Annotated in this window: 52 protein-coding genes and 1 tRNA gene (1 of these 53 only partly in view); 4 read left to right on the top strand and 49 right to left on the bottom strand. The window is 48.2% G+C overall.

What is annotated here, in order from left to right:
- From DXC51_RS10605 to DXC51_RS10505, 19 genes are all read right to left on the bottom strand, one after another.
- Positions 1-1,967: the 5' portion of an AAA family ATPase gene (locus DXC51_RS10605; protein WP_117544490.1), read on the bottom strand. The gene continues 637 nt to the left of window position 1, outside the view; 1,967 of the gene's 2,604 nt are visible here — the first part of the coding sequence; its start codon is at positions 1,965-1,967; its stop codon lies beyond the left edge, outside the window.
- Between the two features lie 68 nt (positions 1,968-2,035).
- The gene (locus DXC51_RS10600; RefSeq protein WP_117544489.1) at positions 2,036-3,157 is read right to left on the bottom strand and encodes an exonuclease SbcCD subunit D; all 1,122 of its coding nucleotides are present in this window, start codon (positions 3,155-3,157) and stop codon (positions 2,036-2,038) included.
- A gap of 91 nt (positions 3,158-3,248) precedes the next feature.
- Entirely contained in the window at positions 3,249-4,031 is a 783-nt protein-coding gene (locus DXC51_RS10595) for a PHP-associated domain-containing protein (protein ID WP_117544488.1), read from the bottom strand.
- A 61-nt stretch (positions 4,032-4,092) separates the two neighbouring features.
- Positions 4,093-4,959: a riboflavin biosynthesis intermediates N-glycosidase gene (locus DXC51_RS10590; protein ID WP_117544487.1), complete on the bottom strand. Its 867-nt coding sequence runs from the start codon at positions 4,957-4,959 to the stop codon at positions 4,093-4,095.
- Positions 4,960-4,991: 32 nt separating this feature from the next.
- Positions 4,992-5,417, bottom strand: coding sequence for a helix-turn-helix transcriptional regulator (locus DXC51_RS10585; RefSeq protein WP_117544486.1), 426 nt, complete (start codon positions 5,415-5,417; stop codon positions 4,992-4,994).
- A gap of 292 nt (positions 5,418-5,709) precedes the next feature.
- Complete coding sequence (locus DXC51_RS10580) at positions 5,710-6,084, bottom strand: lipoprotein (protein ID WP_049942432.1); 375 nt, start codon at positions 6,082-6,084, stop codon at positions 5,710-5,712.
- A 103-nt stretch (positions 6,085-6,187) separates the two neighbouring features.
- Positions 6,188-6,538 (bottom strand): SdpI family protein, encoded by a 351-nt coding sequence (locus DXC51_RS10575; RefSeq protein WP_117544485.1) that lies wholly within the window; start codon positions 6,536-6,538, stop codon positions 6,188-6,190.
- A gap of 358 nt (positions 6,539-6,896) precedes the next feature.
- Positions 6,897-7,634, bottom strand: coding sequence for a TraX family protein (locus DXC51_RS10570; protein WP_117544484.1), 738 nt, complete (start codon positions 7,632-7,634; stop codon positions 6,897-6,899).
- 6 nt (positions 7,635-7,640) lie between these two features.
- Positions 7,641-8,180, bottom strand: a complete 540-nt coding sequence (locus DXC51_RS10565; protein ID WP_117544483.1) for a GNAT family N-acetyltransferase — start codon at positions 8,178-8,180, stop codon at positions 7,641-7,643.
- Between the two features lie 98 nt (positions 8,181-8,278).
- Positions 8,279-8,854, bottom strand: a complete 576-nt coding sequence (locus DXC51_RS10560; RefSeq protein WP_117544482.1) for a hypothetical protein — start codon at positions 8,852-8,854, stop codon at positions 8,279-8,281.
- 162 nt (positions 8,855-9,016) lie between these two features.
- Entirely contained in the window at positions 9,017-9,547 is a 531-nt protein-coding gene (locus tag DXC51_RS10555) for a cysteine hydrolase family protein (RefSeq protein ID WP_117544481.1), read from the bottom strand.
- 153 nt (positions 9,548-9,700) lie between these two features.
- Complete coding sequence (locus DXC51_RS10550; protein WP_117544480.1) at positions 9,701-9,997, bottom strand: DUF2695 domain-containing protein; 297 nt, start codon at positions 9,995-9,997, stop codon at positions 9,701-9,703.
- A 65-nt stretch (positions 9,998-10,062) separates the two neighbouring features.
- Positions 10,063-10,437, bottom strand: a complete 375-nt coding sequence (locus DXC51_RS10545) for an SMI1/KNR4 family protein (protein ID WP_117544479.1) — start codon at positions 10,435-10,437, stop codon at positions 10,063-10,065.
- Positions 10,438-10,633: 196 nt separating this feature from the next.
- Positions 10,634-11,020: a hypothetical protein gene (locus DXC51_RS10535; RefSeq protein WP_021638052.1), complete on the bottom strand. Its 387-nt coding sequence runs from the start codon at positions 11,018-11,020 to the stop codon at positions 10,634-10,636.
- A gap of 145 nt (positions 11,021-11,165) precedes the next feature.
- Positions 11,166-11,372, bottom strand: coding sequence for a hypothetical protein (locus DXC51_RS10530; RefSeq protein ID WP_025490753.1), 207 nt, complete (start codon positions 11,370-11,372; stop codon positions 11,166-11,168).
- Positions 11,373-11,415: 43 nt separating this feature from the next.
- Positions 11,416-11,790 carry a DUF7668 domain-containing protein gene (locus DXC51_RS10525; RefSeq protein WP_021638055.1) on the bottom strand — a complete coding sequence of 125 codons (375 nt, stop codon included), beginning with the start codon at positions 11,788-11,790 and terminating at the stop codon, positions 11,416-11,418.
- Positions 11,791-12,105: 315 nt separating this feature from the next.
- Entirely contained in the window at positions 12,106-12,444 is a 339-nt protein-coding gene (locus DXC51_RS10515) for a hypothetical protein (protein WP_021638057.1), read from the bottom strand.
- Positions 12,445-12,514: 70 nt separating this feature from the next.
- Positions 12,515-12,988, bottom strand: a complete 474-nt coding sequence (locus DXC51_RS10510; protein ID WP_117544478.1) for a GNAT family N-acetyltransferase — start codon at positions 12,986-12,988, stop codon at positions 12,515-12,517.
- A gap of 163 nt (positions 12,989-13,151) precedes the next feature.
- The gene (locus DXC51_RS10505; protein ID WP_117544477.1) at positions 13,152-14,015 is read right to left on the bottom strand and encodes a hypothetical protein; all 864 of its coding nucleotides are present in this window, start codon (positions 14,013-14,015) and stop codon (positions 13,152-13,154) included.
- A gap of 376 nt (positions 14,016-14,391) precedes the next feature.
- Between DXC51_RS10505 and DXC51_RS10500 the strand changes: the two genes are divergently transcribed.
- Positions 14,392-15,564: an MFS transporter gene (locus DXC51_RS10500; protein WP_117544476.1), complete on the top strand. Its 1,173-nt coding sequence runs from the start codon at positions 14,392-14,394 to the stop codon at positions 15,562-15,564.
- A 76-nt stretch (positions 15,565-15,640) separates the two neighbouring features.
- Here the strand turns inward: DXC51_RS10500 and DXC51_RS10495 are convergent, their stop codons facing one another.
- The 20 genes from DXC51_RS10495 to DXC51_RS10400 all read right to left on the bottom strand — a co-directional run bounded on the left by DXC51_RS10495 (position 15,641) and on the right by DXC51_RS10400 (position 41,750).
- Positions 15,641-16,228, bottom strand: coding sequence for a hypothetical protein (locus DXC51_RS10495; RefSeq protein ID WP_207660857.1), 588 nt, complete (start codon positions 16,226-16,228; stop codon positions 15,641-15,643).
- A gap of 72 nt (positions 16,229-16,300) precedes the next feature.
- On the bottom strand, positions 16,301-16,711 hold the full coding sequence (locus DXC51_RS10490; protein WP_117544475.1) for a GNAT family N-acetyltransferase: 411 nt from the start codon (positions 16,709-16,711) through the stop codon (positions 16,301-16,303).
- An 825-nt stretch (positions 16,712-17,536) separates the two neighbouring features.
- A complete protein-coding gene (locus tag DXC51_RS10485; protein ID WP_021638065.1) occupies positions 17,537-18,562 on the bottom strand; it encodes a branched-chain amino acid aminotransferase in 1,026 nt (341 codons plus the stop codon).
- 71 nt (positions 18,563-18,633) lie between these two features.
- Positions 18,634-19,089, bottom strand: a complete 456-nt coding sequence (locus DXC51_RS10480) for a GNAT family N-acetyltransferase (protein WP_117544474.1) — start codon at positions 19,087-19,089, stop codon at positions 18,634-18,636.
- Positions 19,090-19,113: 24 nt separating this feature from the next.
- Positions 19,114-20,055, bottom strand: coding sequence for a magnesium transporter CorA family protein (locus tag DXC51_RS10475; protein WP_021638067.1), 942 nt, complete (start codon positions 20,053-20,055; stop codon positions 19,114-19,116).
- Positions 20,056-20,234: 179 nt separating this feature from the next.
- A complete protein-coding gene (locus tag DXC51_RS10470) occupies positions 20,235-21,428 on the bottom strand; it encodes an oligogalacturonate lyase family protein (RefSeq protein WP_025490748.1) in 1,194 nt (397 codons plus the stop codon).
- A gap of 103 nt (positions 21,429-21,531) precedes the next feature.
- Positions 21,532-22,779 (bottom strand): FG-GAP-like repeat-containing protein, encoded by a 1,248-nt coding sequence (locus DXC51_RS10465; RefSeq protein ID WP_025490747.1) that lies wholly within the window; start codon positions 22,777-22,779, stop codon positions 21,532-21,534.
- Between the two features lie 52 nt (positions 22,780-22,831).
- Positions 22,832-25,252: a rhamnogalacturonan lyase gene (locus tag DXC51_RS30260; protein WP_117544473.1), complete on the bottom strand. Its 2,421-nt coding sequence runs from the start codon at positions 25,250-25,252 to the stop codon at positions 22,832-22,834.
- A gap of 121 nt (positions 25,253-25,373) precedes the next feature.
- Complete coding sequence (locus DXC51_RS10455; protein WP_117544472.1) at positions 25,374-26,993, bottom strand: extracellular solute-binding protein; 1,620 nt, start codon at positions 26,991-26,993, stop codon at positions 25,374-25,376.
- Between the two features lie 37 nt (positions 26,994-27,030).
- Positions 27,031-27,936 (bottom strand): carbohydrate ABC transporter permease, encoded by a 906-nt coding sequence (locus DXC51_RS10450; RefSeq protein WP_021638072.1) that lies wholly within the window; start codon positions 27,934-27,936, stop codon positions 27,031-27,033.
- A 17-nt stretch (positions 27,937-27,953) separates the two neighbouring features.
- The gene (locus tag DXC51_RS10445) at positions 27,954-28,928 is read right to left on the bottom strand and encodes an ABC transporter permease (RefSeq protein ID WP_021638073.1); all 975 of its coding nucleotides are present in this window, start codon (positions 28,926-28,928) and stop codon (positions 27,954-27,956) included.
- A 244-nt stretch (positions 28,929-29,172) separates the two neighbouring features.
- Positions 29,173-31,506 (bottom strand): helix-turn-helix transcriptional regulator, encoded by a 2,334-nt coding sequence (locus DXC51_RS10440; protein WP_147332357.1) that lies wholly within the window; start codon positions 31,504-31,506, stop codon positions 29,173-29,175.
- 177 nt (positions 31,507-31,683) lie between these two features.
- Positions 31,684-32,874 carry a coenzyme F420-0:L-glutamate ligase gene (locus DXC51_RS10435; protein WP_021638076.1) on the bottom strand — a complete coding sequence of 397 codons (1,191 nt, stop codon included), beginning with the start codon at positions 32,872-32,874 and terminating at the stop codon, positions 31,684-31,686.
- A 203-nt stretch (positions 32,875-33,077) separates the two neighbouring features.
- The gene (locus tag DXC51_RS10430; protein ID WP_021638077.1) at positions 33,078-33,569 is read right to left on the bottom strand and encodes a dihydrofolate reductase; all 492 of its coding nucleotides are present in this window, start codon (positions 33,567-33,569) and stop codon (positions 33,078-33,080) included.
- Positions 33,570-33,711: 142 nt separating this feature from the next.
- Positions 33,712-34,560: a thymidylate synthase gene (gene thyA, locus DXC51_RS10425; RefSeq protein WP_021638079.1), complete on the bottom strand. Its 849-nt coding sequence runs from the start codon at positions 34,558-34,560 to the stop codon at positions 33,712-33,714.
- A gap of 111 nt (positions 34,561-34,671) precedes the next feature.
- Positions 34,672-36,273, bottom strand: a complete 1,602-nt coding sequence (locus DXC51_RS10420) for an MBL fold metallo-hydrolase RNA specificity domain-containing protein (protein ID WP_117544470.1) — start codon at positions 36,271-36,273, stop codon at positions 34,672-34,674.
- A gap of 225 nt (positions 36,274-36,498) precedes the next feature.
- Complete coding sequence (locus tag DXC51_RS10415; protein ID WP_021638081.1) at positions 36,499-38,259, bottom strand: ABC transporter ATP-binding protein; 1,761 nt, start codon at positions 38,257-38,259, stop codon at positions 36,499-36,501.
- 80 nt (positions 38,260-38,339) lie between these two features.
- Positions 38,340-39,857 carry an LCP family glycopolymer transferase gene (locus DXC51_RS10410; RefSeq protein ID WP_117544469.1) on the bottom strand — a complete coding sequence of 506 codons (1,518 nt, stop codon included), beginning with the start codon at positions 39,855-39,857 and terminating at the stop codon, positions 38,340-38,342.
- 294 nt (positions 39,858-40,151) lie between these two features.
- A tRNA-Gly gene (locus DXC51_RS10405) sits at positions 40,152-40,224 on the bottom strand.
- Between the two features lie 200 nt (positions 40,225-40,424).
- Positions 40,425-41,750, bottom strand: coding sequence for a glycoside hydrolase family 3 protein (locus DXC51_RS10400; RefSeq protein WP_117544468.1), 1,326 nt, complete (start codon positions 41,748-41,750; stop codon positions 40,425-40,427).
- Positions 41,751-42,867: 1,117 nt separating this feature from the next.
- Here DXC51_RS10400 and DXC51_RS10395 point away from each other — a divergent pair.
- Positions 42,868-43,503 carry a lactate utilization protein gene (locus DXC51_RS10395; protein ID WP_117544467.1) on the top strand — a complete coding sequence of 212 codons (636 nt, stop codon included), beginning with the start codon at positions 42,868-42,870 and terminating at the stop codon, positions 43,501-43,503.
- 141 nt (positions 43,504-43,644) lie between these two features.
- Here DXC51_RS10395 and DXC51_RS10390 read toward each other — a convergent pair whose 3' ends face one another.
- From DXC51_RS10390 to glyA, 6 genes are all read right to left on the bottom strand, one after another.
- Positions 43,645-44,964: an aspartate kinase gene (locus DXC51_RS10390; protein WP_025490732.1), complete on the bottom strand. Its 1,320-nt coding sequence runs from the start codon at positions 44,962-44,964 to the stop codon at positions 43,645-43,647.
- 95 nt (positions 44,965-45,059) lie between these two features.
- Positions 45,060-46,283, bottom strand: coding sequence for a cofactor-independent phosphoglycerate mutase (locus DXC51_RS10385; protein ID WP_117544466.1), 1,224 nt, complete (start codon positions 46,281-46,283; stop codon positions 45,060-45,062).
- A 42-nt stretch (positions 46,284-46,325) separates the two neighbouring features.
- Positions 46,326-47,537, bottom strand: a complete 1,212-nt coding sequence (locus tag DXC51_RS10380; protein ID WP_117544465.1) for a homoserine dehydrogenase — start codon at positions 47,535-47,537, stop codon at positions 46,326-46,328.
- A gap of 45 nt (positions 47,538-47,582) precedes the next feature.
- Positions 47,583-48,026, bottom strand: coding sequence for an ACT domain-containing protein (locus tag DXC51_RS10375; protein WP_025490730.1), 444 nt, complete (start codon positions 48,024-48,026; stop codon positions 47,583-47,585).
- Positions 48,027-48,225: 199 nt separating this feature from the next.
- Positions 48,226-49,062 (bottom strand): TraX family protein, encoded by an 837-nt coding sequence (locus DXC51_RS10370; protein WP_117530602.1) that lies wholly within the window; start codon positions 49,060-49,062, stop codon positions 48,226-48,228.
- A gap of 57 nt (positions 49,063-49,119) precedes the next feature.
- A complete protein-coding gene (glyA, locus tag DXC51_RS10365) occupies positions 49,120-50,358 on the bottom strand; it encodes a serine hydroxymethyltransferase (protein WP_025490729.1) in 1,239 nt (412 codons plus the stop codon).
- Between the two features lie 268 nt (positions 50,359-50,626).
- Here glyA and DXC51_RS10360 point away from each other — a divergent pair, with 268 nt between their 5' ends.
- Positions 50,627-51,604, top strand: a complete 978-nt coding sequence (locus DXC51_RS10360) for a diacylglycerol/lipid kinase family protein (RefSeq protein ID WP_117544464.1) — start codon at positions 50,627-50,629, stop codon at positions 51,602-51,604.
- Positions 51,605-51,855: 251 nt separating this feature from the next.
- A complete protein-coding gene (locus tag DXC51_RS10355) occupies positions 51,856-52,536 on the top strand; it encodes a phosphatase PAP2 family protein (RefSeq protein WP_025490727.1) in 681 nt (226 codons plus the stop codon).
- 490 nt (positions 52,537-53,026) lie between these two features.
- Here DXC51_RS10355 and DXC51_RS10350 read toward each other — a convergent pair whose 3' ends face one another.
- From DXC51_RS10350 to DXC51_RS10335, 4 genes are all read right to left on the bottom strand, one after another.
- Entirely contained in the window at positions 53,027-54,052 is a 1,026-nt protein-coding gene (locus tag DXC51_RS10350; protein WP_025490726.1) for a glycosyltransferase family 2 protein, read from the bottom strand.
- 88 nt (positions 54,053-54,140) lie between these two features.
- Entirely contained in the window at positions 54,141-56,000 is a 1,860-nt protein-coding gene (gene mutY, locus DXC51_RS10345; RefSeq protein ID WP_117530600.1) for an A/G-specific adenine glycosylase, read from the bottom strand.
- A gap of 69 nt (positions 56,001-56,069) precedes the next feature.
- A complete protein-coding gene (locus DXC51_RS10340) occupies positions 56,070-56,615 on the bottom strand; it encodes a DUF1653 domain-containing protein (RefSeq protein ID WP_025490725.1) in 546 nt (181 codons plus the stop codon).
- Positions 56,616-56,859: 244 nt separating this feature from the next.
- Positions 56,860-57,237 (bottom strand): hypothetical protein, encoded by a 378-nt coding sequence (locus DXC51_RS10335; protein ID WP_025490724.1) that lies wholly within the window; start codon positions 57,235-57,237, stop codon positions 56,860-56,862.
- Positions 57,238-57,671 lie beyond the last annotated feature (434 nt).

Genomic DNA, 57,671 nt, shown 5'->3' with positions numbered 1-57,671 from the left:
CCTTTTCTTTTTTCTTCCCTGAGTTCGTCCCGTTTTAGGGCTAAAGGCGCGGTATCCGTCTCTTCCTTTCCCTTCAGCTCCTCTTCCATATGGGCGCAAAGCTCCGTCAGAGAAGCGGTCTCCATCCGGTAACGGGAGATGCTCTCAGACAGACGCCTTCTTGCTTCTTCCTCAAGAACTGCTTCCAGATAGGCCTCTTCCCCGGAAAATCTGCCGTTTTCCAAAGCCTCCTGCCATTTGCCGCGGGCTTCCCGGCATTCCTTTTCCAGAGCCGCCTTATCCGCGGCCAGCCGTTCCAGATTCTGCCTGCGCACTGTCTGCGCGGTTACCAGGCCTGCATAGCGCTCCGCCTGCTCCTGCACCTGCGCCCGGCTGTGCTGTCCGGCAAAATCCGCCAATGTTTCAGGAAATGCTTCTATCTCACTGTGCAGACGTTTTTCCTCCTCCGCAAGCTGCCGGTTCTGCTCCTCCTGGGCTTCCAGCTCCGCCCGGGCCGCCGCCGCCAGGCCATGTAGCAGGGTCAGCCTGGCGCTGCTTTCCTCATAAGCCTCCTGCAGCCGGTTCAGCTGCTCCTCGTCGGGCACGTCCTCCTCAGCGTGCGCTACCTTCGGATGTTCCAGGGAACCGCAGACAGGACAGGGCTTTCCCTCCTCCACCAACCGGGCCGCAAGCCCGATTACAGCCCTGCGGTACCGGTTCTGCGCCTCGGTCAGAGCCTGCTGTTTCTCCCCTGCCTCCTTTTCCTGGGCAAGGTAATCCGACTGCTGCCTAAGAAGCTTTTCTCCCAGCTGTTTCTTACGCTTCTCTCCTGCTTCCTGCCGGGCCTTCTGCTCCGCCTGCGCCTGTATGATATCGTAAAACGCAAGCAGCCGTTCCCTGTTTTCATAAAATTCCCTGCAGGACGCAAGCCCGGCCTCATCCCTGACGATAGCCTCCTGCTCCGCCTGCTGCTGCCGGGAAAGCGCCGCAACCTGCTTTTCCAGGGAGTTTACCAGCTGGTATTCCGCGCGGATTTCCGCCGCATGCTCCGCACGCTTCAGCCGCTCCTCCTCCTGCTTCATTTCCTCTGCCTTTTCCTTCAGCCTCTCCAGCTTTTCCCGCGTCTCCTGCAGCCTGGCAAAGGATTTTCGGACGCTCTCCGCCTGTTCCATCTGCTTTTCCAGCTCCACAAGCTCCCCATCCACCTTCTCTGCCTGCTTCCCGGCCGCCTTCTCCGCCTCCCGGTACTGTTTTTCCAGCTGTCCGAGCCTTTCCATCAGCAAATCATAAGAATAACCGCCGCCTTCAGTGAGTTCCTTCCAGATCTCATCCTCCGTGGAAAACTGGCGCACATCCTCATCCATCCGGTGACGGTACTCCATCACTTCCTTATATAGATTATTGGCGTCCTCCCGTAGTCTTGCCGCAAAACGATCATAGAGCGCCGTATCAAAAATCTCCCGGAAAATCCGCGTTTTTTCATTGGGAGAGGCCGTGAGCAGCCGGGCGAATTCGCCCTGGGCGATCATGGAAATCTGCTTGAACTGTCTGTAATCCAGCCGCAGTATTTCCTGGATTTTCCTGGTCACCTCGCTGCTGCCCTCCACAGCGGTCCCGTCCGGCAGTGTGAGCACCGCTTTTTCCCGCTCCTTCGTCATGGCGGCTTTGCCGTTTTTCCGCTTCTTCGGCCGCATGTATTCCGGGTTCCGGTAAATCCGGTAAACCTCTCCGTTATGCTGCATCACAAGCTCCGCGAAGGTGGGCGTGCCATCCTCCGCAAAGTCGCTGCGCACACTGTTTTTTTCCCGGATTTCCCCGCTCATGTTTCCGTAAAGCGCATAGGTTATGCCGTCAAAAACCGTTGTTTTTCCCGCTCCGGTCTGTCCGGTAATGAGAAAAATGCCGTTTTCCGACAGCTTTGTAAAGTCCACGGTCTGGCTGTCCCGAAAAGGACCCCAGCCGCACAGCGTCAGCGTAATTGGTTTCATTCCTATCCCTCCTGCATATCACAGGCCCGCCTGCAATACTGCATCATCCAGCAGCTTAAAAATTCCTTTCAAACCTGCTCCACCCTCTTCACCGTTTCTTCCGTCACCTGTTTCCTCGCTTCATCCATCTCACTGCCGCGCACCAGGCTGTAAAAATCAGCAAAAAGCTCCGCCGTACTCTTCCTGCGGATGGCATGCCGCTGCATCGCCGACAGCCGAATTTCCTGCTCCCTTTTGGAAAGCACGATCTGACAGATATTGGGGTATACGCTGCGCAGTGTCCCGATGGGATCAATCAGCTCCTCTTCGTTGGTGAGTACGGCCTGAATATAATCCTCCGCCTGCGCGCCCTCCGCGCCCCCCTGCTCCATCAGTTCCTCCAGGCTTCCCCTGATTTTACGGAGCCTGTGAAGGGGAACAAGGGGTCTTTTTTTCACCGAAACCTCTCCCTTTTCAAGAAGCTCCACCACATTGATGCTCTTTTCATGCCCGCATTCCGAAAAGCTGTAGGCCAGCGGCGCTCCCGCATACCACACATTTCCGGGCCCCATCTGCTGCGGCTTGTGAATATGCCCCAGGGCCACATAATCAAAGGGGGCAAAGCAGCGTCCGTCCACGTTGTCAATGCCTCCCACATGAATGGTTGTTTCCGCGTCGGAAAGCTCCGGCTCCCGCTCCTGCCAGGTTACAAAAAAATGGGTGATCAGCACATTTCTTTCCTGCGCATCCAGCTCTTTTGGCAAAAGAGAGGCCACCGCTTCCTCCGTCGTCCTGCAGCCGGCCGCTGCCGGGCGCACAAAGGGCATCAGGTAAAAATTCACCGGGCCGTATTCATCCGTAAGCGTCACCTGCTTCATCGGAGAACGGCTGGCCCCTGCAATATAAAGCCCCTGCTTTTCCAGAATTGCCTCGCCGAAGCCAAGACGCTCCGGCGAATCATGGTTTCCCGCGATTACCAGCACCGGAATACCCTCTGCAAGCAGCTGCGTCAGAAATTCATCCAGCAGCTTCACCGCCTCCGCCGGAGGCACCGCCCTGTCGTAAACATCCCCGGCAATCAGAAAGGCATCCGCCTTTTCCTCTCTGGCCGCTTCCAGCAGCTGGTCCAGGATATAACGCTGATCCGGAAGCTGTGAAAAGTCATTCATGCTTTTACCGATATGAAGATCCCCTGTATGAATCAGTTTCATCTGATTTCTCCTTCCTCTGCCAGCAGGGCAGAGAAGCACAAAGGCATAAGCCCGCCTCTGCTGCCTGTGCAGCGCGTATCATAACCATGCATCAGGCTCCGGCCTGCACCAGCAGCCGGCCATCCTTCGCATACCAGCGGACGCCGTCCGTAATCACATAATCCTCGCCGCCGCGCAGTGCTTTTATGAAATCCTGTCCATCAGCCAGCTTCCTTGGAAACGCTGTCCCTCCTCCGAAAATCGTAGTGGAATGGACATCCGATCCGCCCGTCACAGGAAGCCCGTGTTCCTTTGCATAAGCCCTGGCCTGTCCGTCCCAAACCGTGCTTTTATGGGATAAGCTCAGCGGACTGGTATGGGTTGCGTTCAGCCCCTCCACACCGTCCACAAACTCAGGGAACAGCCGTACCTCCGGGATATAAGCCTCCTCCCGGAACGGATGTGCATGAACCACCATGCCGCCCCCTTCCTTTACCAGGCGGTACTGCTCCTTTACATCCGCTTCCTTTATTTCAGGATGCGCCGCCAGCCATTCCGGCGTCAGCCCGTAAACCAGGAATTCCGTCCCGCAAAAGCCGGCCTCCCAGCCGAAGAAAACATCAAGGCCAAGCCTTTCCCCTTCTGCCCTTGCCTCCCGGTAGCCCTTCGCGAATTCCGCCGTCCACTCCTCCCAGGGAAGCGACCTGTCCACCGCCGTATTGCCTCCCCAATTGTGATCCGTCACAAAAATCCCGGTATAGCCCGCCGCCTTACAGGCCCGCGCCATCTGTGCCCCTTCTGCTTTCCCGCAGGCGCTCCCCTGCGAGGTGTGAAGGTGTGTCTCATATAAATAAGGATATGCTTCCTTAATCGTTTCCGCTGTCCATTCTGTCATGACCATTCCTCCTGTAAAACCTGATGTCAATTTATCCAATCATTTTTCTGGTTTGTCTGCACTATCGTTCCACAACACTCCAATCACACAGCGCCTCGTACTGTGTAACCCTCCGCAACTCATCCCGCACCTCCATCAGTGCAAAGCCCAGAAGGTTTTCTCCCCGCCATTTTAACGGATCCCTGGCCTCCGGGGAAGCTGCCGAAAGATGAATCCCCCAAACGCCGTCAAAAGGACTGGCCTCCGCCAGCACGCTGTCCCCTGTTGAAAGCAGGAAATCGCGCAGCGCCCGGTTTTGGCTGAATTTGCACCAGCTGCCGTTCAAAACAATGGAATATTTTGCCCTGTCCCACAGGGTCTGGTCGAAATTCCGGACTTTCCTCCCCAGCGCCTTAATCTGCTTGGGATCCCGGCTGTCCAAAATCTGCGCGCGAATCTCCTCATCTCCAAACAGCTCCGCTTTCGCGGCCATCATGAATTGCTCCATGCAGCAGTAAGTATGCGCAATGGACCAAAATTCTGCAGGCCACCACTGACTGAAGCAGCTTTGGGTAAGCTCTCCATTTTCTGCAGGCTGATGTCCCCAAAACAGACAGAAATCATGCTTTATCCCTCCACTGCTCTCCTTCTGAAGCCAGGGCAGTGTATATTTGGGTGTCCCATTGGCTCTCCACAGGGGTATCCAAAACCCGCCATGCTTCAATACTTCACCGGTATCCTCATCCTGCCACCAGCCCTTCCAGGCGGCCGGTTCCGGGAACAGAGCCTGATACTCCACCCGCTCCTCCGAAGAAAGCTCTTCCAGCCATGAGAAAAAACGGTATATATACTCTTCCCCATAGCCCATCCGCCAGCCAATAGAGTACCGTTCAATTTCCGGGCAGGCCAGCCAGGGGGGAGGCATCAGTTTTTTATCTTTTAAGTACATGTATATCCTCCTTTCATGTGCCTGAGCACTTTCTATTTCTTTTCTTCTTTATTCAGATACAAAACAGCAAACAAAAACAGCAAACCAAGGAAAACCCAGGGCAGCGCTCCGTTTAAAAAATCAAGCAATGGATTCCCCTTAAATACTTTTCCAAGGATAAACATGGCAGTACCGGCTGCAATAGCTACCCAGGCAAACATAATAATTTTTTTCTCTGCCTTAGCATCCCTTGCATCTTTTTCTATTTTTTCCATCAATACTTTATCTCCCTTCAGCAATTTATCAAGACTTACTTCATACAACTCACTCATTCGAATAATACTGATAACATCAGGCAGCGATTTCCCATTCTCCCAGTTAGAGATGGTCTGTCTGGAGACCAGAAGTTTCTCTGCTGCCTGCTCCTGTGTATATTCCTTTTTAATGCGGGCGCTTCTGATTTTATCCGCTATATTCATATGTCCCTCCTTTGCTTATAAGATTACCAAATTGCCATATCTCTTTCCGTCAAATGTCTTTTACAAAAGAAGAAACTCATGTAAAAAAGCTTTTACATGCCCCAATAATCTACCCGTACACTCCTTTATTCTATTTCATTTTCACCTGACAAGCACTGCATTCCCTGTCATGGCTTCAAATAATTCCCCTGCATTTTTTGCAATCCCCTATGCAAAGAATGGGGTCATTTTCGATAAATCCCAGGAATTATCACCATCCATTTTAACAAAAAGAAAGCAATATAAATCCGATTTATTCTTTTAAACTCCATCGGACATAGGCCCATTGCCTTTTCGTATTATCCACATTTTCATCATCTACAGGAGTCCCGCATTCCTGATAAACATAAAAATCATAAAGATTTTCTTTATGCTTATCCAAATAATACTCCGTTCCGTTAATGTAAGCATATTTTATTTGTTCCTCTGTAAGTTTACCGCCGTACTCATAACCATCTGGCAGTTCATTAACGATTGAGACAATATCTGCAAAATACTCATTGCCATTTATTACAATAACAGGGGCGCTGTCATAAGTTTTTTCATCTTCGTCTGGTTGGCTTGTACTACAGGCTGCTGCTGAGAATATCAGGCATAAAATCATCAGTGTACTAATGATTCTTTTCATAGTTAACCTCCGTGTATTCCAATTTTTTGTTCTCCTGACGTTCAAATATCAATATATTACCTCCCGGCAATTCAATTTTTTCTCCCCAATAAGCTGCAAGTTATCACTCTGTAAACTTTCTCTCTATTTCTGCATCTGTTTTATAAAATCCAAAAAGCAAAAATCCCACTCCCACACAAATACCAACAATCAGGGCAACACCAACTGAGATGTGCAGCCGCAAAAACACTACACTTAAAATTATCTCGATTACTCCCAATATCTTCCCGAGAAAGATGTAGTTATATGGTGCTATATTCTGTGCATAGTCCCAGTGCTCCTGGGATTTTCGTGAAGCTGGTGTATTATACCCATTATGCGACTTCATATCCATTACAGGATGTTTTTTCAATATCCATCCAACCAAAATCATTACAAATGGTATTATTAAATTTAATAACAATAAGGAATACATCGTTTTTCTCCACAAATGCTGGTTTGTCCCGTTTTTGCCGTCCAGTCTTCTATACCGGTCTGATTAAATTCTGAGCCAGCAGCGTTTGGCAATGCTGCAAACTCAACTATCACTATCTCGTTTCCGTCAATATCTTTTAATCGAACCTCATATAATTTCCTGTTTTGAACATTGTTTCTTTCCTTCAAATTAGAAGTTATTGGTAGAATACCATTTCGACTTCCTCCTCGTCCTGCCCACCTGTAAAGGAGAATCCTGCACATAGCCAAAGCCTTGATAAGCCTTGTCAGTCATCATGTGCCAAACTTCTGATTGGATACTTCAACAAACCGCTTGATTAATTCCAATCTATGTATTCTTATAATAAAAAAAACCGAATACTCCACAAAACCAATAAATGTACCGGATAATAAAAATAAAACAACCATTTGTTGAAAAATACATATTTTTCAGACTTTTTTCCATTATAGAATACCTGGATTACAATTCCCGCCAAAATCCAGGAAATTATCGCATAAAAACCATGTAATAAGGCGTATCCTGACAAAAATGGATAAGGTGCGTCAACAGGCGCATATCCTGGCACGTTCAATACAAAGAAAACAGCACACATTATTATCCACGCCTGTATTTGTTCTTTTCTATTCCCCCTGCTGAATTTGAATAAGATTGTGGCTATGGGAAGAATCAGGGCACAATCACAGAGTGTTGATAATAAAATCAACCCTAAAACAGATAGTATCTTCTGAATTTTATTTAGTCTGCTGTCTAATAGTAATAATATACAGAAACAAATCAGGAAAGTAAAAATAACATTCAACTGAAAGTAACCCATGGCTAACAAATAAGGTATCTCTGAAATTAAAGCGAAAAGAAACAAACGCTTTGCATAATCTCTTTTTGAATGTGTATAGAAATAGCCTTCCACCAGAAAATAGCACATGGTAATTGAAGTAAAATACCCCATATCTTCAAACACTTCATATACTACTGTCCCAGGTGTCATAAGGATATGTGCAATGTGATTGAACGTCATCAAAACGATTGCCAGATATTTTATTTGGTCTCTATTTAAGATTTTATAATTCTTTTCCATGATAGCTTACCTGCCTTTATATGAAAATTCATTAGGCTGCCTGCGGACAGAATACAGAAAATGAAGCATATCACCATTATAATACCGGGTGATGAATTCATCTTCCCTGCTCATACCAATGCTTTCAGCTACTTTAATCGATGCAAAATTATCTGCTTTAATTATTGAATACACCTTATCCCTGTTCAAATGTTGAAAAGCGTATTCCCTGCAACCGCAGGCTGCTTCTTTTGCATATCCATAGTGCCAGAATCTTTCTTTCAATAAATAGCCGATTTCAAGTACTTCTGTATTCTTATATGGCTGTACCGTAAGTCCTGCCTGCCCTATTATTTCATTGGTATCTTTTAATACGGCTGCCCACAAACCAAATCCGTATTTCCTATACCTGTCTGCTTGCCTGTCAAGCCATTCCTGAACATCACTTTCAGAAAAATCATGTTCATAGGCATACATAACTTTTGGATCCTGCAAAATCTCGGCTAAATCATGAAAATCAGCCTGCCCCATTTCTCTCAAAATCAGGCGTTCTGTTTCTAATATCATTATATTCCCCACTTAAAATTCTAAACTATGCCCGCAGCTGCTATCAAGTTTCAGCCGGCTCCTGGTTTATAATCACGTAAACCGGGAAAAGCGGCTGTTCATTCGACTTTGATATCATACTCCGGCGGAGATTTTATATCAATCGTACAAAATCTGTATTTTTCCTTATGCCCGTAAGCTCCGGGACATATGTAGCAACTGCCTGCAATTTTAACGGCCTGCTTTCTGAAGATTCTTTTCAGTTCATCATACAGCTGTTTAACCGTATTATTATCATAATACATCGTCGAAATTTCTGTCGGGAAAATAGCGCAGTCTTTGTATATCCCATTAAGATCAATACAAATAAAGGCTGAATTCCCTGCATCTAAAGCGCTGTATCTTGTTATCTCCTGTCCATCAGCGTCCTTGTATTGGTACACCCGCCACAGGCATTCCTCGGACTTGAAAAAAACAAGTATCTGCCTGTTTCCCTGGTGGGAACCATGAAAATTAATACCCAGATTTTCAATATCCATGATGTTATTATAAGAAATTTCCCCCGCATCGGAGTAGGTCGGTACGTAATATATTTCCCATTTGCCTTGAAGCTCCTCAAATACGTTCTGTAAATCTTTTTTTTCTGCAAAAGCCCGAAAACGTCTTATTTTCATATTGATTTTTCCAGCCCCCATAGCCCGGTACGCCTTACAGCAAATTATGAACCTTTTAGCCAATTTTCACTATCCGGGAAAATAACGACTCCATACTGGTCCAAAAAACAAGCTCTCAAGTACACCTCTCCCACAGAGGTAAACAAACTCTAATCAGCCCGACTCTCCGGGATTTGTACCAATCTATTTATTTCCTAACATTTCCAAAGCGTCTTTCATAGTGATACATCTGGCATATCTATCAGGCCACATAAAATTGTTATAATATTTATAAGCCGCCTCTTTTGAGAAATACTTATTATCAAATGTTGAATTTGTGTACTCCGGAACAATCATTTCAAAGCCATGTTCAAAACCGCTTTTAATTGTCGCATCAATACAAAAATCAGTTTGCAATCCGACTATCAGAATTTGCTTTTCTTCTCTTTCCTGTAAATATGCAAGAAGCCCTGTTGATACATGAAATGAACTGTTCACAGTCTTACAAAAAATTTTCTCATTTACTTTTGGCTTGAATTCTCCATATATTTCATATGCTTCATCACCTTTTGTAAATCCGGTTCCCGGACCATCATCATGCTGGACATATATGATTTCAACTCCATTTTGTCTTGCTGTTTCAATCAATAGCTTAATATTACGTTTTACCTTTTCAAATTCATATAGTCTATTATCAGTAATTCCATTTTGCGTATCCACAACTAATAAAACCATTTATTTTCTCCATCAAACTCAAATTTTTGCATTACATTCCGGAATTAAGTTTTTTTTTGCAAATCTACCAACGATTTCCGTAACATGACGGTCTGGGGCTGCAAACCCGATAATCTCTTTCATAGCTTCTGTTGTATATCCTTTTGCCCAATATCAACATGTTTCAATATCATATTTTTCATAGCAGTTTAGCAACACTTCACAATCACAATATCCACCCATTTCATGGATTTCTGCTATTACACTTTCTATTTTTTCTGGCGGTAAATTATTTTCAAGCCACTGTTCAGTAAAATGTAAGGTATTATCACAGGCGGTTTTCAATAGTTGTACTTCCAAATAACGAAAAAGGCTCCGTACCTTTGTTTTACTGAGAATATATTTTTTGTTTTGAGCTGCTTTCCATTTTTTCAGTAATGCTTTTTTCTCTTCTTTTGACAGTTCTGACATGGTATAGTACTCCTTTGCACCAAAATCAATCAGACGGATTTAATCTGTCTATTAAACTGGAACTGTTATTTCCAGAAATTATTTATTTTATCTGGAAGCAAATTTATATCATCTCCCAAAACAGTTACATCATCTTCATCCATTATAGCCGGAACATTAAAATAAACTCCATCACTGTCAATTCCATAAAGTTCTCCATTACCATTTGAACCTATTATAATATGATCAGGCAAAAAATCCTCAATACAATAATCATCATTAATTTCCTGCAAATCTTCCAAAGTGAAAAATTCAAGCCATGTTTCACCAATATCACCTTGACCACCATTATGCTTTTTCATAAATTCCAAATATTGTTTTGGCAAAACAACATTGTTTATTTGCTTAATCTCATTCCCAATATAAGGTTCATTAAAAACAAAGTTTCCACATTTATCCATATTTAGGTTCTCCGCTATAATATCAAATATCTCTCTTGCGTCTCATCTGCCAGAAGACAACTTCTATTGTTTAATCAGGAAATGCTATAAATGAATCCAATTCATCCTATGGTGCATCTTTGTGTAAAATCTCATATATTTCTGTACACAAACTGCCATAATAATTTTTCATCATTTCTTCCATATCAAGCTTCGCTCACTTAATATACGCTGTAATTTGAATCGTTCCATTATCGGAAGTCATTTGGAGATATCCCCAGTCAAACAAAAGTGAGCCGTTGTCATCCGTACCTGTGGAAGTCGTTTGATAATGCTCCAACAGTGCGGTATAGTCTGCGTCCGTTGTGTCCTCAAAGGTCACAGTTAAAATAGAATCGTAATCTTTATTATCTTTTATCCCGGAAGAATAATAGGTGTTACCCAATGTGCCAACCGTCATTTCCAAAACATCCGGAATATCTGCATCATCCACCCCCGGAAAAGTGCCGTCTGTTTTTTCATTTCCGGCATTGCAGGCGGTAAAACTAAGTATTGCACAAAATAAAAGCAGAGTGGCCATGACCTTTTTTCTAACAGACTTCATAAAAATTCTCCTGTTCCCATATTATTTTTTGTCGTCCGGCATTCGGACATTTCGCTGTTTTTCCAGTTCAAAAAATATGCCTGTCCGCTTGTTCTTCAAGCCCTGGGGAATATTTCACACCAGCTAAAAATATCTACTGAAAAATTCATTCAACCTTATTAAAAATAACTGTCTTCTCTTTCATGGATATTTTCCCTACCTGATAACCATATTCCGTAAGTTCTTTTTTATAATTCAAGAAAGAGTGATCAAGTGGTATTCCCACAATATCCTGTATTTCTTCAAAAGTCAGCTTAAATGACTGACTGCCTTTTTTCTGTACATACTCCCATAAAGAATCGTATTTACTCATGATTCATATTCCTTTCTTCTACCAACAATTGTTACATAAAATATCAAAGGGTGTGTAGATCTTCAAGTATAACTCTATATCCGTCCCCCTCTTTCAAAAATTCTACTTGAATTGTTAAATCATTCCCTACACCGTTTGTTGTCAGGTCATAATCCAGATAAAAACCTCCTCCATCGCTAAAAGGCGCCAAACACTCCTCCTGATACCTGTTTGTTACCAGAACCGGATTGTCCACTTTCAGTACAGGGCGGGTTTCATCTAAGTATCTGAGCGCTAAGATCAGGTCCTGCTCTGATAAGCGGCTGCTATCAAACTGCGCTAAAAAAGAAGAATAATTTTCCGCAGATAATATTCCCAATGCGTGTTCTATAAAAGCAATAAAACTTTCCTGTTCCTTTCCTTTCTCAGCGTATACCATCGCCTGTCCCTCCTTATCACATTTTATATAGTAATTCTTCCACTTACAGGCACACCTTCAGCCCATTTCCTACAAAGGAAACCATATCTTCATGGCATTCCGTAATAAGCCATTCATATTTTACACAAACATCATAGCACAAAAAGTCATTATGTTTTGCCGGAATGAGCTTAAATTCAGTATCCCTGTATCCGCGTTTATAATGTATTTTTTTCGCAGGCAGCGAAGCGTCCAGTACAATCTCTGATTTGTCGAATACACTCCATCCCCCACAGATAAAAAAGCAGGGTCAGGATTATTCCATTTTCTCCGAAATCATTTCAGTTCTACAATGACAGACCCCTTCATTGCATCCGCATCCTTCAGTAAACTGCTGTACAGGCTTTTCGATACAGCTTCAAAGCTCAGGCTTTTATCATCTGTCAACACGACAAAGCAGCTGTCTTTCTCAGCATTAGGCATTCTCCCGTTTAACTCCAGCCTGTACTTGTATATGGTATCATCACATTTCCATGTGCCATCCTTCATTTCATAATATGTCTTCATTACTCCGCTGTCTTCGGATTGTTCATAGGTATTAACAATCTCATTTTCTCCGCAGCCGACAAACAACATCAGGCAAACGGCCAATATTGCAAATATTTTTTTATTCATTTCATCCTCTCTTTCCTGCGCTTAATGCCTAAATACCAAACAATCCATTGGATTCACTGCCGCCCGGACATTACAATTTACATATCATTATATATTCTTCTTCATTTTCAGCAACCGTTTGAAATCCGACATTTTTATACATATTCACGGCATAATTGGCTTTTTGGACTGCTAAAGAAGCCTGTTTATAACCATTTTCCCTTAGCAGGGCAAGCATCCTTTTCATTAAAGCCGTACCGATTCCATAGCCTCTGTATTCTTTATATAAGGAAATCGCAAATGACGGGGTTTCGTTATCTATATGGCCGTAATCATCCATAATACGGACCCAGGCGGCGCCGATGATCTGAGCATTCGCCTCTGCAACCAGGCCAAAATCTCCGGCCCTTTTTCCAAACCCGGCTACATACACCTGTAATTCCGGCTTCTTTATTATATTTTTTTCCGGCGGCTGTACTCCCTCCGGAACAAATATTGCCTCATATAAGAAATCCTCTAAAACAGCTGTCTCATTTTCATTTATTTTCCTGATTATATAATTCATTCCATACCTCCGATTATCTGCAATTTAGTAATCCATTCCTGTTTTATCCCCAGATATCCGGAATATCAGAGACTTTCAAAGCTTTCATTTCTTTTTCCATTCAGCAGACATTCAATATCATCAAGCCTTTTATAATATAACTGTCTTGTCCTCTCTAATTCCTTTAGAACGCAGCTTCACGTTCTTTTGCCATTTCAGATAATAAAGTTGGCAGGTCGGGAAAGGTTAAATCTTCTGCGTATTCTGCCCGTTCTACAAGTACTTCAAAATCCATGCTGTCAATCATTTTCCTGCTCCATTCCCGGTTTTCTTCCTGTTGCGAAAGCGCAGGCACACTTTCCTCCGTGAGTCCCAAATCGTGGCCGAAAGACCACAATTTCCGTTCCGCCTGTAAGTCAGTAGAACCTTCATAGGGAAAGAAAGAAATAGATATATAGTTTTCTCCCTCTTTTGTGCAGTGCATTGTCACTTTGTTAAATTCTCCGTTTTCATCCAGATAAAACAGTAACTCCGCAAAAGTTATTTGCTGCCCGTCTATCTGTGCTGCGGGGTACTCCGCTTTCAGCAAATTCTTATGGTCAGAAGCCATAGGGATATATTTACAGGTAAGTTTTACATCCTCCAGTTCTAAAAGTTGACGGGCAAGGTTCCATTTTTCCTTTGCAAAATTCTCTGTTTCAAGTTTTTCCCACTCCATATCACGATAAAACAGCTTGTCATCGGTATAGTAATACAAACGCCCGTCATACCAGACAGAATAATCTTTCCCGCTTATTTCATAATAGGCCAACGTATATTCTTCTGTTTTATAAACATCAACTATAGAATTAAAATCACTGGAAACAGAATAGCCTTTCCAGTCCCCAAAATCGATTTGATACATGCTTGAAGAAATATCCTCATAAATTGCCTGCGCCTTTTCTCCGGAATATGTCTTTTCTCCAAAAGGCTCCTGTCCCGGCAGCGCAATACAGCCGGAAAGGAAGCAGAACAGACCGCAGATAATACAGATTGCTTTTATTCGCATTTGATTGAATCCTCCAAAGTTTTTGCTTTTTTCCACCGAAAACGGAAGTTAACTGCAAATTGCTCTCAGCCGCAGAAGAGATATCCCCCGATATTTTCTGATTCTTTTTGGAGCATACATTCTGCGTCTATGCCAATGGAAAAAATCAGCTTTCTCCGTTCATCAAACATTCAATATCAAAAATATGACAACACAATATTCATTATACAACACTCCCCCCGCCATACACAAACTTTTCCTGTAAACTGTTGGAACCGTCGAATTTCCATATAATTTTATTATGGATTTCTTTTCCAATCAGTTCTTCCTGTATTCATTATTTCGTGCTATACTAAGGATTTGAGTGAAATGCTAATCAGAGTTTGGAGGGAAAGAAATGTACTCACTTTTACTTGCGCTTATTTATGTGGCTTTTATCAGTCTCGGACTTCCCGATTCGCTTCTTGGTTCGGGCTGGCCTGTTATGCACAGTGACCTGAATGTGCCGATTTCCTTTATGGGAATCGTTTCCATGGTCATTTCAGGAGGAACGATTATCTCAAGTATCCTGTCCGACAGGCTGACAAGAAAATTCGGCACCCGGATTGTAACTGTTGTCAGCGTATTTCTGACAGCGATTGCTTTATTTGGTTTTTCCATTTCAAGCCAGTTCTGGATGCTGATTATTTTCGCAATTCCTTACGGTTTCGGCGCCGGGGCAATTGATGCCGCCCTGAATAACTATGTAGCTATTCATTATACGTCAAGACATATGAGCTGGCTGCATTGCTTCTGGGGCGTGGGAACGATTGTCAGCCCGTTCGTCATGAGCTATGCTTTAACAAATTCTACCTGGAACAACGGCTACCGTATTGTCTCATTCCTGCAGCTGGGCATAGGGGTGCTTTTGCTTGTCACCCTCCCTGTCTGGAAAACTAACGGGCAGAATGCAGATGCGAATGGAGAAAGCATCGGAATAATCGGTGCACTGAAAATCAAAGGCGTTCCGTTTCTTTTAACCGGCTTTTTTGCCTATTGCGCTGTGGAAGCAACTGCGATGTACTGGGCCAGCACTTACCTGGTTGAAGTAAAGGGCATAACAGTAGACCGGGCAGCCCAATTTGCCTCGCTGTTTTACATAGGGCTGACCATCGGACGGTTTCTCGGCGGTTTTATTATGAATAAGCTTGGCGACAGAAGGATGATTCTTCTCGGCACCTGCATTTTATCCTGCGGGGTTATTTCTTTGATGCTACCCACAGGGAATCAGCTCGTCTCACTTATTGGCTTTATCATTATCGGCTTCGGCTGTGCGCCGGTCTATCCCTGTATTATTCATTCCACACCGGATAATTTCGGCGCGGAATATTCCGGGGCGATTATCGGGATCCAAATGGCAAGCGCCTATGTGGGCTCCACCTTTATGCCGCCGCTGTTTGGGCTTCTGGGCAGCTTGATCAGCTTCAGAATACTTCCCGTGTATCTCGCTGTTTTTATTATATTAATGATAACCATGACAGAACTGACCTTCAAAATCACAGCCAAAAAAGGCGGTGGGAACCGTTCATAAGGGCTGCTGCATAAGCCTCCTCGGTGAAGGCTGGTATTGCACTGAAACCTTTCTACAGTAATGCTGAAATTCCCGTTTACAATGCATTCCAGATAAAACAAAAAGCAAGGACACAGCCCCATGCGTTCCCTGTTTTCTTCTTCACTATCAACATTCCGTAGATTGCAATAAAAGTAGTAATTAATTCAATGATTCCCCAGAAAGAAAAACTGAGCGGATGAAACAGCAGACAGATTATTCCACAAGTGATGGCGCCATAGTCTAACCATTGATTTTCTGAAGGATATCTTCTGTCAATTATCTCACAGATAACAGCATAGTTAAATCCTTCAAAAAACCCCCAGACAATTACAATGAGCGCCATCCCCAGGACCGACACCGGAAAACCGGCCGCCAGCACATCATTGGTTACCAAAATGCTGAAAGGCCGATAACCGTCGAACTGTCCGCTGGCAAAAATATAACAGATCGAGGGGATAAAACATAAAAACGTTCCCACTGCTGCCTTGCCAGCATTCTTTCTGGTTAATCCAAATGCTGTAAATTTTTCCTTCCGCAGAATACAGACAATGGTAATTCCCAGTCCTGCAATTCCAAACTGGACACCTGCATTCAGCAGCAGACGTGGAATAATTGAAATATCACTGTCTTTAACAAAACCCATCAGCTGCTCTCTCATTACCGCAAACAAAAGGAAAACTCCAAATGTAACAAGCCGCTTCCAACCCGCCACAGCTTAAAACCATTTGCTGGGAATTGTAAGAAAATAGTCATTTTTCTGCCTGAAACCAAGCTTCTCATAAAATCCCCTGGCCATATCCGTCTGCACCAGCCACTCAGAGCCTTCACAGGCCTGCCTGCATCTTCGCACCAGTTCACTGCCGATGCCTTTGTGTTGAAAAGCAGGCAGCACGGCCAAATCGTAAATGACAGACCTAAAATGCAGATCACTTAAAACCCTTACACATCCAATTAATTTTCCATCCGCCCACGCAGAAAACACAAATGCGGAATGAAGGAAGCCGATATTAAAATTATCAATCATCTCCTGCGTCGTCTCTTCCTCTTTTGCCCAGCCAACCGCAAGAAATAATTGATATAACTCATCACAAGGCAAATTCTTATGCTGTTTATATTCTATGTTCATCTTTATCCCCCTGACCGCAGGCCGCCCTGCGATACTGCATTAACTTATCCTCCAAATATCAATCAAATACCGCTTCGCAGGCAACGGGGCATCAAGCCACAACCCCCTTATAATGGAATCTAAATCCATACTTACTGCCATGCCGGCCTACTTATTTTAAAATACACTTTCCGTTTTTTGTTGCTCCCAGATATTCAACGATTCCCAAATCTTCAAGTTCAGCTAAATATCTTTCTACTCTATCATAGCCAAAACATCGCTGAATAGCTGGTAGTTCTTTTTTACATCATCATCAAGATTATCGTCTTATAAAAGAAAATTTAGTTTTTGTCAGGATCATTAAGTAATTTTTGAATTTTTTTCAATTGTTTCAATAACAGCATTATATGTTGATTGATAACCTAATTACGCCTCCCTTATTTTTCAATTATTCAATTACATTGTAATGTAAATAAAAATCTCAGTAAAGAATTTTTTATATAGCATTGTATTTTTCCAACATTAAAATACAAATTTATTTTTCTATATTATAAAATGCCGGAATTATCAAAAAAAGAACGATGTCCGTTTATTCGCACCTGCTCTTTCTAAAAAAACGTGACAAAATATTTATTACGGGGCGACATGCTATTTTACCCCTACATGATATGTTCCATAGAAAGTGGTATCTCAGAAGTCTGTTACATAATTGCTCGCTGAAATAAATCACCTTCTGCTAAAAAGGACTGACACACCACCTTACGTGCGTCAGTCCCAAGAAAATCTTTTTATTCATAAATAGAACAAATAAATATCAGAATATCCATAACCATTCCACAACACATGTTACAGAATAGTCCTTACCCATCCTTCCGGTCCTTCAATTCTTCCCATCTGGATTCCGGTCAGCGTATCATACAGCTTCTGGATAACCGGCCCCATCTCGTCCATGCCACTGGCAAAGCAGATATCCCTGCCATGATCCACTACCTTTCCCACGGGGCTGATGACTGCTGCCGTACCGCAAAGTCCGCATTCCGCAAAGTCCTTCAGTTCCTCCAGCTTTACAGGACGTTCCTCCACTTCCATTCCCAGCATATCCTTTGCCACGACTACCAGGGAACGTCTTGTGATGGAAGGCAGGATGCTGTCTGATTTGGGGATGATGATTTTGCCGTCTTTATCTACAAACAGGAAATTCGCGCCTCCTGTTTCTTCCACATAAGTCCTGGTGGCAGGATCCAGATAGAGGTTTTCGTCAAAACCATTGGCATGTGCGGTCACACATGCATGAAGGCTCATGGCATAGTTAAGGCCGGCCTTGATATGTCCGGTTCCATGAGGAGCCGCACGGTCAAAATCGCTTACGCACAGGGTCAGAGGCTTTGCGCCGCCCTTAAAGTAAGGCCCTACCGGCGTTACAAAAGCACGGAACTGATATTCCTCCGCAGGCTTAACGCCGATTACCGGAGAGCTTGCAAACATATAGGGACGGATATAAAGAGTGGCTCCGCTTCCATAAGGGGGAACCCATGCTGCGTTGGCCGTCACAACCTTATCGATGGCATCCAGGAATCTTTCCTTGGGAAATGCAGGCATCTCCAGACGTTTCGCACTGTCAATCATACGTTCCGCATTCAGATCAGGACGGAAGGTTACAACACGTCCGTCTTCGGTCGTATAAGCTTTCAGCCCCTCAAATATTTCCTGGCAGTACTGCAGGATTCCTGCGCATTCATTCAGCTGAATGGTAGGATCCTCTGTCAGAGTTCCTTCATCCCAGGCCCCGTTCTTATAGTTGGATACATAGCGCTTATCCGTTATGTGATAACCAAATCCCAGATTGGCCCAATCAATATTTTTCTTTTCCATCGCAGCTCACTCCTTTGTTATAAACTTTACTGATTTAATTCATTGAATCCTATTATAGCACTATTTTTTTATCAGTCAAAGATTTTTTTCATCACATAATTCGTGAGCTTAACTCCCTTTCGCACCACCTGCTGTTCCTTCATCACCCGATACCCTCTTTTTTCAAAAAAGGGCCTGGCGGTAATGGATGCATGTGTGGTGAAATACGCTGCGGCGCAGTTTTCTTCCAGCCGGTCACAGAGGGCGCTGGCAATCCCTTTTTTCTGATAATCCTTATGTACATAGAGCCGGTCCAGATATCCGGCCGCATCCATATCCGCGAATCCGACGATTACGCCGTTTTCCTCCGCAACAAAAGTATCATGCTCCAGAAAGGAGCGGTTCCAGGCCGCGGTATCCACCTTGCCATCGGCCCAGGCATCCAGCTGTTCTTTTGTATAATCCGCAGCGTTTACCTCATGTACCGTATCGTAAAAAAGCGCCGCCATTTCCCGGCAGTCCTCCGGCCGGTATTCCCTGATCTCCATTCCACCCTCCTGTATGCACTGCTGCTACAGCATCTTCCTTTTCCGCAGAATCCGTATCACAATCAGGCACAGCCCCAGCGTAATCAGGCAGATGATCCCGAAGCCAAAGGGCGTATTCGCCAGCGGCATCCATTTTTCATCCACGTTCATTCCGTAAATCCCGGAAATAATCGTGGGGATCGCCATAACGATTGTGATGGACGCCAGATATTTCATCGCGGTATTCAGCCGGTTGTCAATCACCGCCGAAAGCAGCTCCCTGGTGCCCTTGATGATATCCCGGTAAATCTGGGTCATCTCGATGGCCTGCTGGTTCTCCACCACCACGTCCTCCAGAAGCTCCTGATCCTCCGGGTACTTTTTTATCTTACTGTAGCGCACCAGGCGCTCCAGGACCATTTTGTTGGCGCGCAGGGAGGTGTCAAAATATACCAGGTTGGATTCCAGTTCATGCAGATCGATAAGATCCACATCCTCCGTATCCCCGCCGATATGCTCCTCAATCTCCTTCCGCCTGCGATCCACAATCCGCAGATAGGACTGGTACAGCACACAGGTCCGCAGAAAAATCTGGTAAATAAAACGGATCTGCTTTTTCGTGCTGAATTCCTTTACCATGTTATCCGCAAAGGATTTTAACACAGGCGTATCCTCCGCACAGACCGAAATCAAAGTATCCCCCGCAAAAATCAAACCAAGAGGGATGGTGGTATACGCCTCCCTCTTGTGTCTGTATTCTATGGACGGTATGTCAAACAGTATCAGTGTATAATCATTGCTCACATCCACACGGGAGCTTTCCTCATCATCCAGCGCCGCCCGGATATCCGCGATATCCACCTGAAATTCCCGCGCCACCAGAAGGCATTCCTCCAGAGAGGGATTCACAAGATTCACCCATGCGCCGGGTCTGAAATCCGTTACTTCGCGAAGCAGATTTTTTTCCGTTACATATCTTCTCATCATAGCCAGGTTCCCCGCTTTATAACTTTAGTAACTGTTCAGTCCCCCTCACAGTTACCATTTTTCTATAATTTCAGAACCATCATAACACAATTATATGTTTTTTTCCAACCGGATTTTACGGGACACGGGCGCCTGACGGCAGAACGGAAAGGAACCATAACAGTTCTCAATGCACCTGCTTATCCCTCCGTCCCCTGCTCCATCTGCGCCAAATCCACCATATAAATACAAGGCTTCCCCTCTCTGTCCGATACAAATATCACATGCCTGTTATCCTCCGTAAAGCAGGGATGGGGGTGGGAATCCTGGGGATTGCCGTGCACCGCCCTCCAGGACGTCCCATGGTAGCACAGCTTCCTTTCCTCCCTCTTTTCCACATCCACGAGGTAAATGAAATCATTCTTGATTTCACCGCCTTCCTCCGGCTGGTCCTTCAGCAGATGAATCGGCACATCGCTGCCCTGGGCATCTCCCACCATGTACCGGTTTTTCCGGTCACAGATAAAATGGGCGTAAGGAGAACAAGGCATAAAAATCTCCTCCTCCATGGTATCCGGGTCGATCATACGGATATTCTCCACCTTTTCTCCGGTGGTTTCCCGATAGACAAAGGCCAGCTTTGACCCGTCCGGAAGCCAGAATTCATGAGTCAGAATCAAATCCGAAGGCTGCTGCCTGCAGCAGCGGTAATTGCTCCCGTCGCTCTGGACCAGCCACAATCTGGCGTCAATGAGATCGTAAGGCCCCTCATGGCAGAACATGATGGTGTCCGGATCCCCGGGACGGATCTGCGCATGCCCGAACCAGCAGTCATCCTCCAGCACCGTATGGAAGCTGCCTGTCTGCAGATCGCAGTAAACGATGCGGCAGTGAGGCTTCGCCTTGCAGGTAATCGCAAAAAAGTCCCAGTTTGCCCCCTTCTTCTTCTCCGGCAGGGAATCCCTGCGTGTCTCCACAATGGCAAGGAAACGATTGTCCTCGCTCATTCCCCAGTTTCCGCCGTTCCAGCCCTCCGGAATGCGGTATACACACTCTCTTTCCAGCGTTTCCAGGGAAAGCTTCCAGATCGCCTGCTCCTGCTGGTAAAAAATATGCTTATCATCCGCCGCAATCAATCCGCCGTAATCGTCCAGCCCTTCCCCTTCCGTCAGCTGCACGGCATCACCCGATGCCAAATCCATAAGATAAAGCTGACGCTCGCCGCCAATTTCCGCACAATACAGCAAATGAGAGCCATCCGCAGTCGTCATACGGTTATAAAAATACATATGGTGACTCACATGATCCGGCTCCGTGAGCCTCACCACCCTCGTTCCCGTCTGTTCATCCGTAAACTCCTGAAACCGATTCTTAATCATATCTCCTGCCGCCATCTTTTCCTCTCCTTATTCTCCCACCCACCGTTTTTTCTATACTCCGAAGGATGTATTAAATGAATATAATATTCCGTAACCGCTCAGCCCGCAGTTGCCTTTCCTACCTCTCCCCGCCGGGATACAGCGTGGATCTGTAAAGTCTCTTTTCCTGGGGCACCGGCTTCCCGGAAGGCATTTTCTCCGGTTCAGGCTCCGTACCGCTGTAAACCCAGGCCGTTTCCCCGGAATAGACGATCACATCCTCCTTTCCCCGGCCGAACAGATCTCCATGCAGCACATAGCCGTCATTGGAAAATGTCACCGCCGCCTCACCGTTTCCGTCATACAGCGCAGGCATCACCCCGCCGCCTCTGCGGTATGCAAGGATATAATCCTTCCCGTCGCCGTTCCAGTTGGAAAGCGCGTCCACAATGGTAAGCCATCCGCTGGTTTTCCGGTCCTCCTTCCAAACCTCCCGGCCGCAGCAGTCCAAAAGGAACATCCCGTCCTTTCCGTCCCACTGGCCCTTATAGCCGTCGCCCCGGCGGATTCTGTCAAGCCCCGCCACCTGCAGCCCCGGCTCTCCCGGCAGGAATTTCCCCAGCGCGATATGCTGGGATTCTATGGAGCCGTCATACCGCCACAGCTCCTCCCCATCCGCGCTGTACAGACAGGTCACGCTTCCGCCCACGGCGATTTCCGGCCTGCCGTCGCCGTTCACATCGCCTACCCAGAGACAGTCCGCATGATCCTCCAGCTCATGGCAGGACCACAAAACCCTTCCGTTATGATCCAGCAGATCATAGCCTGCCATCACCTCGTCATAGCCGTCCCCGTTCACATCGGCCGCCCAGGGAAAATGCCCCAGGTTCCCTTCATGGGTCCACAGCACCTCAAACTGCCGGTTCATCGCCCACATATGAAAATACCGATCCTTTAAAATAATATCCTCCGGCTGCTCCTTCCCCGTCAGATTGGCAATGATGATGCAGTCATGGGCTTCCTCTGCCGGCAGCTCATGGCTCTCCTTCACCGAACCGTCGGCGCCGTCCAGAACCAGGAACTTTTTATCCATCACACACAGGATTTCCAGCCGCCCGTCATGATCGATATCATAAATCTGCGCCGGGAAATCCGAGCCGAAGTTTCCAGGCTTTCCCGAGCTGTCGCCCCTCTGCCACAGCAGCTCTCCCGTAAGACGGTACGCGGTGACACAGGTGATCTGATGCGGTACAAAACGATCGTCAATCCCGCTGTCCGCCTGTACAAATACTACCTCCATCCTGCCGTCCCCGTCAATATCCCCCAGAAGGCCCTTGCCGCCTCCTGCTACCGAAATGTCAAAACTGTTTATCAGCTTCGCTTCCATCCCTGCTCCCTTCCGCCTGCTTTAACAGGCATAAAATCCACGTCCGGCCCCGCTATTCCAGCCAGGACAGCACATCCTTGAAATCACAGTCATCCGCGTAATAAAATTTGGTATAGCAGGGCTGGTTATAACAATTATTCTGCCAGGCCACCCCGCAGCGGTACATTGTATCATGCATCAGCGTAAAAAGCTTGTGCCGTGTCAGCTCCGTATTGGTATAAATGCGGATGGCGCTGTCATCCTTTTTCCGGAGCAGCAGCTCCTCCCTGAAATCCCCGAAAATATCCGCTATAAGACAGGGATTTCCCTTCGTGCCGTTGTTTGTCATAGTATCCTCCGGATCCAGCATCACGCCATGGGTATTGTCATTGATTACCCCCGGCTGTACCGTTCCGATGTACTGCGGGCTGTCCAAAATCTGCGTGCTCATATCCGCAGCCCAGCGGATATTGGCGTTGGTTCCGGGCAGCGGCACGTCCAGCTTATTCCCCTTACAGTCAAACACCTCGTTCACCCACACCTGAAGCCCCCTCGTGTTGGGATCGATTTTCCCCACCATACACCGGCCCAGGTCTTCCGTGGCATATTCCCCGAAAAAAGCCTCCCCGCTGCAGGCGTCGCGCAACGCAAAGCCATAAGGCACATGCTCCCCGCCCTCAAACACATTGAAGATCTGGAAGCCCGGCCGATCCGGATCGATTTTTGCCACATGCATGGCGTCCCCGTGCCCCAGCTTGATGCGCAGCCCATCCGGCCGTATGTCACTGCTGCTGTAAAGAAGGGAGCCGTCATGGTCTATCACGGCCGCGCCGTATATGATTTCCATGCATCCGTCGCCGTCCACATCCGCCGTGGAAAGGCTGTGGTTCCCCTGCCCCGCCAGACTTCCATATTCGGGATCCGTCCCTTCCAGCAGATGGACTCCTCCGTCATTAAAAGGATTTGACATGGGCACATGCCCACTGTCCACAAAGAACGTTTCCCGGAACCGGTTTTCAAAAAAATCATACGCAACTACCGTTGTCCTGGTATAATATCCCCGGCAGACGATTAAATACGGACGTTCCCCGTCCAGATAGGCCACGCCTGACAGGAATCTGTCCACCCGGTTGCAGGGTTCTATCCGGGGCATTGCATAATCCCCCCAGATAAGCCCGTCATCCTGCCTTCCCACAGGAAAACGGATCGTCTGCAGCTCTTTGCCGTCCCCTGCAAACATGGTCAGATATTCCGGCCCTTCATAAATGAAGCCCTCAAACTGATCCAGCCTGTTCTTTTCACTTCTGGAGGGCGCATATTCCCTGATAAAAATATCGGCAAGCAAATGCGCATCCTCCTTTGATAAAGGATAAGACACCCGTGGCTGCATGCCCCAGCATTCCTCCAGCGTCTGCGGCCATTCTCCCCTCTTTACCTCAGGGCGATCCTGCCAGAGCGCGAAAACCTCCGCCATATGCTCTCTGTAATCCGCCGCACTGCAGACATAATTATCCTCATGGGAACAGCCGGCCTCCAAATCCTCCGGCAGCATGGTAATATATTTCTCCTCTTTTACCCTGCCGTCCGCAAAAAAGGTGGTCATTTTCGTCCCCGGAGCCGTCTTGACAGCCATTTCCGCCTTCCCGTCCCCATTAAAATCATACACCATAAACTGGGTATAATGCGCGCCGGCCCGGATATTGACTCCCATATCCAGCCGCCATAAAAGCGTCCCGTCCAGCTTATAGCAGTCCAGGTAACACCTGCCAGTATAGCCTTTAATGGATACGTCATGGGAATTGGACGGATCCCACTTTACAATATACTCGTATTCCCCGTCCCCGTCCACATCTCCCACACTCATATCGTTGGCATGGTACACATAGCTTTCCCCTGCAGGGGTCACGCCGCCCGCCGGACGCTTTAACGGCAAATCCAGATATTCCTTCTTCCAGGCCTTCACTTCCTCACAGCGGGCGCCCTCACAGCCGTCCTTTACCGGAGCCACCGCATACCCGTCCCCTGCGCTGCCCGCGCTGTCCAGATAATTGGTGCTCGTACCGACCTGGGCAATCCGTTCCCCATTCCTGTATACATAAAAATCCGTCCCCGTCATTCCGGTGTCACAGTACCCCGACACCTCCCCCAGAAACAGCCGCCAGCTTAAAAAAATCCCGTTTTTTACCGGAACGGCAACCAGTCCCCTGTTCAGCTGCTCCAGCTGCTCGTGGAACACCTTTTTTACCGGCGTCCTGAGAACCCTGCTGCATTCTCCTTCCACGCCGTCCTTCACACAGGACACCTTCAGATAATGCGGGACATGTGTCGCCCTATGCAGCGTGTAGGAGCAGTCCTCCGTCTCCGCCAGCCTGCGGAACTCCATGGACGGCGTATCGTTGTCCGCCCAGTAAACCCGGTAGCCCTCCGCTCCGTCTTCCGGCTCCCAGGCAATTGTTGCTGAAAAATCCGTTATTTCCTGTAATCTTATTTCCATCCCTTTTCCCTTCCTTATAACTGCTCATTTCCTTCACAGCAATAAGGAAGGCTGCAGAATTCTTCCGACCCTGCAGCCTCCCCTTTATCCGGCCATCCGGCCTGCATTTTACTTATTTATCTTATTTTGTCTGATCCGCCTGATACATTTCATTGATTTCAGCAATCAGATCCGCGCCGCCGCGCTGTTCCCAAACCTTGAACTGCTCCTGTAAGCCTGCTTCGTCAATCTGTCCGCAGACATACTGGGTTCTAGCCCTGTCCAGGATATCCTTCAGGTCGGTTCCCACCTCCGCGTTGATTTTTGAGCTTACCAGATATCCGGAAGCCGGGTTAAATACCGCAATATCAACATTCGCAGCCTTAATCGCTTCTTCCTCAATGAGGCGGTCTGATTTTTCCACGGTCTTCATATCCGGCAAATCAGGCACATAGGCAACGGACTGGTTCAGGCCGATTTCCGGTTTTTCCTGGATTTCCTTGTCTGCAAGCAGGTCAACAATGTAGCCTTCTTCACTGATTTCATGATCCCTTCCCTCCAGGCCGTAATCCGCAAGGATTCTCATTTCCTCATCGTTCATCTTGTCCAGATAGGTCAGGCAGTTTTCCACATCCTGCTCTGTCTTGGCGCCTGCCTTGGTAATCAGGAAGCAGCCTGCCGCACCGGAGGTTGCCAGCGTATGGGGTTCTCCGCCTTCTTCCGCCGCAATGCCGCCAATCAGCTTCATGCTGGCATTGCCTTCGCCTGTTACGGAAGGAATTCCTTCTGTTTCAAAATAGTCCCATATTCTTCTGGAGTTGTCAAGAACATCCAGGAACATGCCGCACTCGCCGTTCTTTACGCCGTCGGTCCAGGTATTGGTCTCGCGGGTTGCCCAATCCTTATAGATAAGGCCGTCATCGTACATCTTCTTCATCCATTTCAGGGCTTCCAGATATTCCTCGGTCTGATGGACGGGAACCAATTTTCCGTCAACTTCCTTCCACTGGTTGCCTGCGCCGAACCATGCCTGGATGATGTCCAGCGGTCCCGTATATTTGCACATGCACAGACCATAGGTATCATCCTTGCCGTTTCCGTCAGGATCGCCGTAGGTGAACTGATACATCATGTTATAAATATCTTCGATGGTCTTAGGCTCCTCAAGCCCCAGCTTCTCAGCCCAGTCCGCACGGTAGCCCAGTCCGTTACGCCCGATGGGCCTGGAACGGTAAACGCCTACCAGCTGTCCGTCCACGGTAAATGCCTTACATACATTTTCATTCATTTTGGAAAGGTTGGGGTATTTTTCCTCATCCCATACAAAATCATTCAGATCCCAGAATGCGCCGTCCTTGGCCGCCTGTACAATATTGGCTCCCAGGTCGCTTCCGTAGGTGATTACCATGGGCATATTCGCTTTGTCCATCAGGGTAACGCCCAGGATATCGCTGTAGGAATCGTTGGCTACCCAGTTGAAATCAACGTTGATTCCCGTATAATCCTCGGCTGCCTTCAGCACATCTTCGGAACCCACATTCCCCATGGCTTTTCCATAGATATCAATGCACATGAAAGTAATGGTCGGCTTCTCCGTGCTTTCCGCTGCAGCGCTTTCCGCTCCGCCCGCTTCCTGGGAAGCCGCCTGCGTTCCCTCCGCTGCCTGTCCGCTGCCCGTTTCAGCCTTGCTGCCGCAACCTGCCAGCATGGATACCGTCATCGCGCCCACTAACAATAAGGATAATAATTTGTTTCGTTTCATTGTTTTCCTCCCTTAAATTATAAACGTTTATGTTAAATCAGCCCTTCACCGCGCCGACCATAACACCTTGGGTAAAATACTTCTGTACGAACGGGTAAATCAGCAGGATGGGCACGGTTGCCACCACCGTGGTTGCCATCTTAACCGCTTTTTCCGGCGGCTGTCCCATCATCCCCCAGTCAATCGGGGTTCCGTCCGTATTGATGCCGCCGGCCAGGAAGATAATCCTTCTCAGGGCGATCTGCACTACCTCCTTGCTCTTATCGGAAATATAGAGCATTGCGCTGAAGTAGGAATTCCAGTGCCCTACCGCGTAAAACAGGGATACGGATGCGATGGTGGGCTTGGAAAGAGGCAGGATTATTTTCAGGAAAATTCCCAAATCCGAGCTGCCGTCCACTCTCGCCGCTTCCTCCAGCTCCTTGGGGATTCCCTGGAAGTAGTTCTTGATGATAATCATATTGAAGGCGCTGATTGCGCCGGGCAGCCAAAGCGCCCAGAAGCTGTTGGTCAGTCCCAGCGAGCTGACTACCAGATAGCTGGGTACCATACCGCCTGAAAAAAGCATGGTGATGATAACCATATTGATGAAAAAGTTACGCCCTCTCAGATAGGAACGGGAAAGCGGATAAGCCAGTGTAGTTGTAAAAAACATATTGATGGCCGTACCGATGACGGTTACAATCACCGAGTTTTTCAGCCCCTTAAACACATCTCCTGTCCGGATGATATATTTATAGGCGTTTAATGAAAATTCCGTGGGAATGATGAAGAACGCCCTCTCCGTCAGTTCACGCTCCGTAGCAAAGGAACCGGCCAGTACATACAGGAACGGAAGGACAGTCACCACTGCGCTCAAACCGACTATGAAATAAATCAAAACCTGTACCGCCTGGTCGCCGGGGCTCCTTTTGATTTTGGAGCCGTTACGCTGTTTTGCCATTGATATCTCCCTCCATTTTAATAGAATCCTGATTCGCCGCACATCTTTGCAATCTTATTGGCCGCCAGCACCATTATCAGGCTGACAACGGATTTGAATACGCCTGCCGCCGTCGCCATGGAATACTGGGCCAGCTTGATGCCTTTATTATATATGTAAGTATCGAACACCTCGGATGCCGTATAGTTCAGGTCGTTCTGCATCAGGAAAATCTGCTCATATCCTGTATTCAGGATGGAACCCACCTTCAGAATCAGCATGATTACGATGGTTCCGCGGATGGCGGGCAGCGTAATGTGCCACATCAGCCTCCAGCGTCCAGCGCCGTCGATTCTCGCCGCTTCATACAGCTCCATATCCACGCCGGCCAGCGCCGCCAGGAATACGATGGTGCCGTACCCGGTTTCCTTCCATATATTCTGTCCTACAATCAGGCCGTAAAAATACTTGGGCGACGCCAGGACATCCGGCGCAGCGCCCCTGCCCATGATGCTTTCCAGAATCTTGTAAACAATACCGTCTGTGGTGCTGAACAGCTGCTGCGTCAGCGTTGCCACAATAACCAGGGAAATAAAATGCGGTATGTAAATCAGCGTCTGCGACACCCGCTTGTACCCCTGGCATCTGATTTCATTTAACAGAAGCGACAGTAAAATAGGCGCCGGGAAAAAGAAAATCAGACTCAGTATGGAAATGGACAGGGTATTCTTCAACAGCATTGTGAAGTCATAGCCCATAAAAAACTTCTTGAAGTTCGCCAGTCCCACCCATTCACTGGACAGATATGCGCCGATGGCGCTGTCTGCGCTGAAGGGTCTGAAATCCTGGAACGCGATGACGATTCCCGCCATCGGCAGGTAATTGAACACCAGCATATAAAGCACGCCGGGTATTAATAGAATATACAGCCATTTGTGCGCTATCACGAAATGCAGGAACGATTCCTTCTTCTGATAGGGAACAGCGGCTGCCTTCCCTTTTTGTCTGCTCACTAAAAGCCCTCCTCTTCTTTAACTATTGGGATGTGGTGTCCCTTGGTTCGTTTTGTATAGTAATCTAACTACACGTGTTTTTCAATGAGGAATATCTTTCCATTTCAGCGAAAATAAAAAGGGAGGCAGAAAGCCCCGTTTTACGGGCTTTCCGCCTCCCTGCTCCTGTCAATAATCATTATCTTTCCCGCCGGAAAGCATATGATTATCATCTTTTGTTACCGTATTTTACAACATGATTATTTTACAGCCGGCTTTTATCCTCCTGGCCTTTATGCTCCTTCCGGTATTTTCCCGGGGTGCTGTCCACATATTTGCTGAAGAAGCGGATAAAATTCTGTGTGTTTGCATAGCTGAGCTGCTCCGATATTTCCGCGATGGAAAGCTCCGTATTCAGCAGCAGCTCTTTGGCGGTTTCCAGTTTTTCCAGGTTCACCAGATCCGTAAAGGTCATATTCCGTTCCGCCTTCAGGATTTTCCAGATATAGCTGGGGTGATAATTCAGCTGCTCAGCGCATTCCGTCAGCGTAATGTCCCCCCTGCGCTCATGCACAAGCTCCATGATCCGCCTGAGTATTTCGGAGGAAGCCTGATAGCGGTACTGCCGCAGCGCTTCGATGGAGGGCTGGACGATCTGGGAATTCATATAGCTCTTGAGCTTGTCGCTTTCACAGATATAATTCAGCTTCTGGAAAATATCTTCGGAACGGTCCCGAAACACCTGGTTGGCGGACAGGCCCGCGTCCGAAAGCACGGCCAGCACGGCTATCACCAGCCGGTACAGGAAAAAGTTCCTGTCATGACGGGTTATCCCTCTGTTATTCAGGCTGTTGATGAATTTATCCACCAGCTGTGCCGCTTCCTCGCAGTCGCCGTCATTGACCGCTTTGGTGAGCGCATTTTCCATAACATAATCATAGCCGCTTATAATACCGTCGGTCCTGGCGATTTCCTCATAAAAGGTAATATCACTGTGATCCCTTGGCCCGCTCCCCGTATTCTTGAGCGTTTCCATACATTCATTGTAAGCGGTGCGCAGATATTTCAGCCCCGGAAATACCTGGCTGACGCCGGAAATCAGCGAGCAGCCGAACTCCGTCTCCACAAACTCCGTAAACTCGGTGTGGATGCGCATTGTCTTTTCCCGCAGCTCCTCCTGGGTATTGGCGCCCGTCAGAAGCAGGATCTGTCCGTTCAGGCAAAGCACCGGCGTAATCAGCCCGGCGGCAATCCCTTCCGGCGCCTTCTTCACAATAGTCATGCTCAGCGCTTCATTTTCCAGCTCGCTTTCCTGGTCCGTCTCCCCTTCCAGCATACACACCGCCGTCAGGAGCTGATATACCCTGGCCCTTGGCAGCTGGAACTGCTCCTGCGCCCCTGCCACCGCCTCCGGCGTCATTTCCCCGCGGATGGTACGGATGATAAACTGCTCCACCAATATCTTCTGCTGGTTCTGCACCATGAGCTGCAGGCTTTCCTTCGTGTCCACAAGCTGTACCACATTTTCCCGGATGGCGGAAAACTCATCCATTTCCTCCGTATCCACCCCCGCAATATCGGATACATACGCGTTCAGGCTCTTCACCGGCTGATACAGGATGCTTGTAAATATCCGGCTGAGGATGAGCAGCACGATGAGCGCGCCCATGATCACCAGGGAAACTCCCAGGATTCTTCCCGCGCCCTCCTTCATCTGCCCCAGATTATAGGCCAGCACATAATTCATGCCGTTGCCCGAGGTGCCGCTGATCCGGATCCTGTATTCACCGCCGCCTTCTATCTTCAGGTTATCTATGCGTTTTTCGTTTTTCAGCTCCTCCGGATGCGCGGAAAAATAATTTTCCAGCACCTCATCGGAAGAATATATGGTCTTTGCATCACTGCTGAATATGCACAGCTCATAACCGGCCAGGTTGCTGTCCAGACGCTGCCTCAACCTGGGAAGGTTCAGCTGCACCATAACGATCTGATCCACCCGGTTCACATTACCCGGCAGCTTCATGATCATCTGGAAGCCGGAAACATCCAGCGTTTTGCTCTGATAAATCCCATTCACATAGGCTGATTTTTCTCCCACATTATTCATCCAGAACAACGTGGAGGGAAACTGCGCCGCTTTTTCCAGAAGCGCATCAACCTGCTCCTTGTTCCTGGCCTCGCTCAGCCGGTACATGCCGTTATTCGTAAGCACCCAGTCCTGCATGATATTGATGAAGGCATAGCTTCCTACATATTCATCCAGATAGGTAGGCCCCTTCAGCAGATTCTGTGCCTCATTCAGATTGCTGTAATCACTGTAGGGTATGCTTCCCGTCTCCTTCAGCCAGCTCATCTGATCATCCGTGGAAATTTCCCTGTAAAACTGCCGGATCGAAGAAAGCGTAACCTCCACATCATTGCAGATCTGGGCTTCAATCGCTTCCATGGAAAGGTCCGTCTGCCTGGTCACTTCATCCAGATAGACTTTATAGGATATGCTTCCGGCTATCAGAAGCGGAACCACCGCCATGAGCAGAAGCAGCAGGAAAATCCGGTTTTGATATTTTCCGCCGTGCCTGTCCTTCCGTACGGTTTTCATAGGCTCACTCTTTCCCTTCTTCCAAAAAGGAGAAAGCTCAGTCAAAGCTTTCTCCCTTCTGTTTCTTCCAGTGTAAATTCAGAAGCCCTTACACCACGTACCAGACGCGTTTGCCGGCTTCCAAAATATTTGCTGTGCCACCTTAGAGTGTGTCAGGAATGAATTTTCAAACACGCTCTAGTCCGTAAAGTTATCGAAGTAGCCCTGCACCAGGATAACAGGAGTTCCCTTGTCGCCGGAACCGCTCGTCAGGTCGCAGAGAGAACCGATCAGATCGGTAAGCCTTCTGGGGGTAGTTCCCTGAGAAGCCATGTCTCCCACCAGATTCCCCTTCTTACCCTTGATTCTTTCTGAAATCGCTTCCTTCAGCGCATCTCCTGAAAGATCCTTGAAATCGTTGTCTGCCAGATATTTCAGCTTCACTTCGTTGGGAGTTCCTTCCAGGCCTTCCGTATTGGCCACCGCCACACAGGGGTCGGCAAGTTCCCAGATTTTTCCCACAGGATCCTTAAAGGCGCCGTCGCCGTAAACCATTACTTCCACATGCTTTCCGGTTTTCGTAAGAATCTGGTTCTGGATATCATTCACCAGATCCGTGCAGTCCCTGGGGAACAGCTTGATGGTGTCCTCCGTGGATTTATTGGAGCCGAGCAGGCCGTATTTTTCATTACAGCCGCTTCCATTTACAGGGGATGTAAGAATATCATCCAGACCGCATACCACCTGGGCGCCGCACTCCTTCAGGATCCTCTTAGTGCGCGCTCTCGTATGGATATCACAGTTGAGTACATTCTTTGTATAATCTAAAATCACTCTGGGATTGTTGGCGAAAATAACCTCAACCTCCGCGCCGCATTCACGGATCAGGTCGCTGTAATAAGCCACATAATCCACGCCGGTGAAAGGATGCCTGTTCTCGCCGAACAGCTCCCTGTATTTTTCCAGGGAAAGAACATCGCTGTAGGGATTCACTCCGGCTTCATCCAGCTGATCCTGGGAAACCAGCGCATTGCCCACTTCGTCGCTGGGATAGCTGAGCATCAACACCACCTTCTTAGCTCCCATAGCGATTCCGCGAAGGCAGATTGCGAAACGGTTCCTGGAAAGGATGGGGAAAATAACTCCGATAGTCTCTCCTCCCAGCTTCTCCTTCACATCCTGCGCAATCGCTGCAACGGACGCATAATTTCCCTGCGCTCTCGCCACAATGGATTCCGTTACGGAGATTACATCTCTGTCCCTTAACTCAAAGCCTTCACTTTCCGCCGCTTCCAGCACGCTGGAAACAACGATATCTGCCAGATTGTCCCCTTCACGGATAATCGGGCAGCGGATTCCTCTTGAAATGGTTCCTACTCTTCTTTCCATAAAATATACCTCTTTTGCTGTTTGCCTTTTATCATTCGCATAAACGCGATCATACGCACCGGCTTCGGTTGCGAAGCGGCCGGCCCGTCAGAAGGCCCTTTTTAGCCTCTCCGGCCCGACAGGAAGCAGGCGCACAAAAATATTATAATATAAAGTTTACGGTTATGGAAGCAGAAATTTATTTATTTTCTGTAATCTCCCTCTTACTGTTTCCTTTCATACTTCAGGAAATGATATGTTGTGTCAAAATAACTCTGTTCATCGCTTTCCGCCGTAATTTCCCATTCACCTGAGGCATCCAGATTGGGAAAGTAAGTATCCGCCTCGTAGGAACGATCAATTTTGGTCACATGGGCCGTGTCGCAGTAAGGAAGCAGCTGGCTGTAAACACTGTCGCCCCCAATGACATAAACGTCCTTTGTGTCATAATTTTTCAATTCCGCCAAAAGCTCCTCCACAGAATGGACCACTATGGCGTCCTTTACCTGATATTCCGGATTCCGGGTCAGCACGATATTGGTCCTGCCGGCTAACGGCAGCCCTCCAGGAAACGTATCCATTGTTTTCCTTCCCAGCACCACCACTTTTCCTATGGTTTCATTCCTGAACATCTTATGGTCCGCCGGAATCCTTACCAGAAGATCCCCGCGGTATCCGATGGCCCAGTTTTCATCTACTGCAACTATAATATTCATTTTTTCTCCTAACCGCCCGCCGCAGCGGGCCTATCGCAAATTAACTCTTAAATGAGGGAGGCCGGGATATTTTTCCGGCCCATGCTGCCCACAGACAGCCTGACTGCCGCCAGCCTTCCCCCTTCTGCCTGTTTTTCGGTTTTCAGATAGCAATGGGGATTCCCTGAATCTGCTCCCCTGTCACATAATTTTCCACCTTCACATCATCCCTTGTGAACTGATAAAAATCCTTCACCTCCGGATTGAGCCAGAACGAAGGCGCCGGCAGAGGCTCTCTTTGAATCAGTTCCTTTATAATAGGGATATGCCTGTCATAAATATGGGCGTCCGCAATCACATGCACCAGCTCTCCCGCCTGCATGCCGCATACCTGCGCCAGCATATGGACCAGCACCGCATACTGTACCACATTCCAGTTGTTGGCGGCAAGCACATCCTGGGAACGCTGGTTGAGTATAGCGTTCAGCGTCAGTCTGTCCTCTCCCTTTTTCTGGGTCACATTGAAGGTCATGCTGTAAGCGCAGGGATAAAGGTTCATCTCATGCAGATCCTGATGCACATATATATTCGTCATGATCCGGCGGCTGAAGGGATTATTTTTCAAATCATAAATCACCCTGTCCACCTGATCCATCATGCCTTCCTTATACTGATGCTTCACCCCCAGCTGATAGCCGTAGGCCTTTCCGATGGAACCGTCCTCATCCGCCCACTCATCCCAGATGTGGCTGTGAAGATCATGGATGTTGTTGGATTTGCGCTGCCAAATCCACAGAAGCTCATCCGTCGCCGACTTCAGCGCCGTCCTACGCAGGGTCAGTATGGGAAATTCCCTGGAAAGATCATACCTGTTGACCACGCCGAACTTCTTGATGGTATAGGCCGGCGTGCCGTCCTCCCACCTGGGACGGACCTTCTCCCCTTCGGTGCTCGTTCCGTTCTCCAGGATATCCCTGCACATCTGAATAAATGTTATATCTGCCAGACTCATTCTGCTTTTTTCTCCTGTCCTGTAAATTCTGTTTTGTAAAAGCTGTTTCATGAACTCAGTTTCTTGAAAGCTGTATGCTGAATTCTGTTTTTAAAATCAGTTTCCCGTTTCCTACTGCCATTTATCACACAGCGCATTGATCTGATCCGCCAGCTTCGCCATATCCTTGTTTGCCATACCCTTTCCGTTGCGGATAACCGTCAGAAGCCTCTGCCCGGCGGCCTCCAGTCTCGCATAGACGCTGTTTGCCACCGCTGCCCTGGCCTTCTTTTCCCTGGCTATCGGCGCCGCCTCATATTCCAGAAGGTTATGGAGCAGATCAAACCGTGTTCCGCTGAACGGCGCATAGGTGTCATAGCCATATTCATGGCGCAGGCATTCGGCAAAAGAGGTGCATACCGTATCCTCCCCATGGACGATAAACACCCGCTCCGGCTTCTTTTCAAAACAATTCAGCCACTCAATCAGCCCGTTCTTATCCGCATGGCCGCTCATTCCCTGAAGCGCCTTGATTTCGGCCCGCACATCCACGGACTCCCCGAACAGCTTTACCTCCTGGGCGCCCTCCAGGATATTCCGTCCCAGCGTCCCCACAGACTGATAGCCTACGAAGAGCACGGTACATTCCTCCCGCCACAGATTGTGCTTCAGATGATGCTTGATACGCCCCGCCTCACACATACCCGATGCGGAAATAATCACCTTCGGCGTTTCATCAAAATTAATCGCCCTTGACTCATCGCTGGTGATTGACAGACGCAGTCCCGGAAAAGAAATGGGATTGATTCCTTTACGCACCAGCTCCATGGCCTCTTCATCAAAGCAGTCATAAATATTTTTTTCAAAAATCCCCGTTGCCTCCACGGCCAGCGGACTGTCCACATATACCGGAAAATTGCCGTGGTTTTTCACCAGGCGGTCTTCCTTGATTTTCCGCAGGAAATACAGGATTTCCTGGGTTCTTCCCACTGCAAACGAGGGAATCACCACATTGCCTCCCCTGTCAAACGTCTTCTGCAGCACCTCTGCCAGCCCGGAAATATAATCAGGCCGGTCCGTCCCATGCAGCCGGTCGCCATAGGTGGATTCCATGATCACATAATCGGCGTCCCTGGTAGGATGGGGATCCTTGATGAGCGGCTGGTTTTTGTTCCCGATATCCCCGGAAAAGCACAGCTTCTTCTGAATTCCTTTCTCCTGTGCCCACACTTCAATGCTGGAGGAGCCCAGCAAATGCCCGATGTCCGTAAAACGGATCCTGATTCCGGGACAAACCTCAATTATTTTCTGATAATCACAGGGTACTAAAAGGCCAATGGTGCCCTCCGCATCCTCCATCGTATAAGGCGCTTCATGTTTTTCCGAGCCTGCATGCCGCTTCGCCTTACGGTTCTTCCACTCCGCCTCCTGCTGCTGTATATGGGCACAGTCACGCAGCATAATATCACAAAGCTCCGTTGTCGCCTGGGTTGCAAAAATTTTCCCGCGGAAGCCTCTTGCGTACAGTTGAGGAAGCATCCCCGAATGATCCACATGCGCATGGGTCAGGAACACATAATCAATCATAGCCTCCTGCACCGGCAGTTCCGCATTTTCAAAGGGATTTATCCCCTGTTCCATCCCCCTGTCAACCAGAATATGCTTTCCGGCCGCCTCCAGATAATGGCAGCTGCCCGTTACCTCATGATCCGCTCCGATAAAAATTAGTTTCATGCATACTCCTGTTCTGTGCTTTCCGCACTCAGGCCCTGATTAAGAAATACCGCGCTATCCGCTCTCTGCATCCCACGCTAAAGACGCAATATCACCCCGCAGGAAACTTTCAAAAGAAAAAATTTCCATACATATAAAAGGCCTGGCGGAACTGATCCGTCAGGCCCTTTTGGCACGGCCGGCCTGCTATCATTAGTATAACATGATATGCGGCCACCGGCAATTTTATTTCAGCAAATCCGCTGTGGTGTAAAACTTATGGTAGATTCCCTTCAGCTCCATCAGCTCGCTGTGGTTTCCTTCCTCCACAATCCCTTCCTCAGTAAGCACAAGGATACGGTCGGAATTCTTGATGCTTGAAAGGCGATGGGCAATAGTAAGCGTTGTCCTTCCCTCCGAAAGCCTGGAAAGTGATTTTGCAACTGCGAATTCACTTTCATTATCAAGGGCTGAGGTAGCTTCATCTAAAATAATAATTGGAGGATTCTTCAGGAATACCCTTGCTATACTGATACGCTGCTTCTGTCCTCCGGAGAGCTTCACACCACGCTCTCCCACATAGGTGTTATAGCCATCCTTCAGTCCCATAATAAACTCATGGGCGCCGGCCTTTTTTGCAGCATCCATCACCTCTTCCTCCGTCGCTCCCGGCCGTCCATAGGCAATGTTTTCATAAACCGTACCTGAGAAAAGGTACACATCCTGCTGAACAATACCGATATTCCTGCGCAGGCTCTTCAGGGTAAAGCTCTTGATATCCTGTCCGTCAATGGTAATACGTCCCGCAGTCACATCATAGAAACGGGGAATCAGGTTGCAGAGCGTGGTCTTTCCGCCGCCGGAAGGCCCTACAATAGCCAGCTTCTCTCCTTTGTGGATAGAAAGATTCAGATTTGTAAACACAATATTGTGATCATCCGGATATTCAAAGCTAACATCCTTAAAGGTAATCTCCCCTTCCGGCGTGCCCATCTCCACAGCCTCCGGCTCATCAAAAATATCTATATCAGCATCCATGATTTGAAGGAATCTCTCAATTCCCGTCATTCCTCGCTGGAACTGCTCTGCAAATTCAATAATACGTCTTATAGTAGCAATCAGCGTTGTCACATACAGCATGAAAGCGACCAAATCCCCGGGGGCAACAAGACCCTTTATCATAAAGAAGCCGCCCGCCACAATTACCGCCAGATACATAACACCGTCAAACATTTTTACTGTAGTCTGGAACAGCGCCATATATTTGTAGGTTTCTCTCTTGATATCCAGAAATTTATTGTTGTCCACCTCAAATTTCCGGTTCTCCATATCCTCATTGGTAAAGGCCTTAACCACCTTCTGTCCCAGAAGGCTGTCCTCAATTCTGGCATTCAGTTCCCCAATCTGGTAACGCTGTTTGCTGAAAGCGCTCCTCATACGGAAATTCAGGGTCATACAGACTCCGGCCATAATCGGTACAAACACGAATACGATCAAAGTAAGCGGCAGGCTTATCTGTGCAAGAATCACGAAGGAAATTACCGTCTTAATCCCCGCAATGAAAAATTCCTCCGGACAATGGTGGGCAAACTCAGTAACATCAAACAGGTCGTTTGTAATACGGCCCATAATCTGTCCCACTTTTGTATTGTTATAATAAGTATTGGAAAGCTTCTGCAAATGATTATAGGCATCGCGGCGCATATCCGTTTCTATCTTTGCCCCCATAACATGACCCATGCCGGCCATATAGTAGCTGGCAAAACAGTCAATCACACGAAGCAGGAAATAAATGAAGCCGAGACCCGCAATGGTCTTTATGGAAAGGGCCGCCAGATCACGCAGCCCTTCATTCGTAATATAACGCATAATCAGCGGAAGAACCAGTTCACATACCGTAGTCATAGACGCGCAGAACAGATCCAGGAACAGCGTCCCCTTATACTTCTTAAAATAAGGCATAAAACGCCGCATTAATTCCTTTGTTCCATATTGTTCGGTTTTCATAATCTCTCCCCTGGAGCGCCTTCATGGCTGCTCCCGTCCTCCTTTGTTTATTTTTATATTTTACTGCTGTTTATTATATTTTACTGTGCTTTCTCCCCGTAAAGCTGCGCACGGAGATAGGCGCTGTTTTTATCAAAATCCACCTGCAGAACATCCATGCCCCGGATGCTTGCATTCGAATAAGTCCCTTCCAGCGGGATGCTCTCCTGCACCAGCTCATAGGTGAGCAGCTTACCCGCCATCAGGCTCAGGCGCATACATTCTGCCTGCGTCAGGTTGGTTGTCAGGTTCGGGAACAGGCCGTCAATCAGGCCGCCCGGATTCGTCACCGCGGCTGCCGGAAGCTTTTTCATTACAGCCGCAAGCACCTTCCTCTGTCTCTCCGTCCTGCCAAAATCCGTACCAATAAACCGGTTGCGGCTGTAAGCAAGCGCCTGAGGGCCGTTCAGATGAATCGTCCCGCTCAGGGAAGTATCCAGATAATCGGTATCTATCGGCATGCCGCGAAGCTCATTATACTCATTCAGGTAAGCGTTGACCCACTTCACTTCATCATTGGTCAGTTCCATATCCACCCCGTTCACCGCATCCACCAGGTTGGCAAATGCCTGGAAATTCACTACCGCATAACGGTTCACATCGATTCCCAGATTCTGCTTCACCGTCTCCAGAAGAAGCTCGGGCCCGCCGAAGGAATAGGCCGCGTTCAGACGGTTGCCCTCTCTTCCCGGAATATCCACATACATATCACGCAGCAGGGAGGTCATATGAATCGTCCTCGTCTTATCACTGATGGAAAGAAGTATCATGGCATCCGATCTTCCTTCATCCCCTGCTGTCCGGGAATCGCTTCCTATAAGCAGGATGTTCACCACACCCTGTTCCTTCAGCGGCTCACCTGCCAGCGTTTCCACACGGCCGTACCTCATTTTGCCATATATATGTCCAACCATTACATACCAGATTCCTCCCAGCACCGCCAGAAGCACAATAAGCAGGGTGAGAAATTTCCTGAAGCCTGACTTTTTCTTTCCGCCGGAATTTTTCTTTTTTCCGGAAGCACCTTTATTTCCTTTCATTCCGCCGCCCTTTTCTTTCTCAGGTTTCTGCTTCTTCGGGGGCTTCCCCAGTTCCGGCCCGGTCCGGTCCGGGAAACTTGGGCCCGCGTTCTTCCGTTTTGCTTCTTTTTTCCCGTGTCTTACGTATCTTTCCTGCGGGTTGTACCCATACTCCTCCTCCGGAAATGGGTCCCTCCGATAACGCCGGTTGGCATATTCCTCTTCATGGGATTCATCTTCAGGATATTCGTTGCCTGAATAATCTTCTGCAGAATAATCTTCATCCGGGTATTCGTCTTCAGGATACTTTTCTTCGGAGTATTCTTCTCCTAGATACCCATCTTCGGGATACTCATCTTCGGGATACTCATCCTCCGGATACTCTTCGCCAGAGTATTCTTCCGGATATTCTTCCCCGGCAATATAACTGCGTTCTGTATTCCTGCTTTCCTGTTTTTCATACCTGGCCACTTCCCGATCCAGAAACTGCTCAAGGCTTCTCTGGATCTGCTCCATTTCATTACCGGATTCTTTACCCACTGGCAGCCTCCTTTATCTTCCGCGGCGGAACCGCCGCAGCTCTATATTAATTCCGCTCCGGCCTTACAGACAGCAATAAGCCCTGTTATCCGTGACGCAAAGCATGTTTGGAAACTCATTCCCATCGTCTATCGTCTGCAAGCATGCTTTCAGCAAAATTCAAACATGCTTAGTATAGCATACAACCTGCCGAAAACTGAATCGGATTCAGAAAGATTTAAGAATAAATTAAACGGCAATTAAAAAATAACGGCTGTCCGATTTCCGGAAGCCGTTATCTTTTTGTTCTGTGAGAGCGATAGACGGGGCTCGAACCCGCGGTCTCGACCTTGGCAAGGTCGCGCGTTACCAACTACGCCACTATCGCATTCTGACATCACTCAATATATCCTTTTGTGATGTACCTGCCCGTCTGTCCAACGGGCAAGTATTACTATACAATAAACTTAATTTGTTGTCAACTATATTTTTAAATTTTTTTATTTTTTTATTTCTGCTGTCCGGCCGGTTCCATTATTACGGCTTACGGCCTGCCGCCTGCTGCCTCAGGGCACCCGCCGCTCCGCTCTACTCCTCCAGCGTCCCCGCATACTTCACCCGGTACACTCTCTTGAGCGAGTCATTGATACGGTTTTCATCAATCGTCCCATCCTTAACCGCCGCCACAACGCCTTCGTACGCCTTCACGAAATCCTCCGGCATAAGTATCATATCCGCGCCTGCCTTCAAAGCCTTTATTGCCGCCTCATCCGCCGCATAATATTCGGAAATGGCAGACATATTCATGGCATCTGTAATTACAATGCCGTTATAACCCAACTGTTTTCTTAAAATATCCGTAATGATCTTCTCATTCATGGATGCCGGTTCCGCATCCCCGTCCGTCAGACCCGGCGCCGAAATATGGCCTACCATCACCATATCCGTCCCGGCATCAATCCCGGCCTGGAAAGGCAGGAACTCCGCCGCCTGCATTTCTTCCAGCGTCCTGTCCGTTTTCACAGAGCCTTCATGGGAATCCCCCGACGTATTTCCATGTCCTGGGAAATGCTTGATGCAGGCGCTTATCCCCGTATCCTGCAGTCCCTGTACGGCGCTTGCAACCATCTGGGACACCACTGCCGGATCGCTGCCGAAGGCTCTGTCCCCAATCACCTTATTGTCCGGATTGGTCAATACGTCCGCTATCGGCGCAAAATCCAGATTGAAGCCATATTCTCCGAGATAAGTGCCAATTGTCTGTCCCGCCGTATATGCAGCGGATGCGTCACCGCCCGCTCCAATATCCGCCATCGGTCCCACATTGGTCAGCTTCAGCTGATCCGCCACTCTGGCGACACTGCCGCCCTCTTCATCCACTCCCAGGAAAAGAGGATAGGTCGCATAACCGGCCGTCTTGGAAAGCATTTCCTTCAGCTGTTCTGCGGACTGAATATTCTGCGCAAAATATACGAGGCCCCCTACCGGATATTTCTTCAGGGCCTCCTCCGTACCTGAACCTGCCTGAACCGCTTTAGTTACTCCGGTCAGCTGCTCCGGCGTAACTATGAACAAACCAGCCACCTTATCCTCCAGGCTCATATTGGCTACACAGGATTCCACCAGTTCCTCCAGCAGTTCTTCCTTAGATGGAACATTCTCAACCGGCGGCTCCGTCTGTGCTTCTCCTGTTTCATTCTCCGTCTGCGACTGCATCATTGCTTCCTCCTGAGCCAGAGATTCCGCCTGCGCCTGAGATTCCTCCGCCGCTTTTTTCTCCTCCATGGCGCTGGCTATCGACCGGATCCCCATCACTCCGCCCGTCACGATTCCGGCCAGAATCAGCACTGCCACAATATATGATATAATCTGGTTTCTGACCCTTCTTTTTCTCCGCATGTCTCTCCGGTTCATTCCAATACCCCTTTACATAACTTAACTGATTCATTCTTTGCAGCCGCCTGATTTGGAGCCGCCGAAGCAGCGCCCCGCCAGCAATATGAGAGTCCTCAGGCTTATGCGAACTCTGAATTATTATTCTTGAATTACCAACTCTGGATTTTCTGTTTTAACAGTACCACAAATAGAAGCGGGTATCAATCATTTTTCATTCTTGACACCCGCTCCTAAACTATGCTATCCAATGGCCTCTTCCTCCATTTTTCTCCTCCGCTTTTCTTTCCACTCTTCCTACTCTTTGTACTCGTGTACTGCAACGGTATTCATCTTATTTCTATGATGATTCTTCGTCACTCAAGTAAGTGTACTCGTTCTGCTTCGGTCCTTAGCATCGTCCTTAAAGTATATATTTTATTGTTCTTAAAGATTCTATTCTTTTCTCTCCCGGATTTCTTTAAAATGACGGCTCTTTTTGTTTATCTGACTGCCATCTATAATAAATTACTTCTTTCAACTAAGGATACTGTTTCCTTGGCTCTCAGAACCTTTTCTTTAAACTAAAGATGTCGGCTTATGTCGTTTCTTTAAACTAAAGATAATTTTCTTTGCTGTCAGAAATTTTCTCGTTCTCAAAAGAATCTTTTTTACAGTTACCAGCCTGTCAGATAACCACGATTCCTTCAATCTAAAGTCCTTCTCGTGAAAGAAAATCCTTTTCTCTTATCGAACAATCTTTAAGGCTTTCCTTATTAAGTTGTGTTTCGCTGTCTGATTATTTCTTTAAAAATTTTGTTTTTAGAGATTAAAGTTTATGTTTTCGGTGGTCTGTACCTTCCTTTCCTCTATATTTTTTTGTTTCTTCCTTGTTTGTGACTTCATTATATCTGTATAAATAAGAATTGTCAATATATTTTTTGTCTTTTTTAATAAAAAATGTTATTTTTCCATTTTCAATAAAAATAAGCTTTAATTATATGTATATTGTATATAATTATATGAATTGTCTGACAATTCAATTTCTTGTTCTTCTATTCCCTATCCCCACATAAATTGACAATGCTCTTTTTACGCCTTACACTATCATTAATAACAATTGCCGCCGGTTATACGGCGGCGGAACGGAGGGTTACATATGGACAACAGACAAACAGCCTTTGCCAGGGCCTGTGAGGGGATTATCGCCAATCTGAAAAAAAGGAATATGGAAGGGTACTTTTTCGAAGACAGCGCTTCCTGTGTCAGGGCAATACTTGAGATGATGCCGGAAGGCAGCGTTGTATCCTGGGGCGGAAGCGCTTCCGTACAGGAGAGCGGGATGATGGATGCGCTGAAGCAGGGAAATTACCGGCTGATTGACCGTTCTGAAGCCAAAACACCGGAGGAACAGCGTGAAATCTATGCCCGGACCGTTATGTCCGATTACTATTTTATGAGCAGTAATGCAATTACCTATGAAGGGGAGCTTGTGAACTTTGACGGAAACGGGAACCGGGTGGGCTGCCTGATTCACGGCCCCAGGCACGTGATGCTCATTGTGGGGATGAATAAGGTGACAGCTTCCCTGGAAAGCGCCGTCCAACGTGTCCGCACCATGGCCTGCCCGCCCAATGCCGTCCGCCTGAACCGCCAAACGCCCTGCGCAGCCACGGGGAAATGCGAAGACTGTCTGTCTCCCGATTGTTTCTGCAACCAGCTTGTTATAACAAGGCGCAGCGGCCATACAGGCCGGATTAAGGTATTCCTGGTTGCCGAGGATCTTGGGTTCTGAAAAAGTTGAAACAGATGCAGAATAAATGAGCGCAGCCGCGGCATCTGAATGCCCCCAGGCACAAAAAGCGTGAAATTCCGGCCGTGAGCCATGGAATTTCACGCTTTCTTCTTTTTAGACTGCCTGTATCAAATCCGTATGTTAAATCTGAACCAGCACAAACATATTATAAATCGCACGGATTGCCGTTTCAAAGTCCTCATTTCTTACGCCGATGATGATATTCAGCTCGCTGGAGCCCTGATCAATCATTTTTACGTTAACATTGGAATGGGCAAGGGCGGAAAAGATTCTGCCGGCCGTTCCTCTTGTGGATTTCATGCCGCGGCCCACAACTGCAATAAGGGCCAGATCGGATTCAATATCAATGGTATCCGGGTGGGCAAGACGGTGGATGGCGGACACCACCTTCTGCTCCTTATCCATAAATTCATCCTGATGCACGAAAACTGTCATGGTGTCGATGCCTGAAGGCACATGTTCAAAGGAAATGCCGCTGTCCTCAAAGGCCTGGAGCACCTTGCGGCCAAAGCCAATTTCCGCATTCATCATGTCTTTTTCAATATTGACGGAACAGAAGCCCCTCTTTCCTGCAATTCCCGTAATGACGAATTTGGATTTCTGACAGGTGCTTTCCACAATCCATGTTCCGTTATCGTCCGGCGCATTGGTATTGCGGATATTGATGGGAATCCCTTCCTTTCTTACAGGGAAAATAGCGTCCTCATGGAGAACCGTTGCCCCCATATAGGAAAGCTCCCGCAGCTCCTTATAGGTGATGGTATCGATGCCTACGGGGTTGGGGATGATACGGGGATCCGCAATCAGGAAGCCCGAAACATCAGTCCAGTTTTCATAAACCTCCGCATGAACAGCCTTTGCCACAATGGAGCCCGTAATATCGGAACCTCCCCTGGAAAAAGTATGGACAGTACCGTCCGGCATAGCGCCGTAAAAACCGGGAATTACCGCATACTCTTCTTTTTCCAGTCTTGCAGACATCACCTTATCCGTTTTGTACGGATCAAAATTCCCGTCCTCGTCAAAGAAAATCACTTCCGCCGCATCAATAAAAGTAAATTTCAGATAGGCCGCCATGATGATGCCGTTCAGATATTCTCCTCTGGAAGCTGCATAATCCTTTCCCGCTTTTTTCTTAAAATTATCTAAAATGACTTTGAATTCTTCCTTCAGGGACAGTTCCAGGGAAAGCCCCTTGATAATTTCCTCATATCTTGCTTCAATCGCCTTCAGCTGATCCTGAAAGGGCTGATCCTCTTGTGCGGCGGCATAGCAGGCATACAGCATATCCGTTACCTTGGTATCCTTTTTGCTGCGTTTCCCGGGAGCGGAGGGCACCACAAATCTCCTTTCCTTGTCAGAATTGATGATATCGCCTGCCTTTATAAACTGTTCAGCGCTGGCAAGGGAGCTTCCTCCGAATTTCACAACCTTCATAATAATAACCTATCCTCACGCCTCCTGATACGGCGTTTTTTTCCTTTCTTTTTTATGCTTTGGGACCAGACCGGCGGCCGGGCGCCGGCAAGGGCTTTTTACAGATGCATCTTCTGTTTGATTTCCAGGAATTTATCCATAAGCTTATACCCTTCAGGGATAAAATTCCCACTCAGGATAGCCTCTGCTTCATTATAATTCCAGTCATTCTTCTGCGGGCTGGTGCTGTCGTACAAAAGATAGGGCACGCTTTCCGCCGTATGGGTCCTTATCCTTATCGGCGTGGGATGATCCGGCATGACCAGAAGCCTGTAAGCCTCTCCGCTCCTGTCAAGGGCTTCCGTCAGCGGTCCAACCACCCTTGCATCCAGATATTCGATGGCCTGCAGCTTCTTTTCCACGCTGCCCTGGTGGCCCATCTCATCCGGCGCTTCTATATGAATATAGGCAAAATCATAGCCGTCCTTTATCAGGGCGTCCACCGCCGCCTGCGTTTTTCCTTCATAATTCGTATGTAAACCGCCGGTGGCTCCTTCCACCTGCGCCACATCCATCCCCGCGCCCACGGCAATCCCCTTCAGCAGGTCAACCGCGGATATCATGATGCCCTTTTTCCCGGTTTTCTCCTGGAAGGAGGGAAGTGCGGGCCTGGTTCCCGCTCCCCAGAACCAGCAGCAGTTGGCGGGGTTCAACCCGTTTTTCCTGCGTTCCTTATTAATAGGATGATCCTTTAAAATCTCATAGCTTTTTTCCATCATTTCATAAAGCATTCTGTCAGCCGGCAGATAAGGGGCTATCTCCCTGCCCAGCACATCATGCGGGGGCGTCAGCTCTTCCACCTCGCCGTTCTGCCAAATCAGGCAGTGGCGGTAGCTGGTTCCCACATAAAAATGATAAGGGTCACGATCCAGTTTCTTCATCACGGCATGAAGCAGCACCGCGCAATCCTCCGTACTGATTTCCCCGGAGCTGTGATCCAGGATTCTCCTTTTGAAAAAAGGGATTCCCTCTTCCTCGGAAAGCGTTACTATATTACACCGCATGGCGATATCCGTATCCTGCATGGGAACCCCGATGCTCAATGCCTCCAGCGGAGAACGGCCCGAATAATATTTCCTGGGATCATAGCCGATTACCGACAGGTTCGCCGTGTCGGAGCCGGGCTTCATGCCTTCAGGTATGGTGCTTACCATGCCGATTTCGGATTTTTTGCTGAGCGCATCAAGCGCCGGCGTCTTTGCATACGATAAAGGGGTTTTTCCGTTCAGCCGGGAGATGGGCTCATCTGCCATCCCGTCTCCCAGCACCACCACATATTTCATTCATTCCTCGATTCCGCCGCCTGCCGCGGCCTGCCATACATTCTAGTCCTCTTCCAGGCGGATCCGGCTGATAAATCCGGGAAGCTCCGCCGACTTCTGTGCAAATTCCTTTTCCGTCATAACAGGGGTCACAAAGCCGTATTCACCGGTTATTCCCTCCGCTTCTATTTTATCCACATCTCCGAACAGCTTCTTTACCGCATCCTCCGAGCCTTCAGAAACACGCACGAAGAATTTCCGGGAAGCATCCTCCACGCTCTTAAGGGAAAGCTTTTCTTCCTCCCAGATGCAGATGATGTGCTTGCGTCCGTGCTTCGCACAGTCAATCACATCGGAAACCACCGCGCTGGCGGTAGGCAGCTTTCCGGCGCCTCTTCCGTAATACATGGAATCACCCAGGGTATTGCCCCTGATGAAAATAGCGTTAAACACATCATTTACACTGTGCAGGGGATTCTTCTCCCCGATCATAAAGGGCGCCACCATGGCATAATATTCGCCGTCCAGCTCGCGGCTCTTGGCCAGAAGCTTGATGAATTTATTCATCTTTTTGGCATAGAGGAAATCCTCTTTTGTGATTTTCGTGATTCCTTCTGTGTAAATATCCTCGTAACGCACGGTTTTCCCGGTCATCAGGGAGGAAAGGATGGCGATTTTACGGCAAGCGTCATAGCCCTCCACATCGGCCTCGGGATTGCGTTCCGCATAGCCCTTATCCTGCGCTTCCTTCAGACAGTAATCAAAATCGCTTCCCTCTTCCGCCATTTTAGTCAGTATATAATTGGTGGTTCCGTTAAGGATACCGTTAATCAGCTCAATTCGTTCTGCCGTAAGCGCTACATTCAGCGGACGGATAATGGGGATGCCGCCGCCCACGCTGGCTTCAAACAGATAGTTGCATTCATTCTCACGCGCCGTGCGGATAAGCTCGGCCCCATGGTTTGCCACCAGCTCCTTATTGGAGGTGCAGACGCTCTTCCCGGCCTTCAGGGCCTGCATGGAAAAAGTGAAGGCAGGCTCGTTGCCTCCCATGGTTTCACATATAATGGATACCTCAGGGTCGTTCAGGATGATATTGTAATCATGCACTATCCTGTCTTCATAAGGATCTCCGGGAAAATCCCTCAGGTCCAGGATATATTTCACATGCAGCTCCTGTCCCGCCCTTTTGTCAATGACATCCTTGTTCGTCTCAATAACTTCAACAACACCGCTTCCTACCGTACCGTATCCCAGAACTGCTACGTTTATCATATCTCTTCCTCCGTCTTGCCACTTTTATGAAATTCTATTGAAATTCTATTCCTTCGCCAATATCTTGACGTTACGGACGCCTCTTCGCTCTTCCATGGTTTCCAGCATCCTGGAAACATCTCCCGTCGTGCTGAGCACCTGGACGCTGATGCTTAAGGATGCCACGCCGTTAATGGGGATACTCTGATGGATTGTCAGAATATTCGCCCCGAAATCCGCAATTACCTTCAGCACATCCGATAAAAGCCCCGGCTCATCCTCTATTGACATGGACAACGTAATTGTGGTACCCTGTGCGGTATCATGGAACGGAAAAATATCATCCTTATATTTGTAAAAAGAGCTCCGGCTGATATCCACTCTCTCCACCGCATCCTGTATCGTCGCCGCTTTTCCTGATTCCAGCAGGCGCTTTGCCTCAACTACCTTCAGCAGGACCTCAGGCACCGCCTTCTGTTTTACTACATAATAATCGCTCGTCTTCTGCATATTCCTCATCCTGTATCCCGGGCTGTTTTCATGCCTTCAGGCCCTTATCATATCATGTCTTTCCACTGCAAACAATTGTGTGTCACCGAGAGATATTGTAGCATAGGGTTTCCGGGAAAGCAACAAAAATTTACAGGCGGATTGTACTTTTAGAAATACAATCCGCCTGACACTGCATAAATATGCATTCAATTATACATTACAGCAAAAACAGCAGCAAATATCTCAGCAGGAGCAAAATCAGCATATGCACCGGATAAATGAGATAAAAGAAATATTTATGCCCCTTTATATATCTTTTTCCGTTGCATAAATAGATCAGGGGGAATACGGCAATGCAGAAGCCCTCTATCCCCAGGCTGTCCACCGCATTCTCCAGGCTGCGCAATCCCAGCGGAACGCCGATAAAATAAGAGGCAAGAAAAAGCGCAGGGGACAGGATACACTGCAGGCTCCTGTCCCCGCGCAGCAAATACAGCACAACAATGAGGAAAACACCGCTGTATCCATAGTCCGTATGCAGCAGTCCGGCCGCCGTCATTCCCGCCGCCACAGCAGCGGCGCTGCACAGCCCGCCAAAAACCTGTGACTTCAGCCGCTCCCGGCACTGTCTTACCGCAGCCATCGTCAGCAGCCCGGCCAGAAGCGTCCAGAACACATTCTGATGCGCCATTGTCATTTTTCCATAAAACAGAAGATCAAAGGGCGCCTCCGACAAAAGGGCAAACAGGAAAAGCCGCAGGGCATACCTGGCCACGCTCCTTGTATGCAGAAAGCCCTGCAGCAAAAGATAGCAATATATGGGAAAGGACAGACGTCCCACAGTCCTCAGAATCTGATACGCCGCATCACAGTATTGCCAGGCCGCGCCGCCTTCAGGGATGGTGTGAACAAGGAAATACTTCAGCAGCCCGGCCCCCACATGGTCAAGAAACATGGTCACAAGCGCCAGGAGCTTAAGCGCATCCTCTGAAAACATGCCGTTTGCATCCCGCAGGTTTCTCAATACAATCCGGGTGTTTCCTTTACTTTTCATAATTACCTCAACTTAAAAATAACGGGGCATGCCGCCCCGTTATTTCTCCTCTTTTTATTACACAAGCGGATATTTGTCCGTCAATGTCTGTACAATCGCTCTCGCTTCCGGAATCTTTGCCTCGCCGCCCTTGATAACCAGTGCAATCGCTTCTGCGATCCTGTCCATATCCTCCGTATTCATGCCTCTGGAGGTAACGGCCGGCGTACCCAGACGGACGCCGCTGGTTACGAACGGAGACTTGGGATCGTTGGGGATGGTGTTCTTATTGCAGGTAATATGCGCTTCGTCAAGCAGCTTCTCCACCGCCTTGCCCGTCAGATCAAAGTTAGTCAGATCCACAAGCATCAGGTGATTGTCCGTGCCGCCGGATACGATTTTGATTCCTCTGCTCATCAGCCCCTTGCACAGCGCCTGGGCATTATCAATGATTCCCTGCTGGTACACCTTAAAGTCGTCACTGAGCGCTTCCTTAAAGCATACGGCCTTTGCAGCGATTACGTGCATCAGGGGGCCTCCCTGGATTCCGGGGAAAATAGCCTTGTTAAAATTATACTTCTCTGCAGCTTCCTTATTGCAGAGGATCATGCCTCCCCTGGGTCCGCGCAGCGTCTTATGGGTTGTAGTCGTTACCACATCCGCATAGGGGATCGGGCTGGGATGAAGCCCTGCGGCAACCAGGCCCGCAATATGGGCCATATCCACCATCAGGCAGGCTCCCACTTCGTCGGCAGCTTCCCTGAAGGCTTTGAAATCTATGGTTCTTGCATAGGCGGAAGCCCCTGCAATGATCATTTTAGGCTTGCATTCTCTGGCGAGCTGTTTCATTCTGTCATAATCGATGAAGCCTTCATCATTCACGCCGTAAGGCACAATGTTGAAGTATTTTCCGGACATATTCACCGGGCTGCCGTGTGTCAGATGTCCGCCGTGATCCAGATTCATACCCATAACGGTATCTCCCGGATTCAGGACGGCAAACTGAACCGCCATGTTGGCCTGTGCACCGGAGTGGGGCTGTACATTGGCATAATCACAGCCAAACAGCTTCTTCGCACGTTCAATGGCAAGGTTCTCAACCTCGTCCACACATTCACATCCGCCGTAATATCTTTTGGCCGGATAGCCTTCCGCATACTTGTTGGTAAGCACGCTTCCCATTGCCGCCATTACAGCCTTGCTCACCCAGTTCTCAGAAGCGATCAGCTCGATATGGCTGTTCTGCCTTTCCTGCTCATCCACAATCGCCTGCGCGATTTCCGGATCTGTCTTCTTCACTTCATCCAGAGAATACATCCTTTTACCTCCTGCATAAGTATGTCCGCTACGATTCATCTGTTGCGGCGCGTTAATATATTAAATTGCGTTGGGATGATTATAGCATACATTCCATTAAATGCAAATATAAAATTATTCTTATACTTTTCTTAAGTTGCCCTTTTTCACTTTACTTGCCATTTCATTTCTGCTACAATACAACCTTAGAAAATCAGTAATTATGAGGTTACAGGACAGCCTCCGGAGGCCGGACTGTAATATTTGAGGGAAAGCCGGGGAGATTCATATGTATTCATTTTTGGTAAATCCTGCCTCCCGTTCCGGGAGAGGGCAGAAATACTGGGAACGGATAAAGCCTGTCCTTGAGGAAAGGAAGATTCCTTATCAGGTCTTTTTTTCAAAAGGCCCGGGCGACATGGTTAAGCTTTCCCGGCAGCTGACTTCTTCCCTGTCTCCGGAAGGAGAGGACGTCCACCTTGTTGTTTTGGGGGGCGACGGAACCGCCAACGAAGCGGTGCAGGGAATTGCGGATTTTTCCAGGACGCGGTTCAGCTATATCCCCACTGGCTCCAGCAACGATCTGGCCCGCGATGCAGGCATCAGCCGGAATCCCCTGGAAGCCCTGGAACGCATACTCTCCTCCGCCCGCGAACAACGGATGGATGTGGGTTTTCTTCATTATAATACAGCATACCTGCCCGAAGCCTCCCGGCCTGCGGACGTACCGCCGGACCGCCGTTTCCTCGTAAGCTGCGGCATCGGCTTTGACGCCGGCGTATGCCAGGAAGCCATGAAGTCACGCATGAAGGATTTCCTGAATAAAGTAGGTCTGGGCAAATTAACCTATCTGGGAATCGCCCTGAAACAGCTGATGCGCTCAGGAAGAGACAGCGCTGAGCTGGTTATAGATGAAAACAGCTCTTCGGCAAAAAGCATCCGCCTCCCCGGCCTGATGTTTATCGCCTGCATGTCCCACTGTTACGAAGGCGGCGGCTTCTACTTCTGCCCCGGCGCGGATGCGGCGGACGGCATGCTGGATCTGTGTACGGTCAGCGGCGTGCCCAAATGGAAGGTGTTGCTTGTCCTTCCCACCGCTTTTCAGGGAAAGCACTATCGCTACAATGGCGTGGAGCGTTACGGCGGCCAGACCATACATATCCGCACCTCCGCTCCTTTATGGGTCCATACCGACGGCGAGGTAGCCTGCCGCTCGGACGATATTACGGTCAGCTGTTCAAAGCAGCTGCTCCGTTTCTATTATTAAACGTAACAACTCAGGCCTGCGGGAATATTGTTGCAAAAGCCGGCTTATAGGACTGCTTTTCCACCTGTATTCCCATCGGATGAACATCCGATGCTTCCTGAGTGGCAGAGCCATTCAGAAAGACGGCCGTCCTGATTACATAGTAACTATGAACATTAACGCTAACTGCTAATCCGATCCTCCCCGTTCTTTGTTCCGTCGGCAATGCCCACATGGAATGAACACCAGGGACCTTCAAAGAGGCGAATATTATGAAAAACATCTATGAAAAATACAAACACATTCTTCCCTTTGCATTATACTTCTTCGTATATATGACCTGGTTCTCCTGGCTGGAGCAAAGACATATATGGAAATATCAGGTAATCCATATGGCGGTTGACAACTATATTCCTTTTAACGAGATTTTCATCATTCCTTATTTCCTGTGGTTTGTCTACGTACCGGCAGTTGTCCTGTACCTGGCTCTGCACAATAAGGATGACTACTACAGAACAGCCATCTTTCTCTGCACCGGAATGACGGTATTCCTTCTGGTCTCCACCTTTTTCCCCAACGGACACCATTTAAGGCCCGCCGTAATGCCCAGGGACAATATCTTTACCCAGATGGTCGCTTCGCTTTACAAAACGGATACCCCCACCAATCTCTGGCCAAGCATACACGTATATAACTCACTGGGCGCGCATTTCGCACTCTCCCGCTCAGAACTGGGCAGGAAAAAATGGCTGCGCAGAACCTCCGGGGTTCTCTGTGTTTCCATTATCCTGGCAACCATGTTCCTGAAGCAGCATTCCGTCTTCGACGTACTTACCGCTTTTGTCATGGCCGCAGCCATGTACGGAATCGTTTACCACTACGACGTACTCATCTACCTGAAACAATACAGAACCGCAAGACGTGCTGCAAGAGCCGCGCATAAAATCCGCTGATTTATGATTTATGAAAAAAGCTTCTATGCAAAATATTTAAAGCAAAACAATACGCGAGGCAGGTAACCGACCAGATTACCTGCCTCCTTTTTATAACCACATCCCCCATCTCCCCGCCCGCTCCTAAACAACTTCCTCCACCACCCTTGCCCTTCCATCCTTTTGCCCTTCCGCCCTTTTGCCCTTCCGTCCCCACTACCCCAGCCGTGGCGGAAGAAAAAGGCCTCCCGGAGGGGCTCTCCTTGCGGTCCTTTGCCGGAGACGGACAGGGCGTCGGGCAGGTGTTGGCAGCGGCTGCTTTTTAGACTATGGAGATGAGACTTAAAATTGTGGAAGGCTTTCCTGACACAATTTTCGCCCAAGGCTCATCGCAATGCCCAGTCTAACAGCAGCGCTGCCAACACCTGCCCGACGCCCTGACCGCCTCCGGCAAAGGACCGCAAGGAGATCCCTTCCCCGGGAGGCCTTTTTCTTCCGCCACGGCGCCGCTCTAATTAAATTTGAAGAACCTTTGACAGAGCTTATAGCCCTCCACAGAGATCTTCCTGCCGCCCTTTCCCGGCAGGTTGGTATAACTGCCCAGTAGCCCATACCGCAGCCTGAAAAACACGAACGGATCCTTCTGCTTGATATATTTCCACAGCTCGTTTTTCTTTTCCAGATTCTCATCCGTTCCGGAACAAATCAGCATAATTGACGACACCGTGGTAATGATATCCAGGTAGTTGAGCATATAATTGCGCAGCTTCTTATGCGTTGCCAGAAACTGCTTTTTGGCAGTCACATAATCCACCATGATTTTATTTACCTTCAGCTGCTGATCGATTCTCCCGATCATCACCTTTTCATTTACGGACTGATCCGCGCGGCCGATATAATACCTGTAAAAATTCACATCCATATAATACATTTTCTTCACGTACGGCAGCGGCTCAAACACGAAAAGATTGTCCACATAAAAAGTATGCTCCGGCAGCTTCAGCCCGCAGTCCTTCAGAAGCTTTGTACGGAAAATGACGGAATGCATAAGGATGTACTGTCCTTTATGGAACCGGTGCACATCATTCCATGTAAAAATCTCGTCCTCCGGGAGCACATGGCGGTAACGGATTACCTTTTTGCGCTTTTCCCCTTCTTTTTCATATACATAGTTGGCGATCAGCATATCCAGGACTTCCTCGCCGCCTGTAAGCTCCGTAAGCTTATCAAGGATTTCCCCATAAGCCGTATCAGAAACCCAGTCGTCGCTGTCCACCACCTTGAAATACAGCCCCGCTGCATTCTCAATGCCTGTATTTACCGCTGAGCCATGGCCTCCGTTCTCCTTGTGGATGGCTTTGACTATGGCAGGATACTTTTCCGCATATTCATCCGCAATCGCGGCTGTGGCATCTGTGGAGCCATCATCCACAATCAGGATCTCCACGTCCTCTCCGCCCGGAAGCAGGGAATCAATACATTTCCTCATATATTTTTCAGAATTATAACAGGGTACTGTTATAGACAACAGTTTCATATCTGCTCCTATCTGGCGCCTGGCGCCTGCGCGGTTTCACCCGCGATCTTTTCAGAAAGGGAGAATCTGTTTCGCTTTTGTCCCTTCCTCACTTCTTTTCTTCAAATTTATCATTTCCCAGCCGTATCTGCAGATATCCGGTATAAGCCGCGTAGGCCGACGGAATGGGATATTCCTTTTCCGTCAGGGAAGGCTCAATAAACAGCAGTCCCTCCTGCGTTCCCCCTACGGGCTCCAGTTCATCCACGCGTACCGCATAGCCAATCATATCCCATTCCCTATGGGTAAAAACATGTCTGGAATCAGGAAGCTTCTGTATCCTCAGAGGATGCAGCCCCTTTTCTTTAAGCAGGGCAAGTACCTCCTCCTGGCTCAGATGCCCTTCCTCCGACGGGAATTCATACATTCCGGCCAGCATTCCCTTTGCGGGCCTTTTCCTGATGGCGGCTCTCATGGCATCCTGAATGACAAGGATCGTTTTTTTCTCAATACTTCTTGCCTTCTTTGCCGCCTTTTTAGGAAATTCTGTTTCTCTGCCCTCTATGTGCGCCTTACAGGAGGCTTCCCATGGACACTCCCCGCATTTCGGCGCGCCGTTGGGAATACAGACAATGGCCCCCAGCTCCATCAGCGCCTGGTTAAAATCCCCCGGCCGATCCTTTGGCATTACCGCCTTCAGATCCTCTTCCACGCTTTTTCTCACCTTATCATTGAGCATGTCCCTGCCGTCCGCCCTGTATCTGGATATTACCCGCAGCACATTGCCATCCACAGCCGGCACCGCCCGGCCATATGCGATGGAAGCCACCGCTCCCGCCGTATAGCTGCCTATCCCCGGAAGCTTCAGCAGCTCTTCCCGGCTGTCCGGCATCCGGCCGCCGTATTCCGCCATAATTGCCTGCGCCGCCTTCTGCAGGTTCCTGGCACGGTTGTAATAACCAAGTCCCTCCCACAGCTTGAGCAGCTTGTCCTCAGGCGCCTGCGCAAGCTCCGGTATTCCCGGAAGCGCCTCCATAAAACGCTCAAAATAGGGCTTGACGGCTTCCACTCTTGTCTGCTGGAGCATGATCTCCGAAACCCACACGCGGTAAGGCGCCGGATTCTCTCTCCAGGGAAGCACCCGCCTGTGTCCATCATACCATTTCAACAGCGGCGGCGCAATATCGCAGAGATTTTCATTGTTATCCGCTTCGCATACGGCAGGCCCGTCTGCCATACTTCGTCCTTTGGCAGTTTGAATGAAACATTCCTGCTTTTTGGCTTCGGGTTTCAGAACAACGGGGATCTCATAACTGATTTCCATGCTGTCCTGCGTCACATGACAGCCTCTGGCGTAAATAGCAACACCGGCCTCCTGCGCCCGTTCAAGCGCCTGGGCAAAAGCAGGCTGCGTTTCCCAGTTAGGCGTAAAACGGCGGATTCCTTCCATCTGTACCACGAACAGTATCCCCGCTTCATATCCGTTTTCCTTAGCCTGGATGAGTTCCTCCACATGCTTGAGGGCACGCAAAGAGGGGGCATCCGGAAACAGCGCCGTCCTTTGCGTTTCCAATGTTACCCCCTTAACCTCCAGCCACATTTTCACAGCTTCCGATTCCACATAGAAATCAAAACGGGAATTCCCGTAAGTACATTCCGGCTTTATCAGCTTTACCGGAGCCAGCAGGCCTCCTGATGCCAGCCATTCCCCGGCAGCCAGATTCGGTGCAGCCGAATCCATATTGACAAGCAGCCCGCCCTTTTCCACCGCCACCAAATCGTAGGCGGTTTTCCGTCCGGGGTTGCCGCTTTTTTCCAGATAGACTGTGACGCCCTTTTGCAGCAGTTCCCTGCATCTGCCGGTATTTTTAACGTGTACTTTCTCCTGCCTGCCGTCAATCTCCACATAAGCGATAAAACGGTTCGGCCGTTCTATAAAGGTTCCTTTCACGATATCTTTATATTTCATAAAAACAGTTATTCTCCTGACTGTTACTGCTGCTCTTTCTACTGCTGCCGCCTTTACCCGGAAAAAATTCTATCTGAGCCTGTTGCACTCATATTTTTCCAGAGTAACGATGCAGTTCTTAAGCGTCATGTAGCGCTCCTCAAGTTCCCCATCTTCCAGCTCCAGATCCAGGGAAACCGCCATGGTATTGAGCATATCGTCCGTGATACGGCTGTGCAGCCCCACCAGAATATTCAGCTTATCCTCATAGGTATCAGCATCCAGGAACTCTACCAGCATGGGGTCCAGATTAAGTTCTTCTTCTGCCTCTTCAGGAGAATCCTCCGCACATGCCTTTGGCGAGCCGGTTTCTCCACCCGGCGCTCCAGACGGCTTACCCATAATCTGGGGCACAAGGGTGAAACGGTATTTTGCCTGTACCTGAGGATACTTTTCGTGATCAACCTCGCTGACAAACATGGAAAGAGGTCTTACAAATACCTGAAAATCACCATACAGGGCCTGATACACAACCATAGCCTCTCCGGTCTCCGAATGCGTGGCAAGCGTGACTATACGATAGAGATTTCCTTTAAAATGCTGATAAATTTCATTTGGTTCGGGGATTCTGTCCATTTCGCTTCTCCCATCTGCTTATACAGCTCCGCCCTTAATGACAGACGGATTCATTAAAAACAGCCGGTCCCTTATCCGGCGGCCGGCATCGATTATGCTTTATTATACCCCAAAACCTGTGTTCTGTCATTCCCCAATTGCCGGGGATTCAGGAAATTCATTACAGCTGTCACAGTCCAGATAACTGAAACATGCCCGCAGTCCGCACATCTCTTATGTTCCGTACTGTGTCCTGACTGATTTGTCAAAAAAATTCCTGATAAATCCTGCAGTCCGGCGCACCGAATTCCACTTTGCCTATACGTTCAAGAATACCCTGTATCTCTGATTTATCCAGATTTTCAAATCTTCTGTTATGGATTTTCAACAGATAGGTCTTCTCTCCCCTCACGTCCCTGCTGAAGGTCAGGGTCAGCCCCGAATTGGCATAGCCCTCTTCCTTCAAAATCTTCCTGACCTGAGCCAGGTAGTCCTCCTCAAGGCGGCTGTAATATCCGTCCTCCTCACGGAAGGCATCCCTCGACTGTCCTTTCACCGTACCTGCTATACAAAATGCGGAAATCACGATTAAAACCACGGTTACTGCTATCAAACCCGCTCTGCTTTTAATTCTTTCTGCCATAGATTCTTCCTCCATCCTGCGCCCCTTTTATCCCTTGCGGCACCTGTTCTGTCCGATATCAGTTCTTATTATGTCGTACTTTTTATATGGTAATGATGTTTGTTTATAGATTAGATGCTCCGAAAAGGAAAAAAGTTTAAAATTTTTTCTAAATTGCATTAAAAAATAATCCAATAAGATTTTGTCATTCTTTGCTTTAACTATAAAAAGCATGTAAATGTTTAGCTCCCTCACAATTATTGCCAATATCCATCCTAATTGCCTTCGGCGATGGATTTTAGCACTACTGAACCGCTTTCTTATGTTACGGCCAGCGCTTCATGCTGGCCTGCACAGCTAAATGCGTTAACCTGTTTAACAGTTATTCAAGCGTAACATATACTTCTCTAAAAACCTTCTAAAAATACCCTGTTATATTTCATTTAAACAGCCTC

It is taken from the genome of Eisenbergiella massiliensis, assembly GCF_003435485.1.
This window is presented reverse-complemented; position numbering and strand designations above follow the sequence as displayed.

Coding starts and splice junctions, on each gene's coding strand:
- DXC51_RS10560 (WP_117544482.1), bottom strand. CDS start 8,854: ATGGGGGCTGGAAAAATCAATATGAAAATAAGACGTTTTCGGGCTTTT.
- DXC51_RS10525 (WP_021638055.1), bottom strand. CDS start 11,790: ATGGTATACGCTGAGAAAGGAAAGGAACAGGAAAGTTTTATTGCTTTT.
- DXC51_RS10530 (WP_025490753.1), bottom strand. CDS start 11,372: ATGAGTAAATACGATTCTTTATGGGAGTATGTACAGAAAAAAGGCAGT.
- DXC51_RS10585 (WP_117544486.1), bottom strand. CDS start 5,417: ATGAATATAGCGGATAAAATCAGAAGCGCCCGCATTAAAAAGGAATAT.
- DXC51_RS10465 (WP_025490747.1), bottom strand. CDS start 22,779: ATGGAAGCGAAGCTGATAAACAGTTTTGACATTTCGGTAGCAGGAGGC.
- DXC51_RS10435 (WP_021638076.1), bottom strand. CDS start 32,874: ATGGAAAGAAGAGTAGGAACCATTTCAAGAGGAATCCGCTGCCCGATT.
- DXC51_RS10490 (WP_117544475.1), bottom strand. CDS start 16,711: ATGAACATAGAATATAAACAGCATAAGAATTTGCCTTGTGATGAGTTA.
- DXC51_RS10470 (WP_025490748.1), bottom strand. CDS start 21,428: ATGGCGGCAGGAGATATGATTAAGAATCGGTTTCAGGAGTTTACGGAT.
- DXC51_RS10355 (WP_025490727.1), top strand. CDS start 51,856: ATGAAAAACATCTATGAAAAATACAAACACATTCTTCCCTTTGCATTA.
- DXC51_RS10430 (WP_021638077.1), bottom strand. CDS start 33,569: ATGAATATTATAGTTGCAGTAGATGAAAACTGGGCCATCGGATACCGC.
- DXC51_RS10440 (WP_147332357.1), bottom strand. CDS start 31,506: ATGAAAACCGTACGGAAGGACAGGCACGGCGGAAAATATCAAAACCGG.
- DXC51_RS10485 (WP_021638065.1), bottom strand. CDS start 18,562: ATGGAAAAGAAAAATATTGATTGGGCCAATCTGGGATTTGGTTATCAC.
- thyA (WP_021638079.1), bottom strand. CDS start 34,560: ATGAGTCTGGCAGATATAACATTTATTCAGATGTGCAGGGATATCCTG.
- DXC51_RS10550 (WP_117544480.1), bottom strand. CDS start 9,997: ATGTCAGAACTGTCAAAAGAAGAGAAAAAAGCATTACTGAAAAAATGG.
- DXC51_RS10350 (WP_025490726.1), bottom strand. CDS start 54,052: ATGAAACTGTTGTCTATAACAGTACCCTGTTATAATTCTGAAAAATAT.
- DXC51_RS10360 (WP_117544464.1), top strand. CDS start 50,627: ATGTATTCATTTTTGGTAAATCCTGCCTCCCGTTCCGGGAGAGGGCAG.
- DXC51_RS30260 (WP_117544473.1), bottom strand. CDS start 25,252: ATGGAAATAAGATTACAGGAAATAACGGATTTTTCAGCAACAATTGCC.
- DXC51_RS10595 (WP_117544488.1), bottom strand. CDS start 4,031: ATGACAGAATGGACAGCGGAAACGATTAAGGAAGCATATCCTTATTTA.
- DXC51_RS10450 (WP_021638072.1), bottom strand. CDS start 27,936: ATGGCAAAACAGCGTAACGGCTCCAAAATCAAAAGGAGCCCCGGCGAC.
- DXC51_RS10455 (WP_117544472.1), bottom strand. CDS start 26,993: ATGAAACGAAACAAATTATTATCCTTATTGTTAGTGGGCGCGATGACG.
- DXC51_RS10510 (WP_117544478.1), bottom strand. CDS start 12,988: ATGAATTATATAATCAGGAAAATAAATGAAAATGAGACAGCTGTTTTA.
- DXC51_RS10385 (WP_117544466.1), bottom strand. CDS start 46,283: ATGAAATATGTGGTGGTGCTGGGAGACGGGATGGCAGATGAGCCCATC.
- DXC51_RS10415 (WP_021638081.1), bottom strand. CDS start 38,259: ATGAAAACCGAACAATATGGAACAAAGGAATTAATGCGGCGTTTTATG.
- DXC51_RS10555 (WP_117544481.1), bottom strand. CDS start 9,547: ATGGTTTTATTAGTTGTGGATACGCAAAATGGAATTACTGATAATAGA.
- DXC51_RS10375 (WP_025490730.1), bottom strand. CDS start 48,026: ATGCAGAAGACGAGCGATTATTATGTAGTAAAACAGAAGGCGGTGCCT.
- DXC51_RS10475 (WP_021638067.1), bottom strand. CDS start 20,055: ATGATGAGAAGATATGTAACGGAAAAAAATCTGCTTCGCGAAGTAACG.
- mutY (WP_117530600.1), bottom strand. CDS start 56,000: ATGAAATATAAAGATATCGTGAAAGGAACCTTTATAGAACGGCCGAAC.
- DXC51_RS10570 (WP_117544484.1), bottom strand. CDS start 7,634: ATGGAAAAGAATTATAAAATCTTAAATAGAGACCAAATAAAATATCTG.
- DXC51_RS10545 (WP_117544479.1), bottom strand. CDS start 10,437: ATGGATAAATGTGGAAACTTTGTTTTTAATGAACCTTATATTGGGAAT.
- DXC51_RS10380 (WP_117544465.1), bottom strand. CDS start 47,537: ATGATAAACGTAGCAGTTCTGGGATACGGTACGGTAGGAAGCGGTGTT.
- DXC51_RS10370 (WP_117530602.1), bottom strand. CDS start 49,062: ATGAAAAGTAAAGGAAACACCCGGATTGTATTGAGAAACCTGCGGGAT.
- DXC51_RS10515 (WP_021638057.1), bottom strand. CDS start 12,444: ATGAATAAAAAAATATTTGCAATATTGGCCGTTTGCCTGATGTTGTTT.
- DXC51_RS10565 (WP_117544483.1), bottom strand. CDS start 8,180: ATGATATTAGAAACAGAACGCCTGATTTTGAGAGAAATGGGGCAGGCT.
- DXC51_RS10395 (WP_117544467.1), top strand. CDS start 42,868: ATGGACAACAGACAAACAGCCTTTGCCAGGGCCTGTGAGGGGATTATC.
- DXC51_RS10495 (WP_207660857.1), bottom strand. CDS start 16,228: ATGGGTTTTGTTAAAGACAGTGATATTTCAATTATTCCACGTCTGCTG.
- DXC51_RS10500 (WP_117544476.1), top strand. CDS start 14,392: ATGTACTCACTTTTACTTGCGCTTATTTATGTGGCTTTTATCAGTCTC.
- DXC51_RS10590 (WP_117544487.1), bottom strand. CDS start 4,959: ATGTACTTAAAAGATAAAAAACTGATGCCTCCCCCCTGGCTGGCCTGC.
- DXC51_RS10580 (WP_049942432.1), bottom strand. CDS start 6,084: ATGAAAAGAATCATTAGTACACTGATGATTTTATGCCTGATATTCTCA.
- glyA (WP_025490729.1), bottom strand. CDS start 50,358: ATGTATTCTCTGGATGAAGTGAAGAAGACAGATCCGGAAATCGCGCAG.
- DXC51_RS10400 (WP_117544468.1), bottom strand. CDS start 41,750: ATGAACCGGAGAGACATGCGGAGAAAAAGAAGGGTCAGAAACCAGATT.
- DXC51_RS10600 (WP_117544489.1), bottom strand. CDS start 3,157: ATGAAACTGATTCATACAGGGGATCTTCATATCGGTAAAAGCATGAAT.
- DXC51_RS10535 (WP_021638052.1), bottom strand. CDS start 11,020: ATGAAGTCTGTTAGAAAAAAGGTCATGGCCACTCTGCTTTTATTTTGT.
- DXC51_RS10480 (WP_117544474.1), bottom strand. CDS start 19,089: ATGGAGATCAGGGAATACCGGCCGGAGGACTGCCGGGAAATGGCGGCG.
- DXC51_RS10505 (WP_117544477.1), bottom strand. CDS start 14,015: ATGCGAATAAAAGCAATCTGTATTATCTGCGGTCTGTTCTGCTTCCTT.
- DXC51_RS10575 (WP_117544485.1), bottom strand. CDS start 6,538: ATGTATTCCTTATTGTTATTAAATTTAATAATACCATTTGTAATGATT.
- DXC51_RS10340 (WP_025490725.1), bottom strand. CDS start 56,615: ATGGACAGAATCCCCGAACCAAATGAAATTTATCAGCATTTTAAAGGA.
- DXC51_RS10335 (WP_025490724.1), bottom strand. CDS start 57,237: ATGGCAGAAAGAATTAAAAGCAGAGCGGGTTTGATAGCAGTAACCGTG.
- DXC51_RS10420 (WP_117544470.1), bottom strand. CDS start 36,273: ATGAAACTAATTTTTATCGGAGCGGATCATGAGGTAACGGGCAGCTGC.